The sequence below is a fragment of the Shewanella halifaxensis HAW-EB4 genome, assembly GCF_000019185.1.
Lineage (GTDB): Bacteria > Pseudomonadota > Gammaproteobacteria > Enterobacterales > Shewanellaceae > Shewanella > Shewanella halifaxensis.
Genome location: NC_010334.1, coordinates 1384114 through 1441784, shown reverse-complemented (window position 1 = coordinate 1441784; position 57671 = coordinate 1384114). Strand labels below are relative to the sequence as shown.

The window sequence follows — 57671 nt, the reverse complement described above, 5'->3', positions numbered from 1 at the left end:
TTCCTAACATCGTTTTTATACCGTTAGACGTTTTGTAATACTCAATCTGCACTCCGCCCCTCTCTACTAAGTCTGATATCTTATCACTGTGGTGACTGACTAGCCTTTCGACTTTATACATGTAATACGAGTTTAACTGTACGGATTTAATGGTGATCTTGAATGCAAAGGTCTTTGTTTGGGTGTTATCTCAAACATTTTAAAATCCTAGTGAACTAATACTCTTGATTGAATGCCTTATTTAGCAAATTAATTCCTGGAATAAAAAATGAAAAAATCAACGCTACTCTCTTTATTACTATTTACTGGCTTTAGCCATGCTAACATCACCCCGTTGCCAGAGTTAAATGAGATTAAAGATTATCAGCAGCTCAACTCTAAGATTTTAACCGCAGGTTTACCTACAGAAACACAGTTTAACACTCTAAGTAAAGCAGGTGTACAGTTGGTGATTAACCTAATGCCTGATGAGCAAAAGGATTCTCACGCGGATGAAGCCAAACTGGTTACCGATGCAGGAATGGAATATGTCTACATTCCAGTCGATTGGATAAATCCAAAAGTTGAGCAGGTGGAAGCTTTCTTCGAGGTGATGGACAAGAACCGTGACAAAGACATAATTATCCACTGCATGGCTAATTATCGCGCCTCGGCTTTCGCCTATCTAGATCAGCTACGTATTGGTAATAAGGTGTCTATGGAAGACACGATGATGGAATGGGGCGATCTACAGCAAAGTTTGCAAAAGCATTCTCAATGGGCTGAGCTAATCGAACAGGTTAAAGCTAAGTACAATCTCTAATTCCAGCGATTTATTATAACGGCTTATTCCAAGTAAAAACCCTAAGAACTGTTACTAAGGACTATTGTTAGTTCTCAGGCTAACTAGAAATATCCATGCTCGATCACTCAGGTTATTGGGCATGCTTGTATCAGCGACTTCTAACCTTTAATTCACGTGACAATCAAGGGATTTATACAAAGCTAAAAATATGCCTTAATTTAAAAAGACGAGAAAGGCATATCTTCTAGATTGTGCACTTCACGATTGAACGTGACTATTTTGAGTAAGTGCCTTTCAGATTAGCTTTCCTATAGACAAAGCTATACTCGCCCTATTTACCTTTTGAACTGCGAAACTCACTTTGGGGCAAAAGTAAGTTACGACACATGCAGAAAACACCAATCCCCCATCGGAGTTGCCGAGGTCATTGAAGACAAATCACGTGAGCGAGGCATGGATGCCAAGGTAGCCTTAGATGAGCCATGGACGGCGAATATGAGGCGATAGTGATTTTCGAAAATGAGTGAGGCACTATCTAATGCATGTAACTCCGTCGGGGCGCTGAGGGTTTGTTAAGGGGGACAAGCGCTTTCCCCCTTGGCTCGGGTGTGGGCGAAGCGCCACGACTTTGGTCAAGCGAAGCTTGATAGTTCCAAGGCAAACCAACTTTGGGGCATTTCCAAGTTTGAAACCGAACCACCACGGCTAAATAAATGCACCAATTATCCAATGTAGATGCGGCCGTGACCGTCCATGACATGGACGTCATGGCCGAGCTTCCAAGGACGGACTTGCAGCGTGTCACGGCAGTGTCTGCACATATGCCCGCTGCAGGCGATTAGGTTCACCTTTATTCAAAGGTAAACACACTTTGGGGCATTTCCAAGTTAGAAATCGAACCACCACGGCTAAATAAATGCACCAATTATCCAGTGTAGATGCGGCCGTGACCGTCCATGACATGGACGTCATGGTCGAGCTTCCAAGGACGGACTTGCTGCATGTCACAGCAGTATCTGCACATACCCCGCTGGAGGCGATTAATAACTCTAAAGCATCAATTTAGTACTCACAGCCATATAACACCGAACAAAACAAAATGTAACCAGCCTTCATTCAAAGGCCAACTAACCTTTATTCAAAGGCAAACACAAATATAGGTATTTGGATTTTGATAACGTGATGTTCTGCCCTAGCGCAATTTAAACAATACTGGCACTATGTCAGCAATATGATAAGAAAGAGACGACTCCTCAATGAAACAGATAAGTTTAGTTGCTGCACTATTATGTAGCTTAATGATCTCAGGCTGCGCAGAGCTAAAAGACGCTGGACGACAAATTGGCCACACAACGAAGGAAGTGACGACAGATATTGGTCATGCGACTCGAGACACTACCCGCGCCATTGGCCATGCCTCTAGAGATGCCGTCAAATCAGTCAAGGAAGATCTTAGCGAAGATTAAATCCGGTTGATAATAACTGCCAACTCAAGTTTGTGACTAAAAACAAAAACCTAGGCTTAGCCTAGGTTTTTTATATTTAAGATAAGTAATCGCGGATTAACAGCCTTTTAGCAGTCCCTTTAATTCGCTAATAAAGTGCGTGATATTGGCTCTAGAAATATCGGCATGAGTCACCAAGCGGATCGTTTTACCTGGGCTCAGTAAAATACCTTTAGCCTTTAGCTCAAGCGCGAGCGCTTTAGTATCTATTTTGTCACTCACCACTGCAAACACCATATTGGTCTGCACTTGTGACATATCGACCTCGAAGCCTTCAATAGTTGCAAGCTCCGCAGCTAGATAAGCAGCATTATCGTGATCCTCAGCTAAGCGCTCAACCTGTTCGGTTAACGCAAGCGTAGCTGCAGACGCTAGAATACCAGCTTGACGCATACCGCCACCTAATACCTTACGCCAGCGTCTCGCCTTGGTAATTAGGCGTTCATCACCCAATAGTATTGAGCCTACAGGGGCACATAATCCCTTAGAAAGACAGATAGATACCGAGTCAAAATACTGAGTAATGGCGGTCATAGGTATATTTTGCGCCACTGCAGCGTTAGCCACGCGTGCACCATCGAGGTGAATTTTCAAACCGCGCTCGAAAGCTAATGCCTGTGCCGAAGCCAAGTACTCCTGCGGCACTATCTTACCGCCGATGGTGTTTTCTAAGCTCAGTAAACGTGTACGTGCAAAGTGGATATCGTCAGGTTTAATCGCAGCTTCGATATCGCTTAAAAGAATGCTGCCATCAGCCTGATTGGTTAAAGGTTGAGGCTGAATACTGCCTAGCACTGCCGCACCGCCGCCCTCAAACTTATAGTTATGTGCCTGTTGGCCGCATAGATATTCGTCACCACGCTCGCAATGTCCCATTAATGCAAGCAAGTTTGCTTGAGTCCCTGAAGAGGTAAATAGTGCATTGTCATAGCCAAACATTTCAGCTGCCATCTCTTCAAGATAGTTAACACTTGGGTCATCGCCATAAACATCATCCCCAACTTCAGCCTGACTAATCGCGACGCGCATAGCTGCCGTAGGCTTAGTGACCGTATCACTGCGAAAATCAATCATTGTTAACCTCAAGTATCTAATTCTGGAATTATCAAACAAAGGGCAATATTACTGCGGAGTGTAATGAACTACCAGTTCAAAATGTAAAGTTTACAAACATAAGAAAACACTAAGTAACGCACAACTTATAGGTATAGCGTGTAAATTTAACAAATATAAATACAATTAAAGGATAAATCTAATTTAAAACTCACTCAAAACCCAGCAATAGCCAGTAAAATTAGAATGCCAACAAAAAATGCATTAGAAAATATAATGAATAAACATAGCTTTTATCATTGTATTTTTGGCGTAAAAAGAGGCAGAATCATCTTCCTTTTATTTAGCTAGTGCAAAATATGTTAGAAGTTAAAGTTATCGGCTTTTTGTGGCTTATCGGTATTCTTGCCGAGGCGATGACAGGTGCTCTGGCTGCAGGTAAAAAACAGATGGACCTGTTTGGTGTAGTCATAATAGGTTGCGTTACCGCGATAGGTGGTGGCACGTTGCGCGATATTTTACTCGGTAACTACCCATTAGTTTGGATTGAAAATGTCCATTACTTGATTGCCATTGCTGCAGCCTCATTACTGACGGTAATGATAGCGCCAGTTATGCGTCATCTGTCTAAACTTTTTTTAGCCATCGACGCCGTTGGCTTAGCGGTATTTTCGATTATCGGCGCGCAAAAGACGCTAGTGCTAGGCTTTAGCCCCGAGATAGCGATAGTGATGGGCGTGGTAACGGGTGTCTTTGGCGGCGTCATTAGAGATATTCTTTGTAACCAAGTGCCGCTGATCTTTAAGAAAGAGCTCTATGCTTTGGTTGCCCTTTTGACTGCATCAGCCTATGTGGCGATGAAGTTTTACGGCGTCCCAGAATGGATTAATCTGTCCATATCTCTAGTGTTTGGCTTTAGCTTTAGAATGCTAGCCATTCGCTACAAATGGTCTATGCCCAAGTTTGATTACCAATATCAATCAGACAACGCGCATTAAGCTAGTTTTAAATATGCTAGTTTGAAAGAGAGAAAAAGGTCGGCATATGCCGACCTTTTTTATTACCTACTGACCAGTGAAGATGGCTCAACTTAAGCCGCTGGCGTCTCTTTTACATAGAGATCCATCTGCGGATATGGAATACCAATTCCCGCTTCATCTAAGGCATTCTTAATTTGCTCTAGAATTTCAAAGTGCGCTGGCCAGTAATCTGCGCCTTTAACCCAAGGGCGAACCACAAAGTTCACCGACGAATCAGCCAATTCTGATACAGCCACTGTGTAGGCCGGGTCTTTGAGTACATACTGACTGTTATCGAGGATGTGAGTTAATACCTTCTTGGTCTCGGCTAAGTTCGCATCATAAGAAACCCCAATCACCAAATCTAAGCGACGCGTCTCCATGGCTGAATAGTTAACGATTGTGCCATTCATCATGGCTGAGTTGGGTGCAATAACAAGCTTATTATCTGGAGTCAGTAAGCGCGTTGAGAAGATTGTGATTTCATCAACCGTCCCCGCAATCCCAGCAGCTTCCACATAGTCGCCGACTCGGCATGGTCTAAATAGCACCATCAATACGCCTGCAGCAAAGTTAGACAGTGAACCTTGTAACGCTAAGCCAACTGCCAAGCCCGCAGCACCAATTACAGCCACTAACGATGCGGTTTGCACACCAATTTGGCCAAGGGTTGCCACTATGGTAAATACAAACACCAATGCCCAAGCAATATTGGCAACAAACGAGACAACGGTAGTATCGACCTTACGTTTGTTGAGTATTTTTGTCGTTATTTTTTTTGCGACTTTCGACAGGAACTTACCGATGACAAATATGATAATCGCAAACAGTACTTTCATGCCGTAGGTGACGATTAACTCTGGTGCTTGCTCCATTAAACCTTGCAAGTTATCCATTTATATACTCCCTCAAATTTAAGATAAAACTATTGAACAATAACTAAAAACTCGACTCGACGATTCTGCTCTCGCCCCTGTCGAGTTCGGTTATCGGCGATAGGCTCTGCACTGCCAACACCAACCACCTGAAATCTGCTCGCAAGCAAACCAAACTGCTCGACTAATACATTTTTAACCTGTTCCGCTCGCTCAAATGACAGCTGTAAATTATAAGCGGGGCTACCTACCGAATCCGTATGACCAACGAGCAGTAAATCCCCCCCAGTCGATTTAAGCCAGCGCGCTATCACCTCAAGCGTCTGAGCCTGGCTGAGTAGAACATCTGCACGGGCAAACTCAAACTTAACCGCAATAGATGACAGCTTTGTACATACCGCAGGATATCGCTTGCCACCGTTCGTCCTTAGACATAAGTCTGGCGTGATAGCAATTGACGGGGTCAGTCCTCGCTCATTGGCAAGTGCTTTCTCACAACCATTGGCATCGACCACTGTGTTAGGCGGCGTCGCCGCACAAGCATCTTTCAGATCTGGTACGCCATCAAGATCGCTATCTTGCCACGGCTGGGCCCCTAGGGCCGCCGACAAGAGTATGGTAATAATCAAAACGAGTGTTAACTTTGTCATCATGTTTCACCTATCTCGCCCATTACACTCTGCTATGGTTTAGATGATAAGCATCATATTCAACCGCATATAACTGTATTCCCAACCGATATCAGTGATTAATGGCTAAAAGGTAACGGACGACATACTAACGCAATTGATACAAAAACACAGTCAAACAATTAACTTAAACAATACAAGCATAGTTAATATCTGCCAGTTTTCGATTTTGTCACCCTAGCTGAGGTGAACTTGTAAGGGGTTTGCAAAAGGCTCACCCCGCCTTCATGCCGAGCCGATAGTCGCTCAGCGGCAGACCAAACTAAAATAGGTAACGATATTGCAGCTGCAATGTGCGGGGGGCACCTAAGCTGGCGATAGGGTACTGCGCTTTATGGCCGTGCTTAAAAATACTTTGGGTCACCTCACTATCAAACAAGTTATCGACAGTAAGAGAGAGTTGTTGATCCTGCTGCTCTGTTATCCAGGCTTGAATGCCGACATTGGCTAGTAGGTAATCACCCGCGATAAGGCCATAATCGACAAACTCACCAACATACTGACCGCTTACCCAAACAGCTATATCGTCATTGACATCGTAGCTCAATTTCGCAAATCCGGTATATTCAGGCACCCGCTCAATCTGCTCCCCAGTATCCTGCCGTTCTGCAGAGGCATAACTACCACTCAGCTCCATTAGTAGCTGCGACGACAACTCGGTTACAAGATGTAGATCGATACCATAACTCTCAACACGGGCATCGAGATTATCGTAGATAAATTCAGCCCCTGTGATGGCGCGAGGCTCTATTAGGTTATCGATACTGCGCCAGAATCCATCAACTGTGAGAGAGATATCACCTTGATAATGGACACCTAGATTAATGCTGTTGCTCGTTTCGGCTATAAGGTCGGCATTACCTAGCGTTCCGACTTGGGAGTGGAGCTCTGAGGCGGTAGGTTGACGATATCCATTACCTAGGCTCGCCTTAAACTGCAGCCGCTGAGTAATATCCTGAGTTAAGGCTAGATTAGCGACCCAGATGGTTTCATCGTTTGCTAGATGATTAACCCTAGCACCAACTGATAACTGCGTATCGGGCAAGGCATCGATCTCAGGTTGGTACTGACTAAATAACGAGTAGCTTTGGTCTTTTTCTGCAGTAAATAGCATCACCTCATCGGCGCCTTCAAACTCTTCATATTGACCACCAAAAATCCACTGACTTCCCGCCTCAGTTTGATAATTCGCCGTCACCGAAGCTCCTAGATCTTTAAAACCCCAATATTGCTGCCAGTATGTCACCTCGGCGTTCCCCTTCTCATCCAAGGTTATTTCACTGTAGTGCGAATCCCAGTGCTGGTAGTTAACCTTAGCTTGCAGCAGAAATTGTTCAGAAACTTGTAGCTGCCAATCTGCATAGGCAATGGTTTGCTTACGGTCATTCTCACTTAAAATCGCGTCATAGGCTAAGGGGCGCTCAAGCAGTCCATCGCTATATTGGGCAAAAACGGTAAGCTGCTGAGCATCACTGAGCGACCAGCGAAGCTTGGCATTTAGGTTATTCATTTGATAGCCGCGCTCTTTATCTAACACTGCTGTTGGAGAGTACTCTTCATCGGGCCAGAGCGCATAACCTTCAGACTGACTTGAGCTTGCCGCTAAACTCAATTGAAACGAGTCGATTTCACTGCTTACAAAACCAGAGAGGTCATAGCTAGGCAAAGTGTCTGCGGCGAGGCTCAATTCTCCAGCATCGCTACCTTGATAGCTTTTAGTGATGATATTAATGACCCCCGCAATCGCTTCAGAGCCAAAAAGCACACTCTGGGAGCCTTTAATCACCTCTATACGTTCGATCATCATAGGATTGATGCTATCGGTATAGGTTGAGCCGTAGAGGCGGTTATTTAATCGATTACCGTCTAACAGCCAAAGAATATCTTGTGGTCGGCTACCTTGCAGCGAGTAATCGGTATCGGTATGACGCCCAGCCCGCCCATTAGCGAACAAACCCGGAACGAACTGACTCAGGATCTTATTGATATCCACGCCACCAGCAGACTGGATCATCTCATTACTGATAACCGTAACATCGCTGCCTAAGTAGACATTTGTGTAGGTACCATCGTCATGATGTTGTAAACCGTGGACGGTGATCTTTTCAATTTCATCTGCGAAAGTTAAAGGAGAGATAACAGATAAAGCGAGGGCTAATAGCTTAAGTTTGTAATGCATTTTTATATGTCCATATTGTTATAAGCAAGTGTTTAAGCTCATTTTTTCAACACGGACTATATATATTCGCAACCCAAATATTCGTGATGGAGATCACCTCAACACACATAAGTATGACGAATTTTAAAAAAGTATTACCGCAAAACCCTTTCCTATCACAACCCGATACCGGATTAAATAACCTACAGAAAAAAACCGCTGTTACTGGGTAACAGCGGTTTTTTCACAATTAATGACAAAATACTAGCTTGCCATTTTTAGCCTGCTCTTGATGTTGTCATAACACCAGTTGAAAGCCACGGCATAGAAGAAGAAAAAGACTAAAAAAACCGCTTCTAAAGCCAAGGCCTGTAGCAAGGTGATCCCTAAGAACCAAGCAATGGCAGGCACGGTAATAAAGATAAGCCCGGCCTCAAAACCACAGGTGTGGCCAATGCGCATCTTTAGAGTGCGATTAATTCTGTCACCGCCAAACTGCTTATCAAACCAGATGTTATAGAAGTAGTTCCAGATAACGGTGTAGATACTCAATCCGACACCTACAGCTAGCATAGAAGTTGCTTCTGTGCCCGATAACATCGATGCCGCCGGTACAATAATGCATAAGGCTACGGCCTCAAAAAGAATCGCATGAATAATTCTATCTTTAATAGTCATGATAAATAGCCCTAAAGTTAAGTTGCAGCTATTATCATCTTTAATTACGATACTTAAAAATTAGATACCATCACCTTTACTGATATGTTGACCATCGAACAGCTTTATTCATTTGTAACGACCGTCGAAACCGGTTCCTTCTCTGCCGCAGCCAGAAAACTTGGTAAGGTTCAATCTGCAGTTAGTCAGCACATTATCAATCTAGAGATTGATACCAATCAGACGCTATTCGATAGAAGTCACCGCTACCCCACACTCACTCGAGCTGGGGAGCAACTGCTGCCGCAAGCTAAAGCCGTTATTGCCCAGCATCAACGCCTAAATCAACAAGTACTCGCACTTGAGAGCCAAGCAGATTTAAAATTAACATTAGCTGTCGATGAAGGGATCCCTTACCAGCGCCTTATTCCGATAATCACTCAATTGTCTAGCCAATATCCCGAATGTGAACTTGAGCTTTTATGTGCATCGAGTGTAGACATCATTCACTTAGTGAACACCAAACGAGCCCATTTAGGCATTGTTTTTAGTGAATTAAGTTACCCTGAGAGTTTGGATTTTGAATCTATTGGCACTGTAGAATTTGAGCTCCTTGTCAATTCCAAACACCCATTGGCGAATGAAACGTCATCTCACATCGACATCCTTAAACTGCATCGCCAACTCATGATTGGCTCTAAAGAGAATCAAAAGGGCTGGTTCAACACACCACTCTCTCCCGATGTATGGCATGCAGATAACTACTATATGTTGCTCGAACTAACTAAAGCTGGATTTGGCTGGGCCTTGTTACCACTGCATCTATGTGAGTCTGCCATAGCCACAAAACAGTTGTGTAAACTGCAAATAGACTTTGAGCAATTAGGATGGCAGGCCAATGTTGATGTCATTCAACATAAAGGCCGACTTGATAATCAATTCAATCGCCAGATTAGAGTGTTAATGCGCGGCTTACTTAACTAGCAAAATCTTGCTGCACTATGTTGTTAGTAAAGGGTCACATGGAAACCCAATGGAACCTGCACTGCTCTACTAGAAGATAAAGAGCAATGTAAAATGCTAACGGAGCTTGAGTTAAGAGGAACAGAGATAGGTAAGTTAACCAACTTAACAGAACTTAATCCCATTCAATTGAGTGTATAAATGGAGATGTAAAGAATCCACCTTCTGAAGAAGGTGGCTTAACCCATATGTTACAAAGCAGACTCCCTAGAAGGGAGCTTTCCTATCCTGCTTTAGCAAGACGCCGTAAATATATCCCTATAGGCTCTGCTAAATCATCCCTGATTTAGAAGCTTGCACAGCACTACTAGCAAAGCTTTACTGTATCGCTGAGTCTAACGTGGATATGTTTGAATGAGCTTATAAGCCGTGTATCGCAGCGATGCGATAAGCGAGCCTCCATGGACACTTTCTCTTCAACAAAAGTCAGCGTGCTAATAAGCCATTAAACATAGCCTACTCCATAATTTTCATTCGTTTTATTTCAGGCAAAGCCTAATTGATGATAACCATCTACTCAAGTAGGTGGTTTAGGGCTGAAAATAAAAAAACGGCCTGATGGCCGTTTTTTTAAAGCTAGATAAGTTGAATGACTTATTACAGGTCTACTTGTTACAGGTCTACTTGTTACAGGTCTACTTGCCTTCAGGCTTAGGTGGGTAGTTAAGCAGTAATGCAGCTACGGCTTCATTCACCACTTCAACACGCTCTTCTGGGGTATCTTTATCGCGCATAGTATCTGCAACAGAGCCTCTCCAGATAAGTTTACCAGTCTTCGCGTTAACCATATCAAGAATCAAGGTACCCACTTCATACTCACGTACCGTCGTTTGAGAGTGACCTGTGCCGCCCCAGCCCCAACCTGGACCATAGTATGGGTTATAACCATAGTTGGTATTAAAGGTATCGACATTGATTTTCTTATCGACTTTAGTGAGATAATTCACCAATATATCGGCATTAGCAGCATCAGTCATTGTTAGACCTTTTAGCTCCAACTGAACATCAACAGCTTTACGAACGCGCTGGTCCATAAGTCCATCTAAATGATAAGTTGCATCAGCGGTTTTCTTTTCAACCCAAGCAAAGGTCTTCACATCTGAAAAGTTTACACCTGGATCGTAATCTGAGCTTGTTTTAAGTGAACTACATGCACTTAATGCCAGTGCTGCAATGACAACTAATAACTTCTTCATGTTTTCTCCAAAAAATAATCTTTTAGCACTTAATTACACCAGCTTACAGAGCAATTTATTAATCTACAACTCAATTTTAGTAAATAGTCAAAAGGTAAATCTTGACTTCAACAATACACCAATTGATAATGATTATCAATTAAGAAGTGTTTAAGAGAATGACTATGTTTTGGTTTATCGCTGCTTTTGCTATCGCCTCGGTTGTGTTTTTACTCACACCAGAAAAAATCATGGATAGCTCCGACAAGCGGACCTCCCTCGCCGATAAACTCAGTAAACACTCACTGGTTATTCTGCCCGTTTTAGTGCTTAGTTGGTTGATAATCGCAATTGCCAGCGCCCCAGTCACCCACTTTGCAGGCACGGCAATCGGATTTGTGCTGACCTCATGTGCGATTGCGCTTCCAAGCACCCACAAGTATCTCGCACCATTAGCAGCACTGACATTTGCTTCATTAATCATTGAGCTTGCGCTCTACCTATAAGGTCTTAACCTCTGCCAGGGAGCCTCATCAATCTAAATCCTTGGCAGACAAGTTTGATTATCTTCCCTCTCCCGTAACGCCAGCAACTTTGCTAAACTGCTCCCAACCAGTTCACCAGCGACCATATATATGAAATCCGATCCAAACGTATCTTTAGTCTATAGCACTGATAGTGGCAGAATTGCCCCTGAAAAACAGACCGAGTCAGCCCCTGAAGGCGACGGTATCGTTAGAATTCATAAAGACAGTAAAGGCCGTAAGGGCAAAGGTGTCTCTGTAATTAAAGGGCTAGGCTTACAAGAGAAAGAGCTCAAAGCATTAGCTCAAAAGCTAAAAAAACAGTGCGGCTGTGGCGGTACGGTAAAAGAGTTCAATATTGAAGTGCAAACCGATAACAGAGAACTAGTGAAAACTTTACTCGAAAAACTCAATTACACTGTCAAATTGGCGGGTGGTTAAACCAGCCTTATATGGAAAAGTCTATGGACAGTTTACAAAATCACTTTCTAATTGCCATGCCTTCACTGCAAGACACTTATTTTGAACGCTCATTGATCTATATCTGTGAACACGACGAGAAAGGTGCGATGGGCATTGTTGTTAATAAACCCAGTGGCATCATCGTCGACGAGCTTTTAGAACAGATGGAGCTAACAGAAGAGCCTGAACCAATCGACTCTTTAGCCGGAGAGGTATTAGTTGGTGGACCGGTTAACCCTGAGCGAGGTTTTGTACTTCATACCACGCAAGATTGCTGGAGCAACAGCGAGACTGTTAGCGATGACATCATGCTGACCACCTCTCAAGATATACTGACCTGTTTAGGCTCAGATAAGGCACCTGAGAAGTTTCTTATTGCCTTAGGTTATGCAGGTTGGACTCGTGGTCAGCTAGAGCAAGAGCTCATCGAGAACACTTGGTTATCGATCCCTGCTACTGCAGAACTACTGTTTGAAATAGAGCATGATCAGCGTTGGCAGCAAGCCACTGAATCGCTCGGTTTCGATATTTGGCAGCTATCTAACCTTACTGGCCATGCTTAATTGCCGTTACAGGCGCTATGGCGGCATAAAACACGAATAGGAAATAACTGAGATGGGCGATAAAAGCGTCTTAGGATTTGATTACGGTACCAAAAGTATTGGTATTGCCATTGGGCAAGAGCTCACGGCGAGTGCACGACCACTATTATCGATTAAAGCGGTCGATGGTATTCCTAAATGGGAAGAGATTGGCGCGCTTATCACCGAGTGGAAACCGGACTTAGTTGTAGTCGGTCTGCCACTCAATATGGATGGCACAGAACAAGAGATGACTCAAAGAGCGAGAAAGTTCGCTAATCGGATCAGTGGCCGTTTTGGGGTAAAGGTAGCGACTCAAGATGAGCGCCTCACCACTGCTGACGCCAAAGCGAGACTATTTGAGATGGGTGGCTACAAGGCTCTCACCAAGGGCCAAGTTGATGCCATGTCAGCGGTATTGATTGTAGAGAGTTACTTCGAGAATCAATACCAGTAGCGCCCCTAAAGACTTAATAATTAAGGGAGCCACTATTTGCATAGTGGCTCCCTTTTCTCACTAAGTAGACAGCCTAAACATAAGACTTAGCTATATGACTTAAATATGTGGCCTAACAATGTTCGCCATCATCTTAATATGGGCATCATCGTCATTAAGCGCGGCAATATAACGATACTTATCACCTCCCGCCTCCTCAAAGATATGGCGGTTCTCACCGGCGATCTCCTCTAACGTTTCTAGGCAGTCGGCACTAAAGGCTGGGCATACAACCGCAATGTCTTTTATGCCTTGCCCAGGTAAGGCTTCCATGGTGGCATCGGTATAAGGTGTTAGCCACTTGGCTTTACCGAAACGAGATTGGAATGTCGTAATATATTGCTCTTCACTCAAACCAAGCTTTTCAACCACCAGCTTAGTGGTCTTCATACAAAAACAGTAATAGGGGTCGCCCAAATGCAAATTACGCTCCGGCATACCATGGTATGAGAGCACTAACTTTTGTGGCCGACCATTAATCTCAAAGTCTTTAGCAATCGATGCCGCTAACGCATCAATAAAGTCAGGATGATCATGATAAGTATTGATGAAATGCAGCGCAGGCAGATAACGCCAGCTCATAAGCTCTTTGGCAATAGCATCGAAAGCTGAGGCCGTTGTAGGTGCCGAATATTGCGGGTAAAGCGGCAACACCACCAGCTTATCGACTCCCTCTTGATGCATTCTTTGTAGCGTCGATGATACCGACGGTTTACCGTAACGCATGCAAAAATCTACCGACAGCTCATCGCCCTCTTTTGCAAAATACTCAGCCAACTTTTGGCTTTGGCGGCGGGTGATATCCATCAAGGGAGAGCCCTGCTCAGTCCACACTTGCCGATAAAGCGCAGCCGATTTTGCAGGGCGCACACGTAAGATGATGCCGTGTAAAATACACATCCAAACTAGCTTTGGGATCTCAATGACACGTGGGTCGGCGAGGAACTCCGCTAGATAGCGCCTAACAGCCGATGGAGTCGGCTCATCGGGAGTGCCTAAATTAACTAACAATACGCCTGTTTTACCGCGATTTTTATGTCCAACGTCTTTGGTCAGCCCTAAATACTTAGCCAAGATAACTCCTTAACTCATAGAAAATCTGTTGATACAATCAACGCTCTTTATGACTCAAAAAAAACTGGCAATACAAGGTATTGCCAGTCTTCTAATAATCCACTCAAACTAGTCTAAATCGAGTGTGACTCCATCCATCGAGCTATTACTGCTTGGATCGGAGCTTTGCAGTTTAATCATCAAGCGCAGATCGTTTGGTGAGTCAGCATAATGCAAGGCATCGGCGTAACTAATCTCATCATCGCTATAGAGCTTTAATAACGCTTGGTCGAAGGTCTGCATCCCTTGCTCGTTTGACTTTGCCATGGTGTCTTTAAGCAAGTGAAGCTCATTCTTGGCGATCAAGCTTGCCACACGCGGCGTGTTAATTAACACCTCTATCGCCGCACGCCGTCCGCTACCATCGCTCTTGGGCACCAGCTGCTGCGCCACAATACCACGCAGGTTTAACGACAAATCAAACAGCAGTTGATGATGCTTGCTCTCAGGTACTAAATGCATGATGCGATCCAGTGCTTGGTTAGCGTTGTTAGCGTGCAAGGTCGCCATACAAAGGTGGCCGGTTTCAGCAAACGACAGTGCAAACTCCATGGTTTCTTGACTACGAATTTCACCAATCAAAATCACATCCGGCGCCTGACGCAGTGAGCTTTTGAGCGCAGCATCAAAAGATTCAGTATCAATCCCCACCTCACGCTGAGTAATAATGCTCTGCTTGTGTTCATGAACAAATTCAACCGGATCTTCGATGGTAAGAATATGACCACGGGCGTGGGAATTTCGATAACCGACCAGTGCAGCAAGCGAAGTCGATTTACCCGTTCCCGTACCACCAACCAAGATCACTAGGCCGCGCTTACTCATCACTAAGTCTTTTAAGATAGGCGGCAACATTAAGTCATCAACCTCAGGGATCTGTGTCTCAATACGACGCATTACGCAGCCGGGAAACTCACGCTGCCAAAAGGCACTGACACGGAAGCGACCAAGATCTTTTGCGGAAAAGGCAAAGTTACACTCGCGAGTTCCATGAAACTCTTGCTTCTGTGCCTCAGTCATTAACGACTCAACAAAGTCTAACGACTGCGCAGGAGTAAATGGATTCTCACCGAGTGGGCGCAGCTCACCATCAACTTTTGCGCTTGGCGGAAAACCTGCTGTAATAAACAGATCCGATGCCTTACGCTCAATCATCACCTTTAGAAAAGGACGAACATCCATAGACTCACTATTCCTATTACTTATTACTTACTACTTACTTAAAAGTTTGCTTGCTTATTCGAGCTCTTGGCCATGGCATCTTCACGAGTGATCTGGCCGCGATTAACCAAGTTTTGCAAGCACTGATCTAGTGTCTGCATGCCATGGGCCATACCCGTTTGGATAGCCGAATACATCTGCGCGACCTTATCTTCACGGATAAGGTTACGAATTGCAGGCGTGCCCATCATAATTTCGTGCGCTGCCACTCGGCCACCACCCACTTTCTTAATCAAGGTCTGAGAGATAACCGCCTGTAAAGATTCTGACAACATGGTACGTACCATGCCCTTTTCACCTTCAGGGAATACATCGACCACACGGTCAATAGTTTTCGCCGCAGAAGTGGTATGCAAGGTTCCAAAGACTAAGTGACCGGTTTCAGCCGCCGTCATCGCTAGCCGAATGGTCTCAAGATCTCGCATCTCACCGACTAGGATCACATCAGGATCTTCACGAAGAGCGCTTCGAAGTGCGGCATTAAAGCTGTGAGTGTGACGATGGACTTCACGTTGGTTAATCAAACACTGCTTGTTTTGATGGACAAATTCTATCGGATCTTCAATGGTTAGAATGTGGTCATGGCGGTTTTCATTCACATAATCGATCATCGCCGCCAAGGTCGTACTCTTACCTGACCCCGTTGGACCGGTCACTAATACTAAACCACGGGGAAAACTTGATATTCTCTTGAAGATCTCTGGCGCACCTAACTGTTCTAAACTCAAAATATCGCTAGGAATAGTACGGAAAACTGCCGCAGCACCACGGGACTGATTAAAAGCGTTAACACGAAAACGTGCAAGACCAGGAACTTCAAACGAAAAATCGATTTCTAAATGTTCTTCATAATCCTTACGCTGCTTATCATTCATGATGTCATAGACTAAGCTATGCACACCTTGGTGGTCTAAAGCGGGTAAATTAATCTTTCTCACTTCACCATCAACACGGATCATGGGAGAAACACCCGCTGAAAGGTGTAGATCTGACGCATTGTGTTTTACACTAAAGGCAAGTAACTCTGTGATTTCCATAGTTTGGGATATCCATTCAACCAAAAACTTACAACATGACAACAATAACAGACAGACTCGCTATCGCCCAGCATCGAATCGCTCAAGCGGCGCAAAACTCATCTCGCCGAGCAGAAGATATACAACTGCTTGCGGTGAGCAAAACAAAACCCAATAGCCAAATCATAGAAGCCTACCATGCGGGTCAACGCCGCTTCGGTGAAAACTATGTACAAGAGGGCGAATCTAAGGTTAATGCACTCAGTCAAGAGTTCCCAGATATTGAGTGGCACTTTATCGGTCCATTGCAATCAAATAAGAGCAAGGTGGTCGCGACACTATTTGATTGGATGCATACCGTCGAGCGTGAAAAAATTGCTCAGAGGCTTAATGAGCAACGTCCTGAATCAATGCCAGCTCTCAATGTATGCATTCAAGTCAACATTAGCCAAGAGCAAAGTAAATCAGGTGTGCCAGCCTGCGAGGTATTAGCGCTTGCAGATAAAATTGCACTATTACCCAAACTGACATTACGTGGCTTAATGGCTATTCCCTCAGCCGATGTCGATGAACTCACAGCCATACAAGAACTTGCAGCCTTACAGTCACTTTACAACGAACTCGCTCAGCGCTTCGATAGTGTCGATACCTTGTCAGTAGGCATGAGTAATGACCTTGAGCTAGCGGTTGCCCATGGCTCAACCATGGTGCGTATTGGTAGCGCTATCTTTGGAGAGCGTGATTACAGCAAGCTATAGCTAGGCTAAATACAGTTCCAATATGAAAATTGTTTAATACCATAAATTTTGTATTGCTCTTATCCGCCCAGATATTAACAGGTAAAATAGTCTTTATTTACTCTGTGCGGCTAAGATTTAGTGCAGCTAACTAATAACAACAAGAGATCTTCATGACACAAAATAAAGTATGCTTTATTGGCGCAGGTAATATGACTCGCAGCATCGTCAGCGGCCTAGTTAAAAGCGGTTACAGCTCTGAACTGATCGAAGCTACCAACCCAAGTCAGCCTAAGCTAGATGCTATGGTGGCAGACTTTGGCATTAAGGTATCGAACAACAACCTTGAGGCAGCACAGGCTGCCGACGTTATCGTGCTAGGTGTTAAACCCCATCTGATGCAAGTTGTAGGTGAAGAGCTAAGCGGCTTAGATCTATCCAACAAACTGATTATCACCATAGCCGCAGGTGTTACCGCTAAACGTTATAGCGATTATTTTAAGCAAGAGATCAAACTAATACGTACTATGCCTAATACTCCCACGCAAATCGGTGTAGGCTTAACAGGGCTTTTTGCTGGTGATGATATATCTACTGAGCAAAAAGCTATCGCAGAAACATTAATGGCCACTGGCGGTGAAGTTGTTTGGGTCAACAAAGAAGATGATTTAAACCAAGTGATCGCACTCGCAGGTAGCTCTCCGGCTTACTTCTTCCTGTTTTTAGAAGCTATGGTAGAAAGTGCTGTTAAAGGCGGAATGTCGGAATTAGCCGCAAGAGAGATGGCGCAGCAAGCAGCTCTTGGTGCAGCCTTAATGGTTAAGCAAAACCCTGACGTTAGCCTTGCCCAACTTAGAGCAAACGTCACATCAAAAGGCGGCACGACAGCGCAAGCGGTTGCCACTTTTGAAGAAGGTAACCTACGAGGCTTGGTCGATAGCGCAATGAACAATTGCATCGCCCGCGCCGAAGAGATGGCGAAGCAGTACTAGTTTTTTAATTTAACTTGAACAAGTAGAGTAAACAGATGAATGCATTTAGTTTTCTGATAAGCACGGTATTCGATCTATACCTGATGGTCGTGGTATTGCGTATTTGGCTACAATTAGCCAAAGCCGATTTTTATAACCCATTTAGCCAATTTATCGTAAAAGCCACCCATCCGATTGTAGGCCCAATGAGACGCGTGTTGCCCTCTTTCGGCAATTTTGATACCGCCTCCTTCGTATTGGCGATAACCGTTGTTATTACAAAATTTGTTGTCTTAAGCCTGATGGCCGGTGCGGCAATTAATATCCCAACATTATTGCTTGTCTCGCTGGTTTCAGTGATTAAAGAGGCGGGTGTACTGCTGTTCTGGATGTTGATCCTACGCGCAATTTTAAGTTGGGTAAGCCAAGGTAGTAACCCAATTGAGATGGTTATGGGTCAACTAACTGAGCCTTTACTTGCGCCTATTCGCCGCATTTTACCACCAATGGGTGGCCTAGATTTGTCGTTACTGGTAATGATGATTATCCTTAACTTCGTCAACATCTTGCTTGCGCAATACGTGCCATTTTGGGCTAGCGTATAGTGACTCCAGCACTAATGCAGCAGGGTGACCTGCTGCTGCAACTCTATATTCAGCCTAAGGCCAGTCGAGATCAAATCGTTGGCCTACACGGTGAAGAGATAAAAATCGCCATCACAGCCCCACCTGTCGACGGCAAAGCCAATGCCCACCTCACCAAGTATCTATCTAAAGCCTTTAAAGTGCCCAAGGGGGATATTGAAATTACCAAAGGCCAGATGGGGCGCCACAAGCAGGTGAAAATCACCGCCCCTAAGCTTATTCCGGCCGAAGTACAAAACCTTTTGTAACCTTATAGTTATCATTACAATAGCGCATTGAGTTCAACTAAGCTCTATACTGTTAACAAGATATCTTCTTAAGGAAAACAAATATGGTCCGTGCTTTAACCACTATGCTAATGCTCTGCTTTTGCCTAAGCAGCAACGCATTTGCCGAACAAAAAGAAAAAGTGGGTAACTACGATATCCATTATGTCGCGCTTAGCAGCACCTTTCTAACCCCAAGTATTGCCAAGTCTTACGGGATCCAGCGCAGTAGCTACACTGGGATTATTAATATTGCCGTGCTCGACACCAGCGTCAAAGGTAACCCTGCCGTCCCTATTGAGATTTCAGGTGTCGCCAATAACTTACTCGATGCTAGAGTCGATTTAAAATTTAGAGAAATTCGCGAAGGTGATTCTATCTATTACGTCGCCGAAGTTCCCTACCGTAATGATCAAGAGATCAACTTTAAAATCGCAGTGAAGTACGGCAAAAAACTTAATACCACACTTAATTTCAAACAGAAGTTCTACGTCGAATAGGCGCGAGTGAAAATTAAAAAACACAGGGGCCTAGCGCCCCTTTTTTTATACGCTTTGACTACCGAAACCCGCTTATCTCGGCTATCATTGCCGCCATTATTTACTGACTCATCTACAGGCATCCCATGAATCAAATCGTCCTCGCCAGCGGCAACAAAGGTAAACTCAAAGAATTTTCAGAATTGATGGCCAATTACGGCGTCGAGATCTTAGCTCAGAGCCAGTTCAATGTGTCTGAAGTTGCCGAGACCGGAACCACCTTCGTTGAAAATGCCATTATCAAGGCGAGACATGCTGCAGAGATCACCGGCCATGCCGCGATTGCCGATGACTCTGGTCTAGAAGTAGACTTTCTGCAAGGCGCACCTGGTATTTACTCTGCGCGCTATGCGGGCGAAGGCGCTAAAGATGAGCAAAATTACACTAAGCTATTAAGCGCACTTGAAGGTCAAACTGAGCGTAATGCCCGTTTTCAATGCGTCTTGGTTTATATGCGTCATGCAAAAGATCCGACCCCAATCATCTGCCAAGCCTCATGGGAAGGCACTATTGCCTTTGAAGCTCTGGGTGAAAACGGCCACGGCTACGACCCAATCTTTATTCCAGCAGAGCATGACTGCGCAGCAGCCGAGCTAAGCAGTGATGAGAAAAACAAACTCAGCCATCGCGGTAAGGCATTGGTATTGTTAATTGAAGCCATGAAGCAACAAGGTATCTTTAACTAATGTTAACCCTGCCACCGCTAAGCCTCTATATCCATATTCCTTGGTGTGTACAGAAGTGTCCTTATTGTGACTTCAATTCCCATGGACAACATGGCGAACTGCCCCAGACTGAATATGTCGATGCCCTGATTAAGGATCTCAAACAGGATCTGCATTATGTGCAGGGCAGAGCTTTACACACCATTTTTATCGGTGGCGGCACCCCCTCTTTGTTTGATGCCGCGCACATTGCGCGTTTACTGACTGAAGTCGATACCCTTATTCCCTTTAGCGACAATATTGAAATCACCATGGAGGCCAACCCTGGTACCCTAGAACATGATGATTTTGAGGCCTATTGCAAGGCAGGTATTACTCGCCTTTCAATCGGAGTGCAGAGCTTCTCTACCGATAAGCTCAACCTGCTAGGGCGCATTCATAATCAAGATGAGGCTCAGGTGGCTGCCCAAAAAGCGAAAGTCTCGGGCTACCAGAGCTTTAACTTAGACTTGATGCATGGTTTGCCAAACCAAAGTTTTGACGAGGCTCTGGCCGACATTGAAACGGCAGCAGAGCTTGCGCCGCCGCACCTGTCTTGGTATCAACTAACGATTGAGCCTAATACCCTGTACCACTCTAAACCGCCACAATTGCCAGATGATGAAAACTTGTGGCAGATCTATGAGCAAGGACAAAAGCGTCTAGCCGAACTGGGTTATCAGCAGTATGAGATCTCGGCTTACGCAAAAGAGGGCTATCAGTGCAGACATAACCTTAACTATTGGCAGTTTGGTGACTACCTAGGCATAGGTTGTGGTGCCCACGGAAAAGTGACCTTACTTAATGAAAATAAGATTATTCGCACCGTCAAAATTAAGCACCCTAAAGGCTATTTAGCGGCTGATATCTACACCTACGAAACCACCGAAGTGGCAGAGGAAGACAGGGCCCTAGAGTATCTGATGAATCGCTTACGCCTAATGAGTCCCATTCCAAAACTTGAGTTCGAGCAGCGCACCAGTTTGCCCCGAGACACGATTAGTGACGGCATCAAGCAAGCCTGTGCTAAAGGCTTAATGACAGAATCAGATGAACACTGGCAGTTGACTAGCAAAGGCCACCTATTCGTCAACGAGCTGCTGTCACAGTTCCTGTAGTGAACATTAAACCCTACTAATACTTATTAAGCCGTTGAATTAATGGTCATTAGGCTAACAATTTGCTTCTATAGAAATATTTTCTAACACTTAAAACAAAAAATTGACCGACGGCTTCTTTAGGATAACTAACATAATTCTAAGGAAGCCTAAAAATGCCCATAAAAACAAAAATTAGCCTTATCGCCCTTTCACTATCCATTGGACTAAGTGCCAACCCTACTATTGCCGCACCAACTTCCGCCTCCTTTTTAAGCCCAAGTGAGCCCGTAGCCCATAAGGCAGAGAGTGAGTCAGAAAAAGCTAACGCCTTGTTTGAAAGCATTTTTATGGAAAACGTGATGGCCAGCCCCATCTCTCAAACCCATCTCGGTATTAAAACCGATTATGATAAATGGGACGAGATGGGGGACACTGCAGACGATGCCGCCCTTGCACGCACGAAGAAACACCTCGCGCAGCTCAAACAGATCGATGTCAGCAAACTAACAGGCCAAACCTTACTCAGCTATCAGCTGCTGACACAAAAACTTGAGCAAGTCATTATCGATGACAAATGGCGCTACCATAGTTACCCCGTCAACCAGATGTATGGCGGCCACTCACAAATCGCCTCTTTCTTAATTAACCAACATCAGATTGGCAATATAGAAGATGCCAAGGCTTATATTAGCCGTCTACAAGGGGTGCCTAAGCGTTTATCTCAGCTACAGGGCGCATTAGAAGTGCGCGAGAGCAAAGGGATTATCGCACCGAAGTTTGTCTTCCCATATGTGATCACCGACAGCCAAAATATCGTTGCAGGTGCGCCCTTCACTGCTAAGTCTGATAGTGGTGAAAAGGCACAAGACAGTGCGTTATGGGCCGACTTTAAACGAAAAGTCTCAAGCTTAGAGATCAGCGATAGCGATAAAGAAAGCCTATTGCGTGACGCTAAAACCGCATTAGTTAACGATGTAAAGCCTGCCTACGACAAGCTAATCGCCTACATGACCAAGCTTGAAACCAAGGCTGATATCCGTGATGGTGCGTGGAAGTTCCCCCAAGGCGACACGTACTACAACAACGCACTGGCGCGCACCACCACAACCGATATGACCGCCAGTGATATCCATCAGCTTGGCCTTTCAGAAGTCGCACGTATTCATAGCGAAATGCGTGACATCATGCACAAGGTCAACTTTGAGGGCTCGCTGCCAGAGTTCTTTAAGTTTATGCGTGAGGACGAGCAGTTCTACTACGCCAACGATGATAAAGGTCGCAAGGCATATCTTGATGAGGCCACCGCACTTATCGATACCATGAGCAGCAGGCTCGACGAGGTGTTTAAGATAAAACCTAAAGCACCAATGATCGTTAAGCAGGTCGAAGCCTTTAGAGAGAAATCTGCCGGTAAGGCGTTTTACAATAACCCCTCTCCTGATGGAAGCCGCCCAGGTACCTACTACGCCAACCTTTATGACATGAAGGCGATGCCTAAATATCAGATGGAGGCACTGGCCTATCACGAAGGTACGCCGGGTCACCATATGCAGATTGCTATCGCTCAAGAACTTGAGAGCGTACCCAAGTTTCGTAAATTTGGTGGCTATACCGCCTATATCGAGGGCTGGGGTCTGTACAGCGAATACTTTCCGAAAGAGATGGGCATGTATTCAGATCCCTACTCAGACTTTGGCCGCCTAGCCATGGAGCTTTGGCGCGCATGTCGATTAGTGGTCGATACTGGAATTCATGCTAAGAAGTGGACCCGTGAAGAATCTATCGAATACTACGTATCGAATACCCCCAATGCTAAATCGGATGCCGTGAAGATGGTGGAACGCCATATCGTGATGCCATCACAGGCCACCGCCTATAAGGTCGGGATGATCAAGCTACTGGCCCTGAGAGATAAGGCGCAACAAGCCTTGGGCGATAAATTCGATATTCGTGACTTCCACACAATCGTCCTCAAGAACGGTCCTGTACCGTTGGATGTACTGGAAAGCGAAATCAACCTTTGGATTGAGCAAAGTAGCTAATCATCTAATGATGATTCTAGGTTAAGCTTAGAATCTGAACTAGAAACTCTGACTCAGGCTCTGAGTCAGAAAGTATCACCGGCCACAACACTGTTGTGGCCTATTTTGTATGACTTTTAGCTTTTATCTCGACGACTAAATAATCTTTCAAGCTTAGCAAAATGCTATCGACTCTCCCTTCAGTCACTGCACCAGCCTATCTTCGCAGGAAAAACAGATTCAACTTGTAGGAAAACCAATCCTGATATGCTCCGGCCAACTATATGGATAGGTATGTAATCATGATTGAACACGCGTTAACCGATACCGCTAGACTCGAGTTTGGCCTCAGTATGATGGTGCACCAGATTTTTGTGCCATTGTTTATAGGCCTGATGCTAGTCACTGCGATTTTTGAAACCTTATACGTCACTAAATCAAATGCTGAATATAAGTCGGCAGCCCAATTTATTGGCAAACTGTGTTTGCCAATTGTCTTTGTATTAATTATCACAGGCATACTCACACCGCCGATGCCGGAGGACTGGCAACAACTCGATCTCTTTATCAACAGCGTATTTAGTGAATATGTTGGACTACTTGGCACCATAGTGTCCACTGGCATGCTGATTTGGCTCACGGCTGTGGTCCTGTTCTATATCGGTTGGCGACACCTGCCCGCTAAGCTCCACCTTTTCATCACTTGGTTATTACCCTTTATCTGTGCCTATACCGAGCTGCCTGTCATCGTACTCAATGGCTGGATGCATGACCCAAGCTCTGCGATGCAATTTGATATCAACACCATGACATATCAAGCTGCATCGCTGTATGAGATTGTTACTACACCGATGGCAAGTACGCGTTTTGCACATATGTTTACCGGGGCATTCTTAATCGGCGGCGTGACACTGATCTCGCTATCTTGCTACTACCTACAGAAAAATAGCCAGCAAGCTTTTGGCCAAGCTGGGGTTGTGATTGGCGCCAGTATCGGCTTATGTTTCTCACTATTTGCCCTATTTAGCGGAGACATTCACGGCCGTGACGTTCATCAGGCACAACCGATGAAACTCGCGCAGCTTGAAGCGCTATGGGAGACAGAGCAAGATGGCGCAGATCTGGTGTTATTAGCACTACCGGATCAGCAAGCAGAAAAGAATCACTTCGAAATTAAAATTCCTCAACTCTTAGGCTGGATGCTATCGGGAACTGATAGCAGTGAGCAAGTGAAAGGGATCAAGCAGTTAAGAGCCGAAAATATGCAGCGTATTCGCAATGGACTATTAGCCCGTCAAGCAATCACTCGTTACTCAGACGACTCAAGTACAGACAAACAAGCCGATAGAGATCTAATCCAAGCCTATCAGCACAATCTTGGCTACGCAGAGCTAGTGCGCAAATATAATCCGCAGCTAATTGATGTCACCGAAGAGCAGATCCGCAGCGCAGCCAATGATACGGTTAACAATGTGAGCGTGTTATTTTTTAGCTTCCGAGTGATGGTGGGGGCAGGGCTGTTTATCTTACTGCTGAGCAGTTACTGGGTTTACCTCGCAGCCAAAGGCAAACTACAAAGTGCAAGTGATAGGTTGCTTAAACTCAGTACCTACGCCCTGCCCATACCCTTTATCGCGTACCTCTCTGGCTGGTTACTCTCTGAGTATGGCCGCCAACCTTGGGTAGTTTATGGCGTCATGCCAACACTACAAGGAGCGGGAACGTTTTCTGCTGGCGAAACCCATGGTTTCCATGTCCCGACCCTATTGATGAGCTATGGCGTATTGGCTGTTATCTTTGGTTGGTTACTAACTCGCTGGATCAAAAAAGGCCCTAATCCAGTTACAGCATCTACATCTACAAGTGCCAAACCTTCGGAGGGGTTATGATCTATTTCTCAGTGATTTTTGTCGCGATAGCAGCGGCTATCCTAGCTAACAGACTCATTAAGCACTAGCTACTTTTAGTGACTTTATGAGTGCAACGAGCCATTGGTACAATGGCTCGTTTCTATGTGTAGAAGGAATACATACTACAGAGCTTATCTCATTGCCTCGCTCGTCTAAGGGAAGCGCTTTTAAGTTTTTATAGCTGAGAAAACTCGGTAAAGGAGAGACACTGTCACTATATTCTAGGCAAGCGAATAAACTGCCTAGGTCTTCACACTGCAAGCGAACACTATGTTCAACCTCTCTTTGATATAGATATCGAGAAAAACGCACGGCGTCAGTATTCCAGCCATGGATCTTAAGAATTGCTAATGGAGATAGCAAAGCCTCACTCGCGGTTATCGCACTGTGTTTGGCACCAGTCATCAACATTATCTCATGTCGTTGGACTACATACTGCGTAATCGATTGTGTGCAATTTTCATTAAGAAAATGCAAGCCCGCATTAATACTGCCATCGAGTATTTTCTGGTAACTATCTTCTTGCCATTGCACGATCTCAAAATTGGCGAGTGGAGCTTGTTCTAACAAGGTTATCAATAGCTTGGGCTGATAATAATGCAGCAATGCAACGTTCGCAGCCAGAGTGATTTTGCCTCGATATAACTTAGGAGCAAATAGTTCAGAGTCAAATGCAGCATCGATATCTTTTTGAATTTTACTCAGCTTTGCTGCGAGCGTTAATGTATAGGTTGTCGGCTCTAGCCCCGACAACTGCCTGATAAAAAGTGGATCGCAGAGCTCCTCACGCAATCTCTGCAGGTTTTTCGATATGGCACTAGTCGTTTTACCTAAGCGCTGCGCGGTACGGCTCATGTTTTTAGTATGAACTAAATCTAATAACAGTCCGATTTGATTAAGATCTGAGATATTTCTTTTCAATGGCCACCCACTTTTTAAACGAGTCAAAAAGAATAAATAGACTCTTAGCGACCCTCCTTAGTTCAATATCGTTAGCATCAATTACAACAGTTCTTAACAGCGCGCCCTTTAATACCAGCGCGCTACCTCTTGTACATTTATCCCACTTAATAGCAGGATAGTGAAACGGCTAATTTGATTACGAATTATCAGCCTTGGTCGTTAGGCTCTTTTGTTTATCATTTATACACTCTTTAGCGTCGGTAACATGCCCATTGGCGGTACCACACGCATCGGCATACCATTGGACCTTAACGCCCCGTACGGCAGTATGCTGTGGGCCAGCCTGACCATTCCAACTTGCCTCAAGCTCGGCCTTACTAATGGAATTGTAACCACCAAAACCCTGCCCCCCTCCTCTAGCGTAAAGATTGCCACTGGTTAATGCGATTAACACGGCAAGTAGTAAATAGTGTTTTCTATTGATAATGTTCATTGCTGCATCCTTCTATATCTTAAGATTTCTAGATCTTATTAGCAGGTGATTACTCTTAGAAAGTTGAAATTATGCAACCTTTCTAGGCTCAACGTTGAGCAAATGAAAGCACACCCGAGGATAACTATTCGCATAACCGTTAGTTAACCGACACAACAGTCAAGGCATCTAGTTACCACTAAGTAGAAAGCGAGAGGATGGGTTTTATTGCACTTAATATTGACGACATTTGTAACAAAAAGCGATCTGTTCAATTACCACTAGCAAACGATTAGCCTTTTCTCTGTTAGCCCTACTTTTTCAGCCCTTCAATAGGGCTTAATGCATACTAAAGTCGATTCAACATTGTACTTATTACCTCAAACGAATTAGCTTTAATAAGATAACGTTAAACATTTAGCGGTAAGGAAATATATGTCTGAAAATACACCAATTGAGCTAAGTACAGAGATAGGTCCAAACTGGTTTGCCTCGGTTATGGGCACTGGCATCATCGCTAATGCCGCTATTGGACTGCCGATGTTCGGTGGCCATTTAAGTGGCATAGGGCTGATTATCTGGTTACTCGCATCCTTGATGTTAATCACTATGATATTGCTAAAAACGATTCAGACCATTATCAAGCCCCACATTATAAAGCGGCAATTTAACGATCCTGTTATGTCGCAATTTTTTGGTGCGCCTCCAATGGCGATGCTTACCATAGCAGGAGGAACCCTATTGTACGGCCAGCAAGTGATGGCCATTGATACCGCCATTACAATCGCTTGGGGTCTGTGGATAGTGGGGACTCTGCTTGGGCTCGTTACCGCCGTTATTATTCCGTTTCGTCTTTTTACTCATCATCAAGTCCGCGACGATGCCGCCTTTGGTGGCTGGCTTATGCCCGTCGTTCCGCCTATGGTCTCAGCCGCTATTGGCGCCATGTTAATCCCCCATGTAGAAAGTATCACCCTACAACAGACGCTGCTTTATGCCTGCTATGCCATGTTTGGCATTAGCTTGTTTAGTGCCTTGATTATTATCACAATGATCTGGAGTCGCTTAGCCCACTCCGGCACATCTGGCGGCGCACGTGTCCCGACTCTTTGGATTGTGTTGGGGCCACTAGGCCAATCAATTACCGCAGCAGGCGCCCTAGGTAGCGTGGCGCTACTCGTTGTCGACGAACCTATATCGACGGGAATGAATACCATGGCGATTCTTTACGGTGTTCCAGCCTGGGGCTTTGCTTTTTTCTGGTCGATACTCGCAAGCTTACTGACATTGCGGGCTCTGAGAAGAAAAATGCCCTTCGCTCTCACTTGGTGGGCGTTTACCTTCCCGGTGGGTACTTGCGTAACCGGAACGACGCAACTGGCGTTACATACTGGCCTGCCCGCGTTTGAGTGGGCGGCAGTTCTGTTATTTACCGGCTTAATTTTCGCTTGGATTATCGCAGCGATTGGCACTATAAAGGGCTTGAAAGGTGGCAAAATCATGAAGAACCCAACCACATCGTCCCATGTCGTTTCTAAAAAAGGCCAGCTCTAACACCTCTATTGAAACGCTATATGTCCACAAGAACCTCGGTTCTAGGTTCTAGGTTCTAGGTTCTAGGTTCTAGCATTTAGTCGTAATCACCGACATTGGGAACGGTAAAACTTTTATCATTCCAAGGCCAAGGCACTTTAGCCATAAAGTCTGCAAGCTCTGCGGTATCAGCATGTTGCTCACGGAGCACCACCATCGTCCTGTGCACATGAAATGGATGAATCGGCTCTTGGCCGTCAATGGCAATAAAGTATTCGGCAAGAATATCTAAATATTCACTCTTATCGGCCAAAGCTAACACTGCATCGGCCATAACCGGTGCACCTTTAAGACCCGACAGTTCAGCGGCACTATTCCAGCTAGCAAACTGCTTGATAATGCTCGCTAATAGCGCAGCCCCCTTTTCATCAAAAGCTGCTGAAGCAAACAGATCATATTCGCTTTGAACAATACATCCATTGATTTGCTGATTAACAAAGCCAAAAAATAGTGATGCCTGCTTACCCTGCGGGTAATGCACCTGTAGTTTAGGCATTAAGCTATTGAGCGTTTCAAGCTGTGCCAACTTAACTGAGGCCGCAGTTTCTTGTGCACTAATATCAACTTGCCCACTCGATGTCGGCAGCTCTGTCAGCCCTTTAGGCACGGCTAAATCGAATTCAGCCTGCTGGCAAGCAACTTGGACGATGCTATTGGTAAGGCTCTGACTTCCACTACATCTGATAAGATTGCTATTTGCCAGTAATGTGGCGGGTTCTACTCGCTCCATCTGCCAAATACGCGCATCCTCTTCTTCACCAACCGCCACTATCAATTGCTTGTCTATTTCACCTTGGATAATGATAGGCTCATGGGAAAATACCTGCACTGAACGTGAGTTATCTCCATTGCTAGGCTGCATCAGTTGCAGAATAGGGGATATAAGCTCACCGGTGAATGACAGTTGTTGCACCACACCATCTTGCCACCCAAGCCAAATACTGTTGCCATCAGCAGCAACCCTTGCAGAGGTTAAACACTCAACAAAGGTTTGCAGCTCATCATGGCACCTTGAACTGGTATCGCCTGCCGCTATCGCAGTTAATGACTCCACCAGCTCTTCAGTCTGATAACTGGCACAAATTTGTGATGGACTAAGCCCCCTAACACTGCGGCTCCACAGTGCCTTTTTCTGTTTAAAATCGATAAGCTGCAATATAAAATCAAAGTTTGGCGCTTCGGTGTGTTCAGAAGCCTCTCTCTCTACCAAAGTAACCGTCTCGGCATTAGCAAGCAGCGCAATACCGCGCTTATTATCCATGAAAAAGGTGTTACGAAACGAGATCTCTGTAGGTGCAGGCTTGCCCTCAAGCGGATGAACTTTAGTTTCAGAAGTGAGTGGGTTAAAACTCACAAGTTGATGCATTCGACGCTTTTCACGCTGATAGAACACGAACTCATTATCTGCGACACGAACCATGCTGGCATTAACAAACTTAAACGGCATTTCGTATCGAGTGATCTCCGCCGCATTGAACTCAAAATCGCTAACAATTGCCAGACTCTTTAAGGCTCGCTCTTGCGCTAACGCAATATCGACACAGAATAATGACTTCACGCCGCGTCGCCCGCCTTGCTTAGCGCCAACTATCCAAAGTTTACCATTGCTGAAGCAAGCATCCTCTGTCGGGTACAGTTGCAGCGTTGCTATAGCTGACAGGCTAATCTTGCTTGAATTGACTGCATTAAATTCAGCGCTAAAAATCCGACCTGTTGAGTCAACAGCAATAAAGCGCTCGTCATCAAGCCACTCAGCTAACAAGAGATCGCAATTACAACTACCAAGTAATTCAAACTGACTCAGTAACTCAATATTAAAGCCACTACGTTTAACGACTTGCAGCTGAATAAGTCCATGGTAATACAAACGATGATGCTGAAAAGAGTATTCATGTTGAGGAGCTTGCTTTGAGGTAACTTCTGGTGCTGTTTCAGAGTCAGCAGAACGAGAAAAAAGTGACTTAATTAATTTATTCAATGTAATACATGTCTCATGAAATAAATGACTCTACAAAGCAGAGAAAGCTGAATATTATTCAATATAATCTGCAGCTTAAGATGGTTCACCATCAAGTTTCAAGCGCTTTATTCTAAAACTAAGCTGTAACAGCAGTTGTAATTAAGACTCTTTACTAACTCGAACAACAATGCTTGTTATTACCTGCGGTCAATATAGGAAGGTATTACTGAGACAGATAAGCTGCAGCATTGCGCTTTTGGGCGAATGTGAACAGTAAGCACCACGACTTTCCTCATCTGCAAGACTGAAGTGATTCAACAACTAAAGTGATGGGTATAGGACAAACAGGAAACTGTTTTAAATGCAGAACAAGGGTTGGAATTTTAACTTTGTCACCCCCAAAAAGAAAATACCCCGATTATAAGTAATCGGGGTAAACCAAACTAGGTGATGGTTTTAAGGCTGACATTATTTTAGTTCTTAAACCGTCTGCCAGCATTGATACAAAATGCTTTTTAGCTGCTCTGTATCGCACAATAGAGAGGGGTCATTCTCGATTGCACTATAGGACTCAGAACTTTTGAATCAACTGGCTGCAATTGTATTAAAATGAGAACAAACTTCAACCGAAATGATTTAAAGTTATTTAGTTAAGGCTAAATTTAGCTTAACTAAATAACGAGTAACAAGGATTAAGTGATTGAATAAAAACCAAATAATCCTTCACCACATTAGATCAGTTTCACATTGTTTAAAATAGAAAACAATGTTTCCCCATTTCACTTACGTTTTGCATACAATTCTTTTAAAGGTGCATCCCAATATGGTGGGGTACCGATATGATCTTTTATAAAATCGATAAAGGCACTAACCTTTGGAGCCAAGTGTTTACGTCTTGGATAAACAGCCTGTAGTGGCAAATGATGAGTCAATTGCCAGTCCTGCATAATTGGGACTAGAGTGCCCTTCTCAAGCTCATCTTCAAGCAGGTAACTGGCAAGGTAAACCACACCTAGCCCACTCACTGCTGCAGATTTAAGCGCAGGGGCATTATCGACTCTAAAATTACCTGATACGCCTATTTCACAGAAATCATCACCTTGCTTAAACTGCCAAATACTGTGCTCATGCCATTCACCTTGATATACCAAGCAATTATGATCAACTAGCTGCTCAGGACGGCTAGGTTCACCGTGTTTCTCAACATATGATGGTGAAGCTGCTAACAAAAATTGGCACTTCATCAGTGGTCTAGCAACCATACCTAACGGTAATTGCTCTGACATGGTCAGCAATAGATCTAACCCTTCGTTGACAACATCAACTTTATGGTCAAGCAGACTAACTTGAAGTTCGAGTTCTGGATGTTTAGCCATAAACTCTGGCAAAGCTGGAATGATATGCATGGTACCGAACGACTGAGAGATCCCGACTTTCAATACGCCTCTGGTAGCATCATTAAGATTATGAACGCTAGCAACAGCTTGTTCGGCATCTCTTAATAGCTCTTCACCTTGCGTATACAGTAACTGACCCGCCTCAGTTAAACTCAAGCTTCTTGTGGTACGTTGTATCAACTGAACGCCAAGCTTATGCTCCAGATCCGCCACTTGGGTACTGACTTTAGACTTTGATATGCCTAACTTTCTCGCCGCAGAGCTAAAACTCCCCGCTCGAGCCACATGGGTAAAAATTGCGATTGGTTCTAAAAGTTCTAACATGTAAATCGCCTTAAGGTGTTTACGACAGTAATAGTACTTCCATCGCTAAGACATGCTGTTTTTATATAAAAACCAATATCTTAAGTGAGTATATGTACGCTAGAGTAGAGTTTCTATTATTTACCAATATTTGGATTTTGCTTTTATTTTTAGAAGTATACCAAAAAATCCTCATAACTCATCAAATATGTAGTTTGAGGGGGCTCTAAAGGGAGAGATAGTATAAAAATCTATAGAGGCTTAGAAACGGAAAAGCCCCTGCACAAAGTTGGGATGCAGGGGGGCGTTGCAAATCAGTAGAAGGCAACAGCTCTGTCTAGCGAAACGACATTTACTCTAGTAACCTAGCGTTTGCAGTCTCTACCAGGGGATAATTAGCTAACTCAGGGATCTCATCTCTTAGCTGCTGCTCAAGCACCACTAAGGTTTTGAATCTTTCACATAACTTTTCACCACGAGCCTCTATGTCGTCGGCTTGCTGCTCCATCTGCAGCTCAATCTCTTCGCCGATAGAATCCATCTTCTGTGAGAAGGAGTCCATCTTCTGCTCGAAGCTATCACCATCAGCCGACATCATCTGTGCGCCTAAGGTCATCATCATGCTACCGAGTGAGTTCTGCACTAGCTCTTCCATCTCTTGCTCAAACTCTTCACCAAAAGCATCTTCCAGAGAAGACTCGGTTGATCCAAGATAAAACTTATCACCATGCTGGTAGGCAACGCTTTCGATACGCTCCTCAAGACCGGCCATCATCTCGTCTATCTTGGCACCTGAGCTATCACCTAATAGTGGAGTCAGGGCAAGAGTCACTGCCGTTGATGCCATCTCGACGGCATCATTTACCAGCTCAATAACTTCAGGCACCTGCGAAGAGACTTCTTGTGAATACTGGCTCACTAAAGCCTGCTGCTGCTTGTTAAGTGAGACTTGCTTACCATTAACAAACAACTTGTCCATTTCGATACGATATTTCTCATCGCCGACCTCACTCACGATAAGCTTCTTAGGTTCGACTGTGACATCATAATTAAGCGAGACTTCGCACTCATTATTTACGTCATGGTCACTATGAGCGGCAACCGTCTGTAGGCTAGTTACCGAAAGTAATACCGCTGAGATCCCAACTGAGGTCAGTAATTTTTTCATCGCATCAATCCTTTATAGCTATTGTCTGTATGATTTTATTTTTCAATCTTGACAGGAATAAAGCACAGACCGTGCCAAATAGTATAAATCTTTATTTTTAAAGGATTTTGCTAGATGTGCATAGCAAGAACACTCACTGTGAAATAATATATTTGGCCAGTTAAACTAACAATTGGCCAAATATCACAAACCGCTGATGTAGGTACTGATATCGATGCAGATATAAATAATAGAGCGAGGAAAACTAAAAAATAGACCGGCCTAGAGTCTGGCTCAAGGTCTCTAACACTGCAGTGCCTGCCAAAGAGTTACCATTGGCATCAAGTTCAGGAGACCAAACACACACAGACATATCGCCAGGGATCACCGCGATAATGCCGCCACCGACACCGCTCTTACCCGGCATACCGACTCGATAAGCGAACTCACCCGCACCGTCATAAAGACCAGATGTGGCTAATAAGGCATTTAGCTGCCGATTTTGCACCGGCGAAATAAGTTGCTTACCTGCGAGGCTTTTACCAGAGTTAGCCAGATAAAACATAGCACGGGATAGATCGGCGCAGCTCATACGAAGTGAGCAATAGTGAAAGTAGCTGTGTAGCACAGTATTGACGTCGTTATTAAAGTTACCAAATGATTTCATCAGGTAAGCAATAGCGGCGTTTCTCGCACTGTGTTGATATTCAGACGCGGCAACGACTTTGTCGTAACCCACTCTATGGTTTTCACTTAAACCCCGAACAATTTCAAGCATCCGGTGCTTAGGCGCACCCAGGCGACTCTGCAGAAGATCGGCAATGACCAACGCGCCAGCATTAATAAAAGGATTTCGCGGTAAGCCTTTTTCTAATTCAACCTGTACTAAAGAGTTAAAAGAGTGGCCAGAGGGTTCTTTACCGACTCGTGACCAAATCTCATCTTCTTCATACAGCATTAGTGCCAAGGTAAGACTGAACACCTTAGAGATACTCTGAATTGAAAAGGGCTCGAGATAATCTCCAGCCCCTATTGTGACACCGTCAGAGGTGGTCACCGCAATACCTAACTTATTAGCATCGACTTGGGCAAGGGCTGGAATATAGTCAGCCACTTTACCCTGTCCTAAAAGAGGTCGTACTTTTTCGACGATCTCTTCAAGTAATGCCAATTCAGGCATTAGCCCCACCAGATATCGAAAAGCTCACCAATTTCTAGATCAGATACAGGTTGAGCATCGAAGAATGCTTTAACTGCAGCTCGGTTCTCTTCGGTACATTTGCCAATATCTTGAGTAGCAATAATGCCTTCCCACTCTTTGTGCCCGCCACCGTGATAACCAAGACCTGCTGGTTCAATGACTTCATCGATGAACTGATCAACGATTGCATCAATTTGCTCTTCAGTTACTGACTCATTAAAGGTCCAGTTAACGTCAAATCCAAACTCTTGGAACTCATCAACGCGTAATTTCTTACGTAAGCGACGGCTACGGTTTGCTGCCATGGTTGTTCTCCTAGATAGCTTATTTACAGTGTATAAATTCGGTTTAACGCTTAAACGCGCTCAAACATAAGATCCCAAACACCATGACCTAAACGGTGGCCACGCGCTTCGAACTTAGTCAATGGACGATGATCTGGACGTTCAACAACATCACCTGTCGCAGATTGGTTTTTATAACCAGGCGCGGCATTCATCACTTCTAGCATATGTTCGCTGTAGTTTTCCCAATCTGTTGCCAGATGGAATACACCACCCACTTTTAGTTTACTGCGGATCAATTCAGCAAATGGCGCTTGAACGATGCGACGCTTATGGTGACGAGTTTTATGCCAAGGATCTGGGAAGAATAATTGCACACAAGCCAAGCTGCCTTCAGCAATGCTATTCTCAAGCACTTCAATCGCATCATGGTGATAAACACGTAAGTTAGTCACGCCCGCTTCAGCAGCTTCGGCCAAACATGCGCCAACACCAGGTTTATGTACTTCAATACCAATAAAGTTAAGCTCTGGTGATGCTTTAGCCATTGCAACTAATGACGCGCCCATACCAAAACCAATTTCTAAAACGGTATCCGCTTCACGACCAAATACCTCAACTAAATCAATCGACTCAGGAGTGTAGTCTAGGCCCATAATTGGCCATTGCTGCTCCATTGCTTGAGCTTGGCCTTTAGTTAAACGGCCCTCTCTCAATACAAAGCTTCTCACTTTGCGAAGGTATTTACCTTCTTCATTGAATTCAGCGGTTGTTACGTCGCTCATTTTCGCCCTCGCTTTAAGCCTGCTCTCGCATAAGACAGCTATTATTTAAAAAAGAAAGGCATTATCCAAAGTTCAACCTTCAGTGCAAGCCTTATTGTGGCGAAATTATACCAATAATCTCAGTTTGTGCGAGCTGTGCCTTTGCTTTGCCCTTAAATAAGGTGTTTTTTTCACTATCCACCCACTATTTTGCCTTAAAAAGGCCTGTGCTTTACTTGTTTAAACCCAAGGCTGAAGTTACACTGCGCCGATGAAAACTACCGCGCTTTTTTCAACAAGAATTATCCAATGGTACGACAACTTCGGTCGTAAACAACTTCCCTGGCAACTCAATAAAACCCCATATAAAGTATGGATTTCAGAGATCATGCTACAGCAGACTCAAGTTGCCACGGTTATCCCCTATTTCGAAAAGTTTATTGCTCGATTTCCCGATATAGATAGCTTAGCCAGTGCCGAGCAAGACGAAGTGTTACATCACTGGACTGGACTTGGTTATTACGCACGCGCCCGAAACCTACATAAAGCCGCGCAGATAATGCAATCTGAGTTTAATAGCACGTTTCCAACAGACTTCGACCATGTCTTGGCGCTACCAGGTATAGGTCGCTCAACGGCAGGTGCCGTGCTCTCCCTCTCTTTAGGGCTCAACTTTGCTATTCTCGACGGTAACGTAAAGCGTGTTTTGGCTCGCCATGGTGCAATCGAAGGTTGGCCAGGAAAAAAAACTGTCGAACAAGCTCTTTGGCTATTAACTGAAGCGTTAACCCCTGCTAAAGATATTCAAAAGTATAATCAGGCCATGATGGATATTGGTGCGACTGTATGTACGCGCTCAAAGCCTAACTGCGCCCAGTGCCCTGTAGCCATAGACTGCAAGGCACAGTTAAGTGGACGACAGAGCGAGTATCCGGGTAAAAAACCCAAGAAAGTTATTCCAGAAAAATCAGCCTGGCTATTAGTCATAGAAGATAAGCATCAAGTGCATCTTGAAAAACGTCCTCCTGCCGGCATTTGGGGCGGCCTCTGGTGCTTTCCTCAGTTTAGTGACCGAGCCGAACTCGATACTTATATTAAAGATAACCAGTTAAGTGTTAACTCACAGCAAGAGTTAGTCGGCTTTAGACACACTTTTAGTCACTTTCACCTCGATATCCAACCGATGCTGGTACGTGTAAGTGGTATTAGCGATAACCAGATCATGGAACAAGCTTCCACTGTCTGGTATAACTTAACTCATCCACCTAAAGTTGGTTTAGCCGCCGCAACCGAGCGAATTTTGGCCGACTTAGGTTCTGTCTTAATTAAGGAGTAATCATGGCTCGCACTGTAAACTGCGTGTACTTAAACAAAGAAGCAGAAGGCCTAGGTTTTCAGCTTTACCCAGGTGACTTAGGCAAGCGTATTTTTGACAATGTCAGTAAAGAAGCTTGGGCACTTTGGCAGTCAAAGCAGACCATGTTGATCAACGAAAAGAAACTGAACATGATGAATGTTGATGACCGTAAGTTTCTTGAAGAGCAGATGGTAAACTTTTTGTTTGAAGGTAAAGACGTTGAAATTGAAGGCTACGTACCGCAAAAAGACGACGAGTAAAGCTCCAAACTCTATTTAAATCCAAATAAGACGTCGCTTAAAGTTAATTTAAGCGGCGTCTTTTTATTTGCCAACTCTCTATCAGCAATTTTCTAGCACCCATTCACTAAATACTAGCTAGCTAAAAGCTGGCCATTACATGTGAGGTTAAGCTAGTTTTTAACCCCCCATGTCACAATGATTGTTCTCATTTGCAAATTTGCACACAAACTAGCCGAACAGTCACCCGCAATTAAAAAAGCCCTTGCAGGAAATATTTCATCGCTATAAGATACGCGCACTCCAAACGAGACAGGCTTTAAAGGCCCAGTTTGAAGTAGCAAATCTAACGCATACATTAGTAGCGCTTAGTTGCCCGAATAGCTCAGTCGGTAGAGCAGAGGATTGAAAATCCTCGTGTCCCTGGTTCGATTCCGGGTTCGGGCACCAACATTTATTAATGAGTTACCTAACTTGATTAGTTAACTGGTTAAAAAAATAAGCCGGCATAGCTCAGTTGGTAGAGCAACTGACTTGTAATCAGTAGGTCCCGAGTTCGACTCTTGGTGCCGGCACCATAAAAACAAAAAAGCCACTCACTGAGTGGCTTTTTTGTATCTGCAATTCACTCTACTCCAAACTAAACCAAGTTAAGCTAGCCGTTCAACAAGAAAGCCCTATCCATGAGCGAGTGATTTTTTTGTTTCTAAAATGTTTGAATTTAAGCCTTGTTACCTCAAAGCTCAATAAGCTATTGCCTTCCAAAGCTATTCGAATAGTTGCCCAGCCTCACTCATCCCGCCTTGATAATTGAACGGCACTGCCGAAATATACCGCAATCAAAGCCTGAAATGAGGGATAATTCCACATAACGTCTATTTGTCACCCAGTCAGACTTAAAAGCACTTGCCCCCTCGAAAACATCGCTATATTATACGCGCACTCCAAACGAGACAGGCTTTAAAGGCTCAGTTTGAAGTAGCAAATCTAACGCATACATTAGTAGCGCTTAGTTGCCCGAATAGCTCAGTCGGTAGAGCAGAGGATTGAAAATCCTCGTGTCCCTGGTTCGATTCCGGGTTCGGGCACCAACATTTTTTAATGAGTCATTTAGCATTAGCGAATTACTTGTTAGACAAATAAGCCGGCATAGCTCAGTTGGTAGAGCAACTGACTTGTAATCAGTAGGTCCCGAGTTCGACTCTTGGTGCCGGCACCATAAAAACAAAAAAGCCACTCACTGAGTGGCTTTTTTGTATCTGCAGTTTGTCCCGTCCTGAGATAAGTTGACACTTTGGAGACTTATCTATGAAACCTTCAGGTTCAATCAGCTCACTCTGTTCCAAGCGAAGTTAAATTAAGTAAAGAAAGTCTTATCCATAAGCGAGTAATTATTTGTATCCTTTGCTTATCCCGCCAGAGATAAATTTCCCCTTTAAGTTAAGTGCTTCATGTTATAACTCGTATTTAGATCATGTCATTGAAGAAAATCAACGGCAGGCACCGAACAACCGAACCATAGTTACAAATAATACCGCTTCCAAAGTTAGCAGGCTTACTACTAGCGCTTTTTAAACCGATCAACAGAAGATAAACAAGGAATTAGGTTACTAATCGCGCACACAATAAAAAAAGCACTTGCACCTTTTAAAACATCACTATACTATACGCGCACTCCAAACGAGACGGGCTTTAAAGGCTTGGTTTGAAGTAGCAAATCTAACGCATACATTAGTAGCGATTAGTTGCCCGAATAGCTCAGTCGGTAGAGCAGAGGATTGAAAATCCTCGTGTCCCTGGTTCGATTCCGGGTTCGGGCACCAACATTTTTTAATGAGTCATTTAGCATTAGCGAATCACTTGTTAGACAAATAAGCCGGCATAGCTCAGTTGGTAGAGCAACTGACTTGTAATCAGTAGGTCCCGAGTTCGACTCTTGGTGCCGGCACCATAAAAACAAAAAAGCCACTCACTGAGTGGCTTTTTTGTATCTGCAATTTACTCGTACCTAGTCTCTTTTTTATAAACCAATGACGGCATAAATGCCGACCTACAGAGATCTTATCTTTTCGCCTGTGCTCTTCCGGCTTTTCCATCTGAGCTTTTTTCGGCTTCTACCCGGCTCTTATCTGGCCTTTACCGTCTTAGCACTTACTAGCTATCCATTACCTTTTTTAAAACCAATGACGCCATAACTGCCGACCTACAGAACTCTTATCTTTTCGCCATTGCTCTTCCGTCTTTTCCATCTGAGCTTTTCTCGGCTTCTACCCAGCTCTTATCCGGCCTTTACCGTCTTAGCACTTACTAGCTATCCATTACCTTTTTAAGACCAATGACGGCATAAATGCCGACCTACAGAGATCTTATCTTTTCCATCTTCGCTTTTTCCGGCTTCTCCCCGACTCTTATCCGGCCTTTACCGTCTTAGCTTTTCTCTATTTATCATGACTAAAAACAAAAAAGGAGCCCTTAGGCTCCTTTATAACTGCTCCAATCAAAATAGAGCTTGTGTCGAGTATTTACCAGCTACGCATCTTATGGCCTTTTAGCGCATAAAACAGGATGAACAGATAACAAGGCAGACCGACCCAATAAGCAACCTGAGTATTGTCAGCAAAATAGGCTACCTTACCAAAAATTAGCGGCAGTATTGCGCCACCCGAGATCCCCATGATCAGCAGTGCCGAGCCTTGAGCCGTATACTTACCTAGGCCCTCTAGTGCTAGAGGCCAAATTGAAGGCCAGACTAGTGCATGTGCCAATCCCATTAACGCGACAAAGGTGACGGTGTTAGGGATCACAGGAATACCACTCCAGCCCCAAAGGATATCGGCCATCAGTGTGCTTTCACGCGAACCTAGCGCCGCACCGACAATACAGAGGATCCCAGCGATTGCAGAGCCAAGCAAAGCTTTCTCTTGGCTAATGAACTTAGGAATACAGGTCACACCAATAATGTAGCCAAATACCATAAACACCATGGTGTAAGACGTTAGTGAGGCAAAGTTATGAACCCCTAAGCTTTCACCGTACAAACCAATAGTGTCACCGGCAATCACTTCCACACCGACATAGGCAAACAAGGCGACTGCGCCAAGGATCACCTGAGGGAAATGAGTAATGCTGCCTTTTTCTTGATGATCTTCTGCCGCTTCAAACTCAAGCTCTGGAAGCGATGAGAACTTGACTAAACCAATTAGGAAAGTCAGCGCCACAGCCATATAGATGTATGGCATAACCAATCTTGAAGATAACTCACTAATTTGTGCTAGGCGGTCAGCCTCACTCAATGCCGCTAAGTGATCTGCGGTGAAGTTTTCAAAGCCTGACAGCACTAATGCAGTAAACAAGATTGGCACGATAACGCCCGCACCTTTATTGATAAGCCCCATGATACTAATTCGCATCGCGGCACTTTCTTTAGGGCCGATATGCACTACATAAGGATTTGATGCGGTTTGCAAAATGGTCAAGCCCGTACCTAATACAAACAGAGCACCAAGGAATAGGGTAAAGTTTGCGCTCTGCGCCGCTGGGATAAACAGTAATGAGCCGACAACCATAATAGCCAAACCAATAGCCATACCGTTTTTGTAGCCAGTTTTTTTAAGTATCGATGACATCGGCAGAGCCATCACGGTATAAGCAATGTAAAAAGCAAACGTCACAAACAAGGCTTGGAATTCATTAAGCTCACAGATGATTTTAAGAAAAGGGATTAGCGAGCCGTTAAGCCAAGTCACAAATCCGAAGATAAAAAATAACACACCGATAATGGTCATAGGCAGTAAACTGCTCTTAGGGCTAGCTTGAGCCTGAGTCGTTGCTGTCATGTATTAAACCTGCTTCTTATAGTAATTAATTTTATGATACCAGATTAAACTGCTACCCCATCCTTCATTGTTACCGCTTTACCTAAGCAGCTTATCATCTGCTTATATTCTCAACTTTGACTTTAAATTTTAGACTCGTACAAAGCCTAATGTTTCACCGATGTTAAAACATTACGACCAAAAAGACAACGCTGTCATTTATACTCAAATAGCTAATTTGAACCTATTACCTCTCCCCTAGCCGCCTTCGGCTAAAAGAGCTTAATCAAGGCTGAGTATTAATAGCTTAAACCTTAATGAAGATGTTTCGCTTATACATCCAGTAAAGCACCAGCCACTGCACCAACAGTAGAGTGATAACACCAGCTAGTGCCTGAGCATTATTAGGCAGGCCTGAGATCAGTTGGCCAAATAAACTTTGCGCGGTGTATTTCCAATTTACGATACTGCTCGCAATGTAGATAACAATGGAGTTGCAGCCGATAACCGTAAAGAAAAAGGCCCATTTCTGCACCTTGACCACATCAATAACGGCGTAAAACAAGGCTAAGAAGAGTATGCTCCAGCCTGAGCTCACTAGGGTAAAGCTGCTGGTCCACAGAGTTTTATTCACTGGGATAAGAGGAGAAATAAGCCAGCCCAGCGCAACTAAGGCTACACCCGATGCGGCTAATACCGCCAGCTTAAACCACTCACCTTTAACGTGTGGCTTGACGATAAAGTGCCCGACAAAGACACCAAACAAGCCATTGACGACGGCGGGAATGGTCGAGAGTATTCCCTCGGGATCGACGGCAGCGTTCTGATAAGTTATGCCTGGCAATATCAGGCTATCGACGGCGGCGTTAATTGAGCCTGTTTGACTAAAGGCGCCGCTGCTATCTAATGTCATCATAGGGAAGGCTTGCAGCAAGGCGTAACCGACTAATACGACAATAGCAGTCACTATCTGAGTTTTTAAACTGGTGTGCCAAACCAAAAGTGCACAGAAAAACCATGCGAAGGCAATTCTACCCAGTACGCTAGCATAGCGAATATCACCGACAGCAAACGATGCTCCGGTGCCCCAACCATGGTTATAGATAACGCCAAAAAGCAGTAATAGGAACAGTCGCTTTATTGCATGTTTGTATAGTGGCAAGCGCGGAGGCAGGGGTAACTTGTCCAGTCGTTTCGGTGATAAGCCTAGCGCGACGCCTGAGAGGAAGATGAACAGCGGGAAAATCAAATCGTAGAAAGTAAAACCATTCCAAACACTGTGATGCATCTGTCCATCAAACCACTTAAAGCCAGCCCAACCAGTCAGTACTAATAACGCTGCAAAAATGGCCTCGCCGCCTAAGATCCAGAACATATCAAAGCCACGCAAAGCATCTAAAGACTTAAGCCTAGGCTTTGCTTCAGACTTGGCAATCGATTGAGTCTGTAATTTTAAGTGTGACTCGATAAGACTTGATTGGGGTTTAGTTATTATTGTTGTCATTTAAACAGCCCTTTTCTACCACTTTTCACGCACTGACTATAAAGCAAAGTCTCCGGTGTTTTTCAAGTTACTATTCACTACAGAGACTTTGATTGGAACCGATGAGCTCAACTGATGACTAGCGCTTAAAAGCGAGCTCACCAGCAATAAAGGTTTGCTCAACACCAAAGTTATTATCCAGAAGCACCATATCGGCTCGCCCGCCAACTTGCAGCGATCCCATCTTGTCACTTAACCCTAGAAACTGGGCGGGATACAGAGATGCCATTCGCAGTGCTTCAGCAGGTTCAAGCCCCAACATCTTGACCGTATTCGCCACAGCCCCAGCCATATCGAGCACGCAACCCGCTAGCTCACCAGTTACCGCATTAAGCCTATCGCCTACTCGCTGCACCTGAGTACCAAATAGCTCGAAGCTGACCTCTTCATCCAGCCCTACAGGCGGCATGGCATCGGTAACTAACATCACCTTGCCTTTAGGCTTGGCATTGATTGCCACTCTTGCCGAAGCGGGATGCACATGGTGACCATCAACAATCAAGCCACACCAAGCATCTTGACTCTCTAGCGCCGCACCAACCATGCCAGGGTTTCTAGAGTCCAGTGCTGACATGGCATTATATAGATGGGTAAAGCCTGTAGCGCCGGCTGCGAGTGCTCTTTTAACCGTATCGTAATCGGCATTCGAGTGGCCTAAACAGACTTTAACACCAGCTTTGACTAAGGCCTCTATCACCTCAGGTGAGACATTCTCTGGCGCAAGCGTTACCACTTTAATGCCTAAGTCTTGGCGACCAAAGACTTCAAGCTCAGCATCTGAAATACGCCTGATATGTGGCTGCGGGTGCACCCCTTTTTTAGGCACACTTAAGTGCGGCCCTTCAAAATGAACACCGACAACTCCTGCACTATTTAATTTTACCGCCTCAGCGACCGCATCAGCGGCCTGACGCATAACACTGACATCATCGGTAATTAGCGTCGGCAAATAAGCCGTAGTGCCAAATTTGGCATGAGCTTGGCCAATGGTTTCGATGCCTTTTAAACTCGCAGAGGCATTAAATAACACCCCTCCACCGCCATTAACTTGTACATCAATAAAGCCAGGTGCAATAAGGCCATTTAAGCGTGACTCTTCAGCCCCTTTCGAGGTGTCAAAAGCTAAGATGTGACCATCTTCAAAGGTGATAGGTAAGTCAGTATGGAATCGAGTTCCATCAAACACGCGATCTGCAATTATCGTCTGCTTCATTTTATTCTCACTTACTCAAGTGTGGCGGAGTATATTGGGTATCAACTTTTCGTCTATTTGCTATGTATGCAGCACTTAAGCGCTAACATGTTGTTGCTGAGCATAAAATGCTGCGCCCCACTCTGGTGGCTGTAAAGTGGGGGAAAGTTCGTTTAAGACATCTTCATCTAACCAAGACGCTAGAGGCTCAGCTAGCCCACCTATCATAGAAAATCGTGGTGGATTAAGCTCAAATAATTTTCTGGCAAGCTCGCTAATATAACTTGCGCCTTCACGAACAATATCCAGCGCGACACCATCGTTTTGCGCCGCGCATTCAAACACGATTCTAGCAAGCTTGGCGTAGGTACTCGATGACTGCCCTGCGAGGTTTTCAACAATGCCTAATGCACAATTAACCTCAAAGTAATCATATAGTCGCTGAGTTAATAAGGTTTTCTCACCAAAACCATCTAAATCTAACAATGCGCTCTCACTCGCCTTAAGTCCAAGCCAAGCACCACTTCCCTTATCACCTAAGGCAAAGCCGTGGCCGCCTAAGAACAGCTCTTTTTCTGCTACACGAGCGTAACCACAAGAGCCTGTACCGGTGATAATAACCGCCCCATCTTGACCTTGATGCGCTCCAATGCAGGCTGTATGTAAGTCGGTAGTCAAATACATACTGGCAAACGGATGCTGCCAAGTTGCAATATCTTGATAAAGCCGAGGCACATTAACGCCCGCTAAACCGAGGCCCGCGATTAATCGCTTGCTATCAGCAGGAGTAAGACCCGCATCAGTCAGTGCCAATTGAGTAGACTCTTCAATTGATTGAAATGTTTGGGCTAAACCATGAAGTGGATTGGCGCGTCCTGCGACACCCGTACCTAAAATGCGATAATCATGAGTGTAAATTGTTGCACGGCACTTACTGCCGCCACCATCGATTCCAATGTATAGGGACTCTTGTTTCATCTGGCTCATGCCCATGACAGACCTCTTTATTGTTCTCATTCTTTTAGCGCAGAATGGAGCTGGGCTTTATATACGCATAACGCGAATAACACCCACCAAGTTAACTTTATGTTACAACAGTAATGACAGCGTTGTCATTTGTTTTTTTAAACTTGCTCATTAAAAGCAAAAAAAACGTAGCAATGCCTTTAGCACTGCTACGTTCAAGCTTAACGGCTTCTTACATGTACAACTAACACACCTATTAAGCAATTGTTAATTAACAACTAAAATGCGCCCTTTACGCTTGCCATCAGCCGCAATCACACGCACCTCAACAGGCGCGGTAACCGTTACGCCATCGGAATATGCCTGCCACTGTCCTTTAGCATCACGGTATTCAATGCTAAGTCCTGGGAAAATAACATTGGCAAACAATTTACCGTCATTTATGACAGCACCGGGTGTCGGTACTCGATAGGCAATACCTGCTTTATCTAGCTTTAATAGCTCTTTAGCACCTAAGGTGTTTGCCACGCGGTGCCAATCTTTGGCTTGTGCTTGACGCATCTCTTTCGTGAAATAACCACTTTGCTGATTATAAACCGCACCTTGGTATTGATATGGCACTTCCCACTCTGGCTTGTGCCATGCACGCTCTGCTAGCATCATCAGACGAGGAAACATCATGTATTCAGCCACATCATCACTGCGCACTGTTTCGCTCCATAGTTGGCCTTGAATACCTGCAAAACGAATCGATGCTTTTAGTGGCCCACTAATGATTTTACCCGCTTCATCTTTTTTTAGCATATCGTCGGCTTCAAACGGCAGCGCTTCGATATCAGTCCATTGCTCGGCGTTTGCTGGTAAGTTACCCGCCATAAAGCTGTGGATTTTTTGCGAATTGGTATTACGGCTCGCCCAGTAATAGCCGTGCTCTTTTGGATCGGCCTCATAGGGAAAGTCAAAATAGAGGACTTCAGGCTGGCCTAATACCGCTTGCCAATTAAGATTAGCCTGAGTATGGGCGCGTTTATGTCCACCATGAGCAACCACGTCCCAAATATTTGATTGCACCTGCTTGGGCATATTTTCAGGGCGAGTATGGCTCATGCCATCGCTCCACCCTGCCGCTTCAATACCTTTGGCCGCTAATAACTTAGACGTTCTCTCGATAAAGTAGGCGCCAAGATCTTGCATATTTGTCACGCCTTTATCGTTATTGGCGATAAAGGCCTTACATACAGGCGACTCTAACCAAGCCCCAGCGGTTTCATCGGCGCCGATATGATAAAGATTAAGCGGCACACCCGCTTGTTGGTGCATCTTAGCAATTTCATCGATAACCTTATCGATAAAGGTAAAGGTCGACTCCATACACACATTCAAGGTGTTATCGTTATAGTACTGAATCGATGAATAAACCGTTTTATCTTGGCTATCTGATAACAGGTATTCATTTGCTTCTGCAGCTTTATCCTGCGCCATTAGCTTACGATACCTCGCTTCCATCGACTTGATTGCCGCGCGGGAATGCCCCGGCATATCCATCGATGGGATCACCTGTATTTGTCTCGCTGCCGCATACTGTAAGATCTCGATATAATCGGCTTTGCTATAGTAACCATTGACCTTAGTATTGCTAAAGGGACCACTTCCTAACTGAGGTAGTAGACAGGTATCTTCATTAAGATCATGACAGCGCTTGCTACCGACTTCTGTTAGCTCAGGTAAGTCTGCTATCTCTAAACGCCAACCTTCATCATCCGCCATATGCAGATGTAACTTATTGAGCTTATAGGCCGCCATCTGATCTAATAGATCTAAAACTAGCTGCTTGCTATGGAAGTTGCGCGATACATCGATATGCATTCCTCGAAAATCATAGCGCGGCGCATCTTCCACCAGCAGCGGATTAACGGTTAATGTATCAACATCAACCAATGCTGCCAGTGAGGCTAAACCATAGGAGAAGCCCGCATCATCTGCGGCAAAAACTTTAATCCCATTGCTTGAGATATCAAGACGATACTCGCCCTTTGCGCTAGGAGCGGTTAAGGGTAATAGTGCAGTGCTAATTCCACGACCAATCTCAGCATCACTTTGCCCAACACCAATACGTGCTAAACGCTGCAGCGCGGCATCAACGGCCTCTAGACTGACATCATTAAGCTCAAGCTTTAGCCCATCTTTTAGTGATACAGGTTTCGCATCTATTTTCAATGAAACCTTTGATGGTGTTGGTAAAATCGTATTCTCTGCTAAGCTGGCATCTACAGGCGTGTTGAGATTATTACGATATAATACCTCAGTAGTTGCCCACTCAAGCTTATCGGTTTCACGGCGTTTATATTGGGTATCGCTGTCGGTAAAAGCACTGACATAGGGGCGTACTTCCATGCCAGTTTCCGAGTCAACTGCTACCTGAGTACTGCCAATGATGACGGGTTCTAGATCATCGGCAACGATATAGTAGTTAGGCATGGCATCTGTTTCAGATAACTGCCACAGCTCACCGCGAAATTGAATCGTTTTAGTTTGGCCCTTTTTAATACCACTAAAGCCCGCTGCCGGAGCTATTTTGTGTAGATCGCCTTGAATACGAGTGATAGTGAACTCATCACCCACGATGCTTTGAATTGGGCGCATTTGCGAGTAGTAGATAGCCCAATCTTTATTGTCTATATCGACTTGAGAAGTCAGGTCTATTTCAGCCAAGAAACAGCGGCCATCTACCGTATTTTGGTCACAATGGCCATCGGGAACGTTAGTCACCACGCGATAGCTAATATCGAGCGTCTCGCCAATTTGGTTCAATGAAGCTTGAGTAAAGTCAGAGCCGTTTACAGGCTGACTAACAAGTGTGCTTTGCTCAGTGGGGGAGATAACGCTAGCAGTCTCTTCAGATTCATTCTGCTTAGAACAAGCACCAACAGACAACGCGAGTGCTACCGCTGAAACTATCACTTTAATCTTCATTACATTCCCTATGATTTCTATTGTTATTTAAAGGTGAAATGCTCAAGCTCTGCCTCGTTATTCCCCCCCTGATGGAAATTAACGAGAACTCGTTATTACTTAGGTAATTACTTAGGTTCTAACATGCTTGTCTCTCAATGTGCAGTCTAGGACGCTCCTATTGTTGCCAGATAAAAAAATGGCCGAGTACACATAAAGTACTCGGCCCACGCTAGTTTCTGGGGAGAGACTATATAGGAGTAACAAACATAATTGTTTGTCAAAACATGAGCGGGGAGACCTCTTCCCAGCCATGAATACCTTACAAACAAGCTGTCACACAAGCAGATGACAACGCTGTCATGTAGAATATACACATAATCGTACAAAACAACTACATTTATCTGACATTTAGCGGTGATTGATATTCGCCCCCTTCCAATGACGACTCTTATCGAAGCAACCTGTTGGTGGATATATGCCTAAAAACAAAAGGTTACACTATATCAAACTAGATAAACCCGACTACCGAGTAAGCTAAGGCACAGCGCTCCAGATCAGGAAAACTATTACGTCTAGGGTTTAATTGACAACGTTGTCACTTAGAAGTATACCTATTCACAACAAAACCAACACAACAAGACGTACAACAAGACGTACAACAAGAACAACCAGACGCGCAGCACTCAGGTGTTAGCCTTCTCATTGCTTTAACGCTCAAGGACCCAATAACAATGAATAATAATATCGTCCCACTTAACTCTGATACCCACCTTGAAATGTGCGTTAGCGAGTCTCAGGACTACCGCCGCTTCGCCGAACAGCAGCTTATTCCGGTTGTGTTCCACGAGTTCCATCAATTAGCGACCGAGTTTCCATTGGTGTTTGTTAAGAACAGCGAAACAGGACAGTTTATTCCTATCGCCATGATGGGAGTTAAAAACGGGCTAAACCTCTACTGCCAAACAGGTGAGTGGCCTGCAATGATAAAGCCTCGAGGCTTTAGTAATGCGCCCTTATCTTTAGTTAAAACCAGCAAAGAAAGTGATAACGTGCTTATCTGCATCGATACCGAGAGCCCGTTAGTGACTGAGGCCGGCGAGAATTCACAACGCTTATTTGACGATAATAAAGAACAGAGTGAGTACCTTAAAAAACGAACTCAAGCACTATTAGATATCGCCGCTTTTAATGAACAGACAGACAAAATTTGTCAGCTGTTAGCGTCCAAGAGTTTGTTCACGGCAAAACAGCTAACGATAAAGCTAGCCGAAAGTCAGCAGCCTATTAATATCGACGGCATTTACGTGATTGATGAGCAGGCACTAAATCAGCTGAGTAATGAAGAGTTCTTATCTTTTAAAGATAATGGCCTGTTGCCACTAATCTATGCGCACCTTCTATCACTGCAGCAGATCCCTCGCCTTATTGAAAAACAAAACCACTACGATTTGACTCGTTAAGCCCTTAAATATTGAGTCAAGTTCGCTATCATGGGACTTGGCTCATAACCGTAATTCACTATAGCTTTTGTAAACCGTAACGCTTTATTTTCTCCAGCAAGTCTCTATGCTGTGGCAGCTCGGTAACAAGGTGTGTGGCCAAAGTATTTAACCTCTGCTGTAAAACGTTGCTGTCTGCGCATCGCTGTTCGCAACAAACCTTACCCTTAGGTGTATGCTCCATACCATATAGAACATAGAGGTAATTCTCTAAGTCAAAGACCTCAAACTTGCTAAAGAAGTCCTCCCGACTCGGTACAAAATCTTGCCACATTGCCAAACGGTTTTTTAGCTCATCTGACATAGTTGCTGGATCGCGGTTATCCACCCAAAATGGTGAGTCATCGCGATCTGACAGGCAGTAATGCAGCTTGATAAAGTCGACGACTCGCTCCCATGCGTAGTTCATGACGTGATTAAAACGCTGCTGTATTCTAGGAAGCTGTAAAGTAGAAGTAGGGAAACGCTGTGCTAACAATCCGGCGGAAAAATCCGTTAAAAGAATCGAAGTGGCCTCTAAGGGCTCCAAAAAGCCTTGTGCTAAACCGAGAACTACGCAGTTTTTCTCCCAAGAGCGTTCGCGATAGCCAACTGTCATAGGGATAACTCGGTGTTGATGAGCAACAAGCTTTCCGCCTAGATATTTATTCAATTTATTAATTGCCGTCTCATCATCCATATACTTAGAGGAATAGACAAAGCCCACGCCACGGCGGTTACTCAAAGCAATATCCCAAATCCAGCCGGCCTGATGGGCGGTCGAGATGGTAAAGGGAGGAATAATATCATCACCCGCAGTAGGAACTTGAACAACAACCGCCTTATCGACAAACAGCTGTTCAGCCTTATTAACAAAAGGAACTTTGAGCGCCTTATCTATCAATAATGAAGCAAAGCCAGTGCAATCGATATAGAAGTCAAAATCTAATGTACCTGCGCTATCTGTAACTAGCGATTTTATCTCTCCGCCTTGTCCAAGAATAACCTCCTGCACAGTCGCGCGAATATGCTCCACCCTAAAACGCTCTTTAGCATTCTCACCGAGTAATTCGGCAAACTTAGCCGCATTAAGGTGGTAGGCATAACCAAGCTTTCCCGCATATTCCGGATCGCTTATATTCTTTGGCGCCCTAAAAGCCCCACACACTGCATGCTGCGGCGATACGGAGCCTGCGTAGCGGCTCTCTTTCTTCGATAGCCAGCGTTCGGTTAACTCCTCCATCACAGAACCCGGCATATCGAATAGGTGATGATAAAAATTATCTTGCCCATGTTTATGCTTGTCGAGCCAATTAACGAACTTTATCGACTGTTTAAAAGTCACATCACAGCGACGAATAAGTTCAGTCTCACTTATACCAAAGCTTTTAAGCGACTGACGTATAGCGGGCACAGTGCCCTCTCCGACCCCAATGGTTGGGATATCTGGAGATTCGATTAACGTGATTGATAGCTGCTCATTGTTAAGCAGCGCTTTACCTAGATGGTTGGCCGCTAGCCAGCCCGCAGTACCGCCCCCTACAATCGCAACTCTTTTAATATCCATCATTACCTCCAGTAAACAGTAAGATCTAGCACTTACCTGCCTTAATTTTATTTCCCGAAAAGGGCCACTGAGTTTAATTAGCGTTAACTGATTTTATATTTTCAATAAAAAGCCCAGCAAATGCTGGGCTTTTAGGTTACGACTATATTTTATTGACTAGAAGCGGAATGCTACACCAACCTTGTAGCGAGCTTCGCCTTCAAAGCTCCACACTGGGTAGTCAGCCTTAAACTCAGAGATAACATCAGGGTTATCTGCTGCAGCTACACCCGTTTGAACGCTATCTTCTTCTGTCAGGTTAACAGCTTCGAAAGTCACGTCCATCCACTCTGTTACGCTGTATGATGCACTTAAATCAAGTGTGCCATAGTCTTCGTGCTGACGGTTGCCGTAGAAACCTGGCAGCTCACGCATCATGTACTCACTGCGCCAGTTATAGGCAAGACGTGCGGAGAATGAGTCCATCTCATAGAAACCGACTAAGTTAACTGTGTGCTTAGATGAATCAGAGAACACACCCACATGGTCTGGGTAGTTTTCTGATGGAGATGCAGCATCAGCAAAAGTATAGTTCGCCGAGTAGCCTAGACCATTATCGAAAGAGTCCTGAAGTTGTAGTTCAACACCTTCGATGCGACCACCTTCAGCATTGTACTTCTCACTCACTGTCCAGCAATCGTAAACTCCATCACCGCAAGTGCTGCCACCTTGAGCTATCAAATCATTATCTTCGATTCCAATCTGCTGGTTAAGCTTCTGGCGAGTAGAGATAAACGAATTAACATCTTTAATGAAGTAGGTAATTGCAGCTAGACCTTCACCACCAAAGTACCACTCAAGACTCACATCCGCTTGAGTGGCTTTAAATGGGTCAAGTGAGACAGAACCACGATTTAACTTTTCGTTACCAGGCGTTCCGTCATTAAGACCTGGCAGTGTCGATGTCGCAAACAACTCAGAGTAGTTAGGGCGTGACATCACCTGAGCGGCGGTTGTACGTAAAATTAAATCTGAGGTTAAATCAAAGGCAATGTTAATGCTTGGTAATACATCACTGTAGCTGGCTTTATCAGTACTGAGGTTATCTGCAAACTCGCCGGTATTACTTAATGCATAATAATCAGACTTAACATCGCTAGACACATAGCGTAGACCGACGTTACCGCGAATACCTTCAGACTGGAACGTTGCCATGGCGTACATAGAGAAGTTTTTCTCATTCAATGTACCGTAACCCGACTTATCACGCTCAAAACCGGTAATAGCGGCATTCGCATCGTTGATCATTGCATCAAAGTTGGGTTTTGGCAGAGTAAAGCCCGCACCTGATGAGATGGTGCCATCGTAATAATATGATGCATCACGCACTGCAATGTCACCGACAGTTGCAATATCAGTTTGCTGAGTTACATCATGATCAGCATAACGAACGCCGGTCTTAAATGAGGTAATCGCACCTAACTCTACAGGGATTGTGAAGTTTAAATCGGCATAGGTTTCTTCATCGCTGTTTGGCTGCTTCTTCAATGCCCATGCGGCTGTAGACAGGTCGCCATTAAAATCACCAGCATCAAAGTCTTTATTGGCAATATCGATATTAATAATTTTACCAGTCGCATCATAATGACCAGCAAAATCACCAGGTTGGCCGATAGAGCCACCGTAGTTAGAGGTTAAGCTAGTACCACCATCTGATTTAGTGTTACCAACGCGGCCATCAACAGTAAAGTTGTCTGCTTCATAGTTGAAATCAAAATCAATGGTATCTGAAGTCATTTTTGCTTTACGCGCCCAGGTTTGAGCCCATGCAAATCCACCTTCACCAGTATGGGTAATATCAGTACAGACGCCGGCGGCATTTGTTTGATTACAAGTATTTTCGCCTTGCTGAGTAGGGAATAGGAAGATAGAGGTATTGGCATTATTTGCTTTCATCTCTAAGCCGGTATAAGTCACACCAAACTCTAGCGCATCGGTTGGACGATACTGCGCAGCCACATTGATGGCGGTACGCTTACGATCTTGTTGGAACGTTGTCGGAACTATCTCACCCCAACCAAGCAGAGTCTCAATACCGTTGCGTTGGTAATCAGTTTCAGAGCCCGCTGCAGAGACTAATATACCGAAGTTTTCGTTATCGTTTTTCCAGCTATAAAGACCTGAAAGCTCAGGGTCGGTACTCTCAGAAATCGTACCGTAATCGCCTTTTGCACTAACAAAAACAGTATTTGCATCAAGATCCAGTGGTTTACGAGTTTTAACGATTACCGTACCACCAATACCACCTTCTGGAAGGTCTGCTTGGGATGACTTGTAAACCTCAATACCACTTACCATCTCAGGCGGTAGTAGTGAATAGTTAAAGCTACGGTCAATAGCTTGCTGATCGAACCAACCTGTTGATGCAACAGCGTGGCCATTTAATAAGGTACGGGTTAGCTGGCTCGATGCGCCACGAATGGAAACTTGTTGACCTTGGCCAAACTGACGGTTAACGGTAACGCCAGGGATTCGAGCGAGTGACTCACCCACATCGCCATCGGGAAACTTACCAATATCTTCAGCCGTTATTGCATCAACAACTGAATCCGAAAATCTTTTTTCATTGATTGACGCTTTCATTGAGGCGCGCATACCGCGAACTTCAATTTTCTCAATGTTTTCGTCTGCCGCTGCGGTTTTCGCATCAGCCTCCGCTGCCATAGCAGAAACTGACATTGCTCCACTCATCAGCAGCGCGATATTTGTAGCTAGTACACTTTTCTTAAAGGTAGATGGTCGCATCTCGTTTCCCTTCCATAACTTATTATCTTTTTTTTATTTCCATAACCATTCCAGAAGCGGAATGACAACGCTGTCATGTCTAGGGCAAACATTACACAATAATTAACAGCTTCGCCACAACAAAATAACCGACCGGCTCATTATAATCGGATAAAACAACAACGACCGATATTATTCGATGTAATAATCATTAAAATACAGCCAGTTAAATAACCGTAACCATTGTGACCAACAAGTGAATTTTTTTTGGTTATGACGAAAAAAGACAAAAAGTTGCCAGCTTATCATTGCTAATTCGGATAAAACTTCGCACTATACCGCTAAATTTGAGGACAAATTGCACCATCTCAGCGCTGTTTGTTAATCTTGTGTTACCATGATTTGGCAGCACAGAATGTGTAACTAACGAGAATCCTGCTTAATGAAAGTCACCATAAATGATGTCGCCAAACATGCAGGCGTATCGATTAAAACAGTATCACGGGTCACAAATAATGAACCTTCGGTAAAGCAAGAAACTATCGATAAAGTGAATACTGCTATTAGAGAGCTAAACTATCAGCCTAACTTAGCGGCAAGAAATTTGGCTGGGACAAAATCATATGTAATTGGTTTTATATATGATAATCCCAATGCTTACTACATCATCGATATGCAAAATGGCATTCTCTCTGCGTGCAAAGATTTGGGTTACGAGTTGCTTATTCACCCGTGTAATTCCCGGGCAGATAACATCTGTGAAGACCTGACTAAATTAGTTAAGCACAACCGTTTATCTGGTTTAGTGCTAACACCGCCGCTGTCTGAAGATCCGGTGATCTTAGCGGCACTCGATAAAATCGATGCCAGCTATGTGCGTATTATTGCAGGTGAAAAAGTTGAATCAGGCTCAGGTTTAGCCGTTCTGGTTAACGACAGATCCGGTGCGATTTCAATTACGCAGCATCTGATTGATCTTGGCCATAAGAATATCGCCTTCTTGAGCGGTGATCATGAACATGAATCGACCAAAGAGCGTTTAGCTGGGTTTAAGCAGGCATTGAAAGATAACAATATCTCACTCAATGAAAGCAATATTATAGATGGGAAGTATTCGTTTGAGTCTGGCGTTCAAGGGGCGAAAATCTTACTTGAGAAACAGGTGAGGCCGACGGCTATTGTCGCTTGTAATGATGAGATTGCCGCAGGTGCATTATTTGCAGCAAGACTCGAAGGTGTCGATATTCCGTCTGATATCTCTATTGTTGGGTTTGAAGATAGCCCATTCTCTCGTCAAACTTGGCCAAAACTCACCACAGTGCATCAGCCTAACGAAGAGATCGCGCATATCGCAACTGAATTACTGATAGCTAGGCGCCGAGAAGAAAAGTCAGATCAGACCAAAGTATTCCTGCCAGAGCCTGTTATTAGAGACTCATCAGCCAAACCAAGAGCTTAACGAAAACAGAACTCTACTTCTTCGCATTATTTGCAAAAGCAGATAATGCGAAAAAGTCGCTCAATGCTATACCGCTTCTTCGTTCTCTTCACCAGTACGAATACGAATAACACGTTCAATATCAGTGACAAAAATCTTACCGTCGCCAATTTTACCTGTACGTGCAGTATCTACGATGACTTCCAACGCCTGCTCTAAAAGTTCATCTTGTATCACTAATTCAATCTTAACTTTTGGCAGAAAGTCGACCATGTACTCAGCGCCGCGATAAAGCTCAGTATGTCCCTTTTGACGACCAAAGCCTTTTACTTCAGAAACAGTCATACCAGTAATACCAATATCAGCAAGTGACTCACGCACATCATCTAACTTGAATGGTTTAATAATGGCTTCGACTTTTTTCATTGTAAAACTCCCTAAAAACTTGCTGTAAGACGCTATTTAATAACGACGTAGCTTATCACGCAGTGACAAAACTCAGAAGTCTAAAGTGATTTGTTGCTGCACTCAAAAGTAAATGCTGTCTTCATATAACCGAACAATATATCCATTAGTGCTTAAATTAGTCATTCGTAAGCTACACTTTAGCTTTAATCCCCTCCAATATTTACAGGATGTAAATATTAAAACTGACTCAAGGAAGAGTTAAAATGCACCACAGAACTGCCGGTTTTACCTTAATCGAGCTGATGGTTACTCTTGTCGTAGCGACGATTCTAATCGTGATCGCCGTTCCCTCGTTAAGCCAGTTTTACGAGGCACAAAGAGCCAAGTCAGCTATTCGTGTTATACAACAGACTCTACAATATGCCAGAAATTCCGCAATTAGCTTCGGGGTTAGGGTTACGGTATGCCCTATTGCAAGTGATAGTTGCAGCAAAGACTGGCGCTTAGGTCTTACTGTTTTTACCGATTCAGGTGACAAGAATCAAATAGATGATACCGATAAGATTCTCCTTCAAACATCTCCTTTCAATCCGCAAGATATCGTAAGCTACAATAGAACCTCCGTCCGATTTCACTCTGATGGCTTAGCATCCGGTTCTAACGGTACACTAAGGTACTGCCCCTCCTCCGCCACCAGCCCTTACTCCAAAGCAGTAATTGTAAATCAAGCCGGAAGGGTCCGATTCTCCCAAGCAACAAACATAGAATGTTCAAACTAAATAATATTCCACATGTCAAAACCGCTAAACATGACAAGATATTGACTTTAAAAAAGAATGACTTATATGCTGAAATACTAAACTTTCTCGCTTATAATGCTAGCAGGCATGAATTGGAAGGGACTGAAAGGATTGCGCATATGTTGAACAAGAAGCAAGGATTCACTTTAGTAGAGCTTATGATAACAATTGTTGTCGCAGGGATATTATTATCAATTGCGGTCCCCTCCTTAGTCTCAATGTATGAGCAAACTCGAGTTAATAGTAATGTTGAGAAAATCCACAACATCTTAGCTTTTGCTCGTAACCAAGCCGTCAGTTATGGCTCCAGAGTTAACGTTTGCTCATTGGCGAGTCAGACATCTTGCGGTAGCACAACAGATTGGCAAAAAGGGATCAGAGTCTACCTTACAGATGCTGGTGGCACGAATAAAGAGTTGCGTGCAATAGATGGTTTCAACACCAACGACAAAGTTAAAGGCCCGGCAGCCTTGATAACATTTTCCTCTGAAGGGCTTTCATCTGGCGGTGACATTATCTACTGCCCAAATGGTAAAGCAACTAACTCTAAAAGTGTTAAGGTTAGCGCCAGTGGCTTAGTTTCTTATGGCGCAGAGGGAAACAGCTGTTAACCTGTAAGTAAAAACTTCAAAAAAGATGACGCTCTAGTTTTCATTGCGAAATTATACTTAATAACTTCGTTAGATGACTCATTCCTCCCTTTAGTCGGTGTCTAAGGCATCTAAATTACCTCAACGCTATCTCAGTGTGCGTTCATCGACTCGCCTAGCCTTTTCAGAACTAAAGTCTTTAGTTAACGGAACGCACTCTGTTGCATCCCTAATAAAGTACTTTTTACCTTTATGATCCGTTAACTGCTTACCCGGCAAACTCGCGAACTTAAGCTTAAAATCTGATACCTTCCAGCGGTAAAAAACGACTTGTTCTCCCTTTTTGCTACTCACTACATGGCACTTGTATTCTTGATATTCAACAGCAAGCGCTTGGGAGGTCGGAAATAACAGCGCCGCTGCACTAGTCAAAAACAAATATTTAAGCCTTATCATTACCAACACTCCTTTGATGGACCCTTAATACCCGCATGAGTCAGAGTTATCGTAGCGCAAGTCGAGTCTCGACTAGCTTGTGCGCCTATTGCTGTCGCGGTGATGGTGAAAGCAGCAGTACCAGCAGAAGCAATACTGTAGTGGCCACTTTCAGTAATAAATGGGCTAGCGCTAAGTCCAAGCTTCTTCAAATCCGTAGCAAAAGCGCGATTATCCAAGTAATACTGCTCTTGAAGATTAGCCACTCTCAATACTGCCGCAACGCCTTCTGAACGAGCACTCTTTGTCACATAATCAATATAGGAAGGATAAGCAATAGACGCCAAGATCCCCACGATAGCAACCACAATCATCAGCTCAATTAAGGTAAAACCTCTTGTTTTATGCATTACTAATTACTCTCATCCAAATGGTAATAGATTCGATTAGTCGTTAAACCACTACCAAGCTCAACGGTTCCTTTACACTCGCCATTTTCGCACTCCCCTTTGCCTACACCGATAATATAGGCCTTTGACTCCTCTCCGTCTTCAGACTCAGGGATTACAATTTGTGGAGTGTCGGGAACTCGCTCTCCAACTTCATAATAAAGCTGACTATTAGTTCTCGTCCCTCTGTGTAAATCGAAGACATAGAGTCTACCTTGGCCAGAGAAGCCACAAATGCCAGCATCCAAATTAATTTCGTTGTTAGTTGGCGGGATAAAGGAAGTGAAGTAGACCTTACCATCAAAAATAAGTGCTGCAGAAAGGCTCTTCTCCCCCGTAGCAGATAACAAGTAATACCAGCCCCGCTTTTTGCCAAAGGCGACATTGTCACTCTCGGTTATTGGTGCTG

At 44.3% G+C, this 57671-nt stretch carries 52 protein-coding genes and 6 tRNA genes (1 of these 58 running past the window's edge); 30 read left to right on the top strand and 28 right to left on the bottom strand.

What is annotated here, in order from left to right; genetic code table 11:
* The first annotated feature begins 268 nt into the window (after positions 1–268).
* Both SHAL_RS06060 and SHAL_RS06055 read left to right on the top strand, forming a co-directional pair.
* A complete protein-coding gene (locus SHAL_RS06060; RefSeq protein WP_012276300.1) occupies positions 269–802 on the top strand; it encodes a protein tyrosine phosphatase family protein in 534 nt (177 codons plus the stop codon).
* Between the two features lie 1238 nt (positions 803–2040).
* Complete coding sequence (locus SHAL_RS06055; protein WP_012276299.1) at positions 2041–2250, top strand: hypothetical protein; 210 nt, start codon at positions 2041–2043, stop codon at positions 2248–2250.
* A gap of 96 nt (positions 2251–2346) precedes the next feature.
* Here SHAL_RS06055 and ltaE read toward each other — a convergent pair whose 3' ends face one another.
* A complete protein-coding gene (gene ltaE, locus SHAL_RS06050) occupies positions 2347–3363 on the bottom strand; it encodes a low-specificity L-threonine aldolase (RefSeq protein ID WP_012276298.1) in 1017 nt (338 codons plus the stop codon).
* A gap of 338 nt (positions 3364–3701) precedes the next feature.
* Here ltaE and SHAL_RS06045 point away from each other — a divergent pair, with 338 nt between their 5' ends.
* Positions 3702–4340 carry a trimeric intracellular cation channel family protein gene (locus SHAL_RS06045; RefSeq protein ID WP_012276297.1) on the top strand — a complete coding sequence of 213 codons (639 nt, stop codon included), beginning with the start codon at positions 3702–3704 and terminating at the stop codon, positions 4338–4340.
* 92 nt (positions 4341–4432) lie between these two features.
* Here SHAL_RS06045 and SHAL_RS06040 read toward each other — a convergent pair whose 3' ends face one another.
* From SHAL_RS06040 to SHAL_RS06025, 4 genes are all read right to left on the bottom strand, one after another.
* A complete protein-coding gene (locus SHAL_RS06040; RefSeq protein ID WP_012276296.1) occupies positions 4433–5257 on the bottom strand; it encodes a mechanosensitive ion channel family protein in 825 nt (274 codons plus the stop codon).
* Positions 5258–5286: 29 nt separating this feature from the next.
* Positions 5287–5889 carry an OmpA family protein gene (locus SHAL_RS06035; protein WP_150102063.1) on the bottom strand — a complete coding sequence of 201 codons (603 nt, stop codon included), beginning with the start codon at positions 5887–5889 and terminating at the stop codon, positions 5287–5289.
* 298 nt (positions 5890–6187) lie between these two features.
* Positions 6188–8104 (bottom strand): TonB-dependent receptor plug domain-containing protein, encoded by a 1917-nt coding sequence (locus SHAL_RS06030; RefSeq protein WP_012276294.1) that lies wholly within the window; start codon positions 8102–8104, stop codon positions 6188–6190.
* A gap of 243 nt (positions 8105–8347) precedes the next feature.
* Positions 8348–8761, bottom strand: a complete 414-nt coding sequence (locus tag SHAL_RS06025) for a PACE efflux transporter (RefSeq protein WP_012276293.1) — start codon at positions 8759–8761, stop codon at positions 8348–8350.
* Between the two features lie 84 nt (positions 8762–8845).
* On the opposite strand from SHAL_RS06025, the gene SHAL_RS06020 reads away from it, so the two are divergent.
* On the top strand, positions 8846–9724 hold the full coding sequence (locus tag SHAL_RS06020) for a LysR family transcriptional regulator (RefSeq protein ID WP_012276292.1): 879 nt from the start codon (positions 8846–8848) through the stop codon (positions 9722–9724).
* Between the two features lie 674 nt (positions 9725–10398).
* Here SHAL_RS06020 and SHAL_RS06015 read toward each other — a convergent pair.
* The gene (locus SHAL_RS06015; protein ID WP_012276291.1) at positions 10399–10959 is read right to left on the bottom strand and encodes a DUF4136 domain-containing protein; all 561 of its coding nucleotides are present in this window, start codon (positions 10957–10959) and stop codon (positions 10399–10401) included.
* Positions 10960–11123: 164 nt separating this feature from the next.
* Between SHAL_RS06015 and SHAL_RS06010 the strand changes: the two genes are divergently transcribed.
* The 4 genes from SHAL_RS06010 to ruvX all read left to right on the top strand — a co-directional run bounded on the left by SHAL_RS06010 (position 11124) and on the right by ruvX (position 12962).
* Positions 11124–11444, top strand: a complete 321-nt coding sequence (locus tag SHAL_RS06010) for a hypothetical protein (protein WP_012276290.1) — start codon at positions 11124–11126, stop codon at positions 11442–11444.
* Between the two features lie 129 nt (positions 11445–11573).
* A complete protein-coding gene (yciH, locus tag SHAL_RS06005; RefSeq protein ID WP_012276289.1) occupies positions 11574–11903 on the top strand; it encodes a stress response translation initiation inhibitor YciH in 330 nt (109 codons plus the stop codon).
* A 23-nt stretch (positions 11904–11926) separates the two neighbouring features.
* Positions 11927–12487: a YqgE/AlgH family protein gene (locus tag SHAL_RS06000; RefSeq protein ID WP_041415865.1), complete on the top strand. Its 561-nt coding sequence runs from the start codon at positions 11927–11929 to the stop codon at positions 12485–12487.
* A 52-nt stretch (positions 12488–12539) separates the two neighbouring features.
* The gene (gene ruvX / locus SHAL_RS05995; protein WP_012276287.1) at positions 12540–12962 is read left to right on the top strand and encodes a Holliday junction resolvase RuvX; all 423 of its coding nucleotides are present in this window, start codon (positions 12540–12542) and stop codon (positions 12960–12962) included.
* A 99-nt stretch (positions 12963–13061) separates the two neighbouring features.
* Here the strand turns inward: ruvX and hemH are convergent, their stop codons facing one another.
* From hemH to SHAL_RS05980, 3 genes are all read right to left on the bottom strand, one after another.
* A complete protein-coding gene (hemH, locus tag SHAL_RS05990; RefSeq protein ID WP_012276286.1) occupies positions 13062–14075 on the bottom strand; it encodes a ferrochelatase in 1014 nt (337 codons plus the stop codon).
* A 108-nt stretch (positions 14076–14183) separates the two neighbouring features.
* Complete coding sequence (locus SHAL_RS05985; protein ID WP_012276285.1) at positions 14184–15296, bottom strand: PilT/PilU family type 4a pilus ATPase; 1113 nt, start codon at positions 15294–15296, stop codon at positions 14184–14186.
* 38 nt (positions 15297–15334) lie between these two features.
* The gene (locus SHAL_RS05980; protein WP_012276284.1) at positions 15335–16372 is read right to left on the bottom strand and encodes a type IV pilus twitching motility protein PilT; all 1038 of its coding nucleotides are present in this window, start codon (positions 16370–16372) and stop codon (positions 15335–15337) included.
* A gap of 35 nt (positions 16373–16407) precedes the next feature.
* Between SHAL_RS05980 and SHAL_RS05975 the strand changes: the two genes are divergently transcribed.
* The 9 genes from SHAL_RS05975 to SHAL_RS05935 all read left to right on the top strand — a co-directional run bounded on the left by SHAL_RS05975 (position 16408) and on the right by SHAL_RS05935 (position 25222).
* Positions 16408–17109 (top strand): YggS family pyridoxal phosphate-dependent enzyme, encoded by a 702-nt coding sequence (locus tag SHAL_RS05975; protein WP_012276283.1) that lies wholly within the window; start codon positions 16408–16410, stop codon positions 17107–17109.
* Between the two features lie 152 nt (positions 17110–17261).
* Positions 17262–18080, top strand: coding sequence for a pyrroline-5-carboxylate reductase (gene proC / locus SHAL_RS05970; RefSeq protein WP_012276282.1), 819 nt, complete (start codon positions 17262–17264; stop codon positions 18078–18080).
* A 35-nt stretch (positions 18081–18115) separates the two neighbouring features.
* Positions 18116–18664: a YggT family protein gene (locus tag SHAL_RS05965; RefSeq protein WP_012276281.1), complete on the top strand. Its 549-nt coding sequence runs from the start codon at positions 18116–18118 to the stop codon at positions 18662–18664.
* On the top strand, positions 18664–18951 hold the full coding sequence (gene yggU, locus SHAL_RS05960; RefSeq protein ID WP_190273624.1) for a DUF167 family protein YggU: 288 nt from the start codon (positions 18664–18666) through the stop codon (positions 18949–18951). Before SHAL_RS05965 ends, yggU begins: the two co-directional genes overlap by 1 nt.
* 83 nt (positions 18952–19034) lie before the next feature.
* The gene (locus SHAL_RS05955; RefSeq protein ID WP_012276279.1) at positions 19035–19469 is read left to right on the top strand and encodes a DUF4426 domain-containing protein; all 435 of its coding nucleotides are present in this window, start codon (positions 19035–19037) and stop codon (positions 19467–19469) included.
* A 125-nt stretch (positions 19470–19594) separates the two neighbouring features.
* Positions 19595–20194, top strand: coding sequence for an RdgB/HAM1 family non-canonical purine NTP pyrophosphatase (gene rdgB, locus SHAL_RS05950; RefSeq protein WP_012276278.1), 600 nt, complete (start codon positions 19595–19597; stop codon positions 20192–20194).
* Positions 20194–21330 (top strand): radical SAM family heme chaperone HemW, encoded by a 1137-nt coding sequence (gene hemW, locus SHAL_RS05945; RefSeq protein WP_012276277.1) that lies wholly within the window; start codon positions 20194–20196, stop codon positions 21328–21330. Before rdgB ends, hemW begins: the two co-directional genes overlap by 1 nt.
* A gap of 155 nt (positions 21331–21485) precedes the next feature.
* Positions 21486–23354, top strand: a complete 1869-nt coding sequence (locus SHAL_RS05940; RefSeq protein WP_012276276.1) for a DUF885 domain-containing protein — start codon at positions 21486–21488, stop codon at positions 23352–23354.
* A 281-nt stretch (positions 23355–23635) separates the two neighbouring features.
* On the top strand, positions 23636–25222 hold the full coding sequence (locus SHAL_RS05935) for a cytochrome ubiquinol oxidase subunit I (RefSeq protein WP_012276275.1): 1587 nt from the start codon (positions 23636–23638) through the stop codon (positions 25220–25222).
* A 57-nt stretch (positions 25223–25279) separates the two neighbouring features.
* Here SHAL_RS05935 and SHAL_RS05930 read toward each other — a convergent pair whose 3' ends face one another.
* Positions 25280–26164, bottom strand: a complete 885-nt coding sequence (locus SHAL_RS05930) for a LysR family transcriptional regulator (RefSeq protein ID WP_012276274.1) — start codon at positions 26162–26164, stop codon at positions 25280–25282.
* 178 nt (positions 26165–26342) lie between these two features.
* Positions 26343–26639, bottom strand: coding sequence for a hypothetical protein (locus SHAL_RS05925; RefSeq protein WP_041415864.1), 297 nt, complete (start codon positions 26637–26639; stop codon positions 26343–26345).
* Positions 26640–27053: 414 nt separating this feature from the next.
* Between SHAL_RS05925 and SHAL_RS05920 the strand changes: the two genes are divergently transcribed.
* Positions 27054–28172 carry a TDT family transporter gene (locus tag SHAL_RS05920; protein ID WP_012276272.1) on the top strand — a complete coding sequence of 373 codons (1119 nt, stop codon included), beginning with the start codon at positions 27054–27056 and terminating at the stop codon, positions 28170–28172.
* 76 nt (positions 28173–28248) lie between these two features.
* On the opposite strand, the gene SHAL_RS05915 is transcribed toward SHAL_RS05920, so the two are convergent.
* From SHAL_RS05915 to trmB, 6 genes are all read right to left on the bottom strand, one after another.
* A complete protein-coding gene (locus tag SHAL_RS05915; protein WP_012276271.1) occupies positions 28249–30189 on the bottom strand; it encodes a hypothetical protein in 1941 nt (646 codons plus the stop codon).
* 761 nt (positions 30190–30950) lie between these two features.
* Positions 30951–31892 carry a LysR family transcriptional regulator gene (locus tag SHAL_RS05910; protein ID WP_012276270.1) on the bottom strand — a complete coding sequence of 314 codons (942 nt, stop codon included), beginning with the start codon at positions 31890–31892 and terminating at the stop codon, positions 30951–30953.
* A gap of 331 nt (positions 31893–32223) precedes the next feature.
* Entirely contained in the window at positions 32224–33039 is an 816-nt protein-coding gene (locus SHAL_RS05905) for a YggN family protein (RefSeq protein ID WP_012276269.1), read from the bottom strand.
* A gap of 244 nt (positions 33040–33283) precedes the next feature.
* On the bottom strand, positions 33284–34198 hold the full coding sequence (gene glsB, locus SHAL_RS05900; RefSeq protein WP_012276268.1) for a glutaminase B: 915 nt from the start codon (positions 34196–34198) through the stop codon (positions 33284–33286).
* Entirely contained in the window at positions 34198–34524 is a 327-nt protein-coding gene (locus tag SHAL_RS05895; RefSeq protein ID WP_012154366.1) for a YggL family protein, read from the bottom strand. The genes glsB and SHAL_RS05895 overlap by 1 nt, the downstream gene beginning before the upstream one ends.
* A 50-nt stretch (positions 34525–34574) precedes the next feature.
* A complete protein-coding gene (gene trmB / locus SHAL_RS05890; protein WP_012276267.1) occupies positions 34575–35288 on the bottom strand; it encodes a tRNA (guanosine(46)-N7)-methyltransferase TrmB in 714 nt (237 codons plus the stop codon).
* Between the two features lie 250 nt (positions 35289–35538).
* On the opposite strand from trmB, the gene mutY reads away from it, so the two are divergent.
* The 8 genes from mutY (at position 35539) to SHAL_RS05850 (ending at position 38814) form a co-directional block, all read left to right on the top strand.
* A complete protein-coding gene (gene mutY, locus SHAL_RS05885; RefSeq protein WP_012276266.1) occupies positions 35539–36603 on the top strand; it encodes an A/G-specific adenine glycosylase in 1065 nt (354 codons plus the stop codon).
* A 2-nt stretch (positions 36604–36605) separates the two neighbouring features.
* Positions 36606–36884, top strand: coding sequence for an oxidative damage protection protein (locus SHAL_RS05880; RefSeq protein ID WP_012276265.1), 279 nt, complete (start codon positions 36606–36608; stop codon positions 36882–36884).
* Between the two features lie 353 nt (positions 36885–37237).
* Positions 37238–37313 (top strand) — tRNA-Phe (locus SHAL_RS05875).
* Positions 37314–37365: 52 nt separating this feature from the next.
* Positions 37366–37441 (top strand) — tRNA-Thr (locus SHAL_RS05870).
* A 437-nt stretch (positions 37442–37878) separates the two neighbouring features.
* Positions 37879–37954 (top strand) — tRNA-Phe (locus tag SHAL_RS05865).
* A gap of 52 nt (positions 37955–38006) precedes the next feature.
* Positions 38007–38082, top strand: a tRNA-Thr gene (locus tag SHAL_RS05860).
* A 528-nt stretch (positions 38083–38610) separates the two neighbouring features.
* A tRNA-Phe gene (locus tag SHAL_RS05855) sits at positions 38611–38686 on the top strand.
* Positions 38687–38738: 52 nt separating this feature from the next.
* A tRNA-Thr gene (locus tag SHAL_RS05850) sits at positions 38739–38814 on the top strand.
* A gap of 571 nt (positions 38815–39385) precedes the next feature.
* Here SHAL_RS05850 and SHAL_RS05845 read toward each other — a convergent pair.
* The 5 genes from SHAL_RS05845 to SHAL_RS05825 all read right to left on the bottom strand — a co-directional run bounded on the left by SHAL_RS05845 (position 39386) and on the right by SHAL_RS05825 (position 47352).
* Positions 39386–40699, bottom strand: a complete 1314-nt coding sequence (locus SHAL_RS05845; protein WP_012276264.1) for a sugar MFS transporter — start codon at positions 40697–40699, stop codon at positions 39386–39388.
* Positions 40700–40985: 286 nt separating this feature from the next.
* A complete protein-coding gene (gene nagX / locus SHAL_RS05840) occupies positions 40986–42182 on the bottom strand; it encodes a transmembrane glucosamine N-acetyltransferase NagX (protein WP_012276263.1) in 1197 nt (398 codons plus the stop codon).
* A gap of 118 nt (positions 42183–42300) precedes the next feature.
* Positions 42301–43434 carry an N-acetylglucosamine-6-phosphate deacetylase gene (gene nagA, locus SHAL_RS05835; RefSeq protein ID WP_012276262.1) on the bottom strand — a complete coding sequence of 378 codons (1134 nt, stop codon included), beginning with the start codon at positions 43432–43434 and terminating at the stop codon, positions 42301–42303.
* A 75-nt stretch (positions 43435–43509) separates the two neighbouring features.
* Positions 43510–44406, bottom strand: coding sequence for an N-acetylglucosamine kinase (gene nagK / locus SHAL_RS05830; protein ID WP_012276261.1), 897 nt, complete (start codon positions 44404–44406; stop codon positions 43510–43512).
* A gap of 240 nt (positions 44407–44646) precedes the next feature.
* A complete protein-coding gene (locus SHAL_RS05825) occupies positions 44647–47352 on the bottom strand; it encodes a beta-N-acetylhexosaminidase (protein ID WP_012276260.1) in 2706 nt (901 codons plus the stop codon).
* A gap of 713 nt (positions 47353–48065) precedes the next feature.
* Here SHAL_RS05825 and SHAL_RS05820 point away from each other — a divergent pair.
* Positions 48066–48794 carry a SapC family protein gene (locus SHAL_RS05820; protein ID WP_012276259.1) on the top strand — a complete coding sequence of 243 codons (729 nt, stop codon included), beginning with the start codon at positions 48066–48068 and terminating at the stop codon, positions 48792–48794.
* A 58-nt stretch (positions 48795–48852) separates the two neighbouring features.
* On the opposite strand, the gene SHAL_RS05815 is transcribed toward SHAL_RS05820, so the two are convergent.
* Together SHAL_RS05815 and SHAL_RS05810 are read right to left on the bottom strand one after the other, a co-directional pair.
* Positions 48853–50379: a tryptophan halogenase family protein gene (locus SHAL_RS05815; protein ID WP_012276258.1), complete on the bottom strand. Its 1527-nt coding sequence runs from the start codon at positions 50377–50379 to the stop codon at positions 48853–48855.
* A 156-nt stretch (positions 50380–50535) separates the two neighbouring features.
* Positions 50536–53163, bottom strand: coding sequence for a TonB-dependent receptor (locus SHAL_RS05810; RefSeq protein ID WP_012276257.1), 2628 nt, complete (start codon positions 53161–53163; stop codon positions 50536–50538).
* A gap of 421 nt (positions 53164–53584) precedes the next feature.
* On the opposite strand from SHAL_RS05810, the gene SHAL_RS05805 reads away from it, so the two are divergent.
* On the top strand, positions 53585–54601 hold the full coding sequence (locus tag SHAL_RS05805; protein ID WP_012276256.1) for a LacI family DNA-binding transcriptional regulator: 1017 nt from the start codon (positions 53585–53587) through the stop codon (positions 54599–54601).
* Between the two features lie 66 nt (positions 54602–54667).
* On the opposite strand, the gene SHAL_RS05800 is transcribed toward SHAL_RS05805, so the two are convergent.
* The gene (locus SHAL_RS05800) at positions 54668–55006 is read right to left on the bottom strand and encodes a P-II family nitrogen regulator (protein WP_012154353.1); all 339 of its coding nucleotides are present in this window, start codon (positions 55004–55006) and stop codon (positions 54668–54670) included.
* Positions 55007–55251: 245 nt separating this feature from the next.
* Between SHAL_RS05800 and SHAL_RS05795 the strand changes: the two genes are divergently transcribed.
* Positions 55252–55767 carry a GspH/FimT family pseudopilin gene (locus SHAL_RS05795; protein WP_012276255.1) on the top strand — a complete coding sequence of 172 codons (516 nt, stop codon included), beginning with the start codon at positions 55252–55254 and terminating at the stop codon, positions 55765–55767.
* 140 nt (positions 55768–55907) lie between these two features.
* Complete coding sequence (locus SHAL_RS05790) at positions 55908–56399, top strand: GspH/FimT family pseudopilin (protein ID WP_012276254.1); 492 nt, start codon at positions 55908–55910, stop codon at positions 56397–56399.
* Positions 56400–56525: 126 nt separating this feature from the next.
* On the opposite strand, the gene SHAL_RS05785 is transcribed toward SHAL_RS05790, so the two are convergent.
* The 3 genes in view from SHAL_RS05785 to SHAL_RS05775 are tightly spaced (at most 2 nt apart) and all read right to left on the bottom strand, a layout consistent with a single transcriptional unit that may run on beyond the window.
* Positions 56526–56834, bottom strand: coding sequence for a TapY2 family type IVa secretion system protein (locus tag SHAL_RS05785; protein ID WP_012276253.1), 309 nt, complete (start codon positions 56832–56834; stop codon positions 56526–56528).
* Complete coding sequence (locus SHAL_RS05780; protein ID WP_012276252.1) at positions 56834–57223, bottom strand: type IV pilin protein; 390 nt, start codon at positions 57221–57223, stop codon at positions 56834–56836. Before SHAL_RS05780 ends, SHAL_RS05785 begins: the two co-directional genes overlap by 1 nt.
* Before the next feature lie 2 nt (positions 57224–57225).
* Positions 57226–57671: the 3' portion of a pilus assembly protein gene (locus tag SHAL_RS05775; RefSeq protein ID WP_012276251.1), read on the bottom strand. The gene runs 3151 nt beyond the window's last position; the window shows 446 of its 3597 coding nt (coding positions 3152–3597); its start codon lies beyond the right edge, outside the window — the gene reads right to left on this strand; the stop codon is at positions 57226–57228.

Coding starts and splice junctions, on each gene's coding strand:
- SHAL_RS06060 (WP_012276300.1), top strand. CDS start 269: ATGAAAAAATCAACGCTACTCTCTTTATTACTATTTACTGGCTTTAGC.
- SHAL_RS06055 (WP_012276299.1), top strand. CDS start 2,041: ATGAAACAGATAAGTTTAGTTGCTGCACTATTATGTAGCTTAATGATC.
- ltaE (WP_012276298.1), bottom strand. CDS start 3,363: ATGATTGATTTTCGCAGTGATACGGTCACTAAGCCTACGGCAGCTATG.
- SHAL_RS06045 (WP_012276297.1), top strand. CDS start 3,702: ATGTTAGAAGTTAAAGTTATCGGCTTTTTGTGGCTTATCGGTATTCTT.
- SHAL_RS06040 (WP_012276296.1), bottom strand. CDS start 5,257: ATGGATAACTTGCAAGGTTTAATGGAGCAAGCACCAGAGTTAATCGTC.
- SHAL_RS06035 (WP_150102063.1), bottom strand. CDS start 5,889: ATGATGACAAAGTTAACACTCGTTTTGATTATTACCATACTCTTGTCG.
- SHAL_RS06030 (WP_012276294.1), bottom strand. CDS start 8,104: ATGCATTACAAACTTAAGCTATTAGCCCTCGCTTTATCTGTTATCTCT.
- SHAL_RS06025 (WP_012276293.1), bottom strand. CDS start 8,761: ATGACTATTAAAGATAGAATTATTCATGCGATTCTTTTTGAGGCCGTA.
- SHAL_RS06020 (WP_012276292.1), top strand. CDS start 8,846: ATGTTGACCATCGAACAGCTTTATTCATTTGTAACGACCGTCGAAACC.
- SHAL_RS06015 (WP_012276291.1), bottom strand. CDS start 10,959: ATGAAGAAGTTATTAGTTGTCATTGCAGCACTGGCATTAAGTGCATGT.
- SHAL_RS06010 (WP_012276290.1), top strand. CDS start 11,124: ATGTTTTGGTTTATCGCTGCTTTTGCTATCGCCTCGGTTGTGTTTTTA.
- yciH (WP_012276289.1), top strand. CDS start 11,574: ATGAAATCCGATCCAAACGTATCTTTAGTCTATAGCACTGATAGTGGC.
- SHAL_RS06000 (WP_041415865.1), top strand. CDS start 11,927: ATGGACAGTTTACAAAATCACTTTCTAATTGCCATGCCTTCACTGCAA.
- ruvX (WP_012276287.1), top strand. CDS start 12,540: ATGGGCGATAAAAGCGTCTTAGGATTTGATTACGGTACCAAAAGTATT.
- SHAL_RS05985 (WP_012276285.1), bottom strand. CDS start 15,296: ATGGATGTTCGTCCTTTTCTAAAGGTGATGATTGAGCGTAAGGCATCG.
- SHAL_RS05980 (WP_012276284.1), bottom strand. CDS start 16,372: ATGGAAATCACAGAGTTACTTGCCTTTAGTGTAAAACACAATGCGTCA.
- SHAL_RS05975 (WP_012276283.1), top strand. CDS start 16,408: ATGACAACAATAACAGACAGACTCGCTATCGCCCAGCATCGAATCGCT.
- proC (WP_012276282.1), top strand. CDS start 17,262: ATGACACAAAATAAAGTATGCTTTATTGGCGCAGGTAATATGACTCGC.
- SHAL_RS05965 (WP_012276281.1), top strand. CDS start 18,116: ATGAATGCATTTAGTTTTCTGATAAGCACGGTATTCGATCTATACCTG.
- SHAL_RS05955 (WP_012276279.1), top strand. CDS start 19,035: ATGGTCCGTGCTTTAACCACTATGCTAATGCTCTGCTTTTGCCTAAGC.
- rdgB (WP_012276278.1), top strand. CDS start 19,595: ATGAATCAAATCGTCCTCGCCAGCGGCAACAAAGGTAAACTCAAAGAA.
- hemW (WP_012276277.1), top strand. CDS start 20,194: ATGTTAACCCTGCCACCGCTAAGCCTCTATATCCATATTCCTTGGTGT.
- SHAL_RS05940 (WP_012276276.1), top strand. CDS start 21,486: ATGCCCATAAAAACAAAAATTAGCCTTATCGCCCTTTCACTATCCATT.
- SHAL_RS05935 (WP_012276275.1), top strand. CDS start 23,636: ATGATTGAACACGCGTTAACCGATACCGCTAGACTCGAGTTTGGCCTC.
- SHAL_RS05925 (WP_041415864.1), bottom strand. CDS start 26,639: ATGAACATTATCAATAGAAAACACTATTTACTACTTGCCGTGTTAATC.
- SHAL_RS05920 (WP_012276272.1), top strand. CDS start 27,054: ATGTCTGAAAATACACCAATTGAGCTAAGTACAGAGATAGGTCCAAAC.
- SHAL_RS05910 (WP_012276270.1), bottom strand. CDS start 31,892: ATGTTAGAACTTTTAGAACCAATCGCAATTTTTACCCATGTGGCTCGA.
- SHAL_RS05905 (WP_012276269.1), bottom strand. CDS start 33,039: ATGAAAAAATTACTGACCTCAGTTGGGATCTCAGCGGTATTACTTTCG.
- glsB (WP_012276268.1), bottom strand. CDS start 34,198: ATGCCTGAATTGGCATTACTTGAAGAGATCGTCGAAAAAGTACGACCT.
- SHAL_RS05895 (WP_012154366.1), bottom strand. CDS start 34,524: ATGGCAGCAAACCGTAGCCGTCGCTTACGTAAGAAATTACGCGTTGAT.
- trmB (WP_012276267.1), bottom strand. CDS start 35,288: ATGAGCGACGTAACAACCGCTGAATTCAATGAAGAAGGTAAATACCTT.
- mutY (WP_012276266.1), top strand. CDS start 35,539: ATGAAAACTACCGCGCTTTTTTCAACAAGAATTATCCAATGGTACGAC.
- SHAL_RS05880 (WP_012276265.1), top strand. CDS start 36,606: ATGGCTCGCACTGTAAACTGCGTGTACTTAAACAAAGAAGCAGAAGGC.
- SHAL_RS05845 (WP_012276264.1), bottom strand. CDS start 40,699: ATGACAGCAACGACTCAGGCTCAAGCTAGCCCTAAGAGCAGTTTACTG.
- nagX (WP_012276263.1), bottom strand. CDS start 42,182: ATGACAACAATAATAACTAAACCCCAATCAAGTCTTATCGAGTCACAC.
- nagA (WP_012276262.1), bottom strand. CDS start 43,434: ATGAAGCAGACGATAATTGCAGATCGCGTGTTTGATGGAACTCGATTC.
- nagK (WP_012276261.1), bottom strand. CDS start 44,406: ATGGGCATGAGCCAGATGAAACAAGAGTCCCTATACATTGGAATCGAT.
- SHAL_RS05825 (WP_012276260.1), bottom strand. CDS start 47,352: ATGAAGATTAAAGTGATAGTTTCAGCGGTAGCACTCGCGTTGTCTGTT.
- SHAL_RS05820 (WP_012276259.1), top strand. CDS start 48,066: ATGAATAATAATATCGTCCCACTTAACTCTGATACCCACCTTGAAATG.
- SHAL_RS05815 (WP_012276258.1), bottom strand. CDS start 50,379: ATGGATATTAAAAGAGTTGCGATTGTAGGGGGCGGTACTGCGGGCTGG.
- SHAL_RS05810 (WP_012276257.1), bottom strand. CDS start 53,163: ATGCGACCATCTACCTTTAAGAAAAGTGTACTAGCTACAAATATCGCG.
- SHAL_RS05805 (WP_012276256.1), top strand. CDS start 53,585: ATGAAAGTCACCATAAATGATGTCGCCAAACATGCAGGCGTATCGATT.
- SHAL_RS05800 (WP_012154353.1), bottom strand. CDS start 55,006: ATGAAAAAAGTCGAAGCCATTATTAAACCATTCAAGTTAGATGATGTG.
- SHAL_RS05795 (WP_012276255.1), top strand. CDS start 55,252: ATGCACCACAGAACTGCCGGTTTTACCTTAATCGAGCTGATGGTTACT.
- SHAL_RS05790 (WP_012276254.1), top strand. CDS start 55,908: ATGTTGAACAAGAAGCAAGGATTCACTTTAGTAGAGCTTATGATAACA.
- SHAL_RS05785 (WP_012276253.1), bottom strand. CDS start 56,834: ATGATAAGGCTTAAATATTTGTTTTTGACTAGTGCAGCGGCGCTGTTA.
- SHAL_RS05780 (WP_012276252.1), bottom strand. CDS start 57,223: ATGCATAAAACAAGAGGTTTTACCTTAATTGAGCTGATGATTGTGGTT.